General features: G+C 48.0%; 52 protein-coding genes (1 of these 52 only partly in view). 27 read left to right on the top strand and 25 right to left on the bottom strand.

The genetic code is table 11. The annotated features are described in order from the left end of the window. Both B5Z18_RS08580 and B5Z18_RS08575 read left to right on the top strand, forming a co-directional pair. Positions 1 to 1,157: the 3' portion of a 2-isopropylmalate synthase gene (locus B5Z18_RS08580; RefSeq protein WP_079468953.1), read on the top strand. The gene continues 349 nt to the left of window position 1, outside the view; only the last 1,157 of its 1,506 coding nucleotides appear in the window; its start codon lies beyond the left edge, outside the window; the stop codon is at positions 1,155 to 1,157. Between the two features lie 84 nt (positions 1,158 to 1,241). Then, positions 1,242 to 1,631, top strand: a complete 390-nt coding sequence (locus B5Z18_RS08575) for a hypothetical protein (RefSeq protein WP_079468952.1) — start codon at positions 1,242 to 1,244, stop codon at positions 1,629 to 1,631. A gap of 2 nt (positions 1,632 to 1,633) precedes the next feature. Here B5Z18_RS08575 and B5Z18_RS08570 read toward each other — a convergent pair whose 3' ends face one another. Beyond that, entirely contained in the window at positions 1,634 to 2,311 is a 678-nt protein-coding gene (locus tag B5Z18_RS08570; protein WP_079468951.1) for a M15 family metallopeptidase, read from the bottom strand. 147 nt (positions 2,312 to 2,458) lie between these two features. Here B5Z18_RS08570 and B5Z18_RS08565 point away from each other — a divergent pair, with 147 nt between their 5' ends. The 9 genes from B5Z18_RS08565 (at position 2,459) to B5Z18_RS08525 (ending at position 10,142) form a co-directional block, all read left to right on the top strand. Then, positions 2,459 to 3,241, top strand: a complete 783-nt coding sequence (locus B5Z18_RS08565; protein ID WP_200817216.1) for an SDR family NAD(P)-dependent oxidoreductase — start codon at positions 2,459 to 2,461, stop codon at positions 3,239 to 3,241. Positions 3,242 to 3,323: 82 nt separating this feature from the next. Further along, positions 3,324 to 4,070: a hypothetical protein gene (locus tag B5Z18_RS08560; RefSeq protein WP_079468950.1), complete on the top strand. Its 747-nt coding sequence runs from the start codon at positions 3,324 to 3,326 to the stop codon at positions 4,068 to 4,070. Between the two features lie 24 nt (positions 4,071 to 4,094). Then, positions 4,095 to 4,946, top strand: coding sequence for a fumarylacetoacetate hydrolase family protein (locus B5Z18_RS08555; RefSeq protein ID WP_079468949.1), 852 nt, complete (start codon positions 4,095 to 4,097; stop codon positions 4,944 to 4,946). A 5-nt stretch (positions 4,947 to 4,951) separates the two neighbouring features. Continuing rightward, the gene (locus tag B5Z18_RS08550; RefSeq protein ID WP_079468948.1) at positions 4,952 to 5,281 is read left to right on the top strand and encodes an L-rhamnose mutarotase; all 330 of its coding nucleotides are present in this window, start codon (positions 4,952 to 4,954) and stop codon (positions 5,279 to 5,281) included. A 51-nt stretch (positions 5,282 to 5,332) separates the two neighbouring features. Beyond that, entirely contained in the window at positions 5,333 to 6,160 is an 828-nt protein-coding gene (locus B5Z18_RS08545) for an amidohydrolase family protein (RefSeq protein ID WP_079468947.1), read from the top strand. A gap of 20 nt (positions 6,161 to 6,180) precedes the next feature. Continuing rightward, the gene (locus B5Z18_RS08540) at positions 6,181 to 6,963 is read left to right on the top strand and encodes an L-fucose dehydrogenase (RefSeq protein WP_079468946.1); all 783 of its coding nucleotides are present in this window, start codon (positions 6,181 to 6,183) and stop codon (positions 6,961 to 6,963) included. Between the two features lie 59 nt (positions 6,964 to 7,022). After that, the gene (locus B5Z18_RS08535) at positions 7,023 to 8,261 is read left to right on the top strand and encodes a sugar MFS transporter (protein WP_079468945.1); all 1,239 of its coding nucleotides are present in this window, start codon (positions 7,023 to 7,025) and stop codon (positions 8,259 to 8,261) included. Between the two features lie 68 nt (positions 8,262 to 8,329). Then, positions 8,330 to 9,085: an MbnP family protein gene (locus tag B5Z18_RS08530; RefSeq protein WP_079468944.1), complete on the top strand. Its 756-nt coding sequence runs from the start codon at positions 8,330 to 8,332 to the stop codon at positions 9,083 to 9,085. Between the two features lie 7 nt (positions 9,086 to 9,092). Continuing rightward, positions 9,093 to 10,142, top strand: a complete 1,050-nt coding sequence (locus B5Z18_RS08525; RefSeq protein WP_079468943.1) for a cytochrome-c peroxidase — start codon at positions 9,093 to 9,095, stop codon at positions 10,140 to 10,142. 222 nt (positions 10,143 to 10,364) lie between these two features. Here B5Z18_RS08525 and B5Z18_RS08520 read toward each other — a convergent pair whose 3' ends face one another. From B5Z18_RS08520 to B5Z18_RS08505, 4 genes are all read right to left on the bottom strand, one after another. After that, the gene (locus B5Z18_RS08520; RefSeq protein ID WP_079468942.1) at positions 10,365 to 10,931 is read right to left on the bottom strand and encodes a DNA-3-methyladenine glycosylase I; all 567 of its coding nucleotides are present in this window, start codon (positions 10,929 to 10,931) and stop codon (positions 10,365 to 10,367) included. After that, positions 10,919 to 13,120, bottom strand: coding sequence for a DUF4954 family protein (locus B5Z18_RS08515; protein ID WP_079468941.1), 2,202 nt, complete (start codon positions 13,118 to 13,120; stop codon positions 10,919 to 10,921). The genes B5Z18_RS08520 and B5Z18_RS08515 overlap by 13 nt, the downstream gene beginning before the upstream one ends. Before the next feature lie 90 nt (positions 13,121 to 13,210). Continuing rightward, a complete protein-coding gene (glmS, locus tag B5Z18_RS08510) occupies positions 13,211 to 15,046 on the bottom strand; it encodes a glutamine--fructose-6-phosphate transaminase (isomerizing) (protein WP_079468940.1) in 1,836 nt (611 codons plus the stop codon). A gap of 263 nt (positions 15,047 to 15,309) precedes the next feature. Beyond that, positions 15,310 to 17,682, bottom strand: a complete 2,373-nt coding sequence (locus B5Z18_RS08505) for a S9 family peptidase (RefSeq protein WP_079468939.1) — start codon at positions 17,680 to 17,682, stop codon at positions 15,310 to 15,312. Positions 17,683 to 17,784: 102 nt separating this feature from the next. On the opposite strand from B5Z18_RS08505, the gene B5Z18_RS08500 reads away from it, so the two are divergent. After that, positions 17,785 to 18,318, top strand: coding sequence for a histidine phosphatase family protein (locus B5Z18_RS08500; RefSeq protein WP_079468938.1), 534 nt, complete (start codon positions 17,785 to 17,787; stop codon positions 18,316 to 18,318). A gap of 35 nt (positions 18,319 to 18,353) precedes the next feature. On the opposite strand, the gene mgtE is transcribed toward B5Z18_RS08500, so the two are convergent. Further along, positions 18,354 to 19,730: a magnesium transporter gene (mgtE, locus tag B5Z18_RS08495; protein ID WP_079468937.1), complete on the bottom strand. Its 1,377-nt coding sequence runs from the start codon at positions 19,728 to 19,730 to the stop codon at positions 18,354 to 18,356. Between the two features lie 55 nt (positions 19,731 to 19,785). Beyond that, a complete protein-coding gene (locus tag B5Z18_RS08490; protein WP_079468936.1) occupies positions 19,786 to 20,664 on the bottom strand; it encodes a bestrophin family protein in 879 nt (292 codons plus the stop codon). Between the two features lie 125 nt (positions 20,665 to 20,789). Here B5Z18_RS08490 and B5Z18_RS08485 point away from each other — a divergent pair, with 125 nt between their 5' ends. The 6 genes from B5Z18_RS08485 (at position 20,790) to hutG (ending at position 27,310) form a co-directional block, all read left to right on the top strand. Next, a complete protein-coding gene (locus B5Z18_RS08485; RefSeq protein WP_079468935.1) occupies positions 20,790 to 21,194 on the top strand; it encodes an SET domain-containing protein in 405 nt (134 codons plus the stop codon). Between the two features lie 131 nt (positions 21,195 to 21,325). Next, positions 21,326 to 21,805: a MarR family winged helix-turn-helix transcriptional regulator gene (locus B5Z18_RS08480; RefSeq protein ID WP_079468934.1), complete on the top strand. Its 480-nt coding sequence runs from the start codon at positions 21,326 to 21,328 to the stop codon at positions 21,803 to 21,805. A gap of 30 nt (positions 21,806 to 21,835) precedes the next feature. Continuing rightward, on the top strand, positions 21,836 to 23,404 hold the full coding sequence (gene hutH, locus B5Z18_RS08475) for a histidine ammonia-lyase (protein WP_079468933.1): 1,569 nt from the start codon (positions 21,836 to 21,838) through the stop codon (positions 23,402 to 23,404). Next, entirely contained in the window at positions 23,382 to 25,052 is a 1,671-nt protein-coding gene (gene hutU / locus B5Z18_RS08470) for a urocanate hydratase (protein WP_079468932.1), read from the top strand. Before hutH ends, hutU begins: the two co-directional genes overlap by 23 nt. Before the next feature lie 30 nt (positions 25,053 to 25,082). Next, complete coding sequence (hutI, locus tag B5Z18_RS08465; protein ID WP_079468931.1) at positions 25,083 to 26,309, top strand: imidazolonepropionase; 1,227 nt, start codon at positions 25,083 to 25,085, stop codon at positions 26,307 to 26,309. Beyond that, complete coding sequence (gene hutG, locus B5Z18_RS08460; RefSeq protein ID WP_079468930.1) at positions 26,306 to 27,310, top strand: formimidoylglutamase; 1,005 nt, start codon at positions 26,306 to 26,308, stop codon at positions 27,308 to 27,310. Before hutI ends, hutG begins: the two co-directional genes overlap by 4 nt. 30 nt (positions 27,311 to 27,340) lie before the next feature. Here the strand turns inward: hutG and B5Z18_RS08455 are convergent, their stop codons facing one another. Both B5Z18_RS08455 and purU read right to left on the bottom strand, forming a co-directional pair. Then, complete coding sequence (locus B5Z18_RS08455) at positions 27,341 to 28,174, bottom strand: CHAD domain-containing protein (protein WP_079468929.1); 834 nt, start codon at positions 28,172 to 28,174, stop codon at positions 27,341 to 27,343. 33 nt (positions 28,175 to 28,207) lie between these two features. Beyond that, positions 28,208 to 29,077 (bottom strand): formyltetrahydrofolate deformylase, encoded by an 870-nt coding sequence (gene purU / locus B5Z18_RS08450; protein ID WP_079468928.1) that lies wholly within the window; start codon positions 29,075 to 29,077, stop codon positions 28,208 to 28,210. 56 nt (positions 29,078 to 29,133) lie between these two features. On the opposite strand from purU, the gene B5Z18_RS08445 reads away from it, so the two are divergent. Next, the gene (locus tag B5Z18_RS08445) at positions 29,134 to 29,604 is read left to right on the top strand and encodes a metallophosphoesterase family protein (protein ID WP_262488100.1); all 471 of its coding nucleotides are present in this window, start codon (positions 29,134 to 29,136) and stop codon (positions 29,602 to 29,604) included. Between the two features lie 32 nt (positions 29,605 to 29,636). Next, the gene (locus B5Z18_RS08440; protein WP_079468926.1) at positions 29,637 to 30,686 is read left to right on the top strand and encodes a DUF4421 domain-containing protein; all 1,050 of its coding nucleotides are present in this window, start codon (positions 29,637 to 29,639) and stop codon (positions 30,684 to 30,686) included. On the opposite strand, the gene B5Z18_RS08435 is transcribed toward B5Z18_RS08440, so the two are convergent. The 3 genes from B5Z18_RS08435 to B5Z18_RS08425 form a co-directional block, all read right to left on the bottom strand. Beyond that, complete coding sequence (locus B5Z18_RS08435; RefSeq protein ID WP_079468925.1) at positions 30,683 to 31,264, bottom strand: LOG family protein; 582 nt, start codon at positions 31,262 to 31,264, stop codon at positions 30,683 to 30,685. The two genes, B5Z18_RS08440 and B5Z18_RS08435, sit on opposite strands and share 4 nt — an antisense overlap. Before the next feature lie 9 nt (positions 31,265 to 31,273). Beyond that, positions 31,274 to 31,891, bottom strand: a complete 618-nt coding sequence (locus tag B5Z18_RS08430; protein ID WP_079468924.1) for an HD domain-containing protein — start codon at positions 31,889 to 31,891, stop codon at positions 31,274 to 31,276. Positions 31,892 to 31,974: 83 nt separating this feature from the next. Then, on the bottom strand, positions 31,975 to 34,245 hold the full coding sequence (locus tag B5Z18_RS08425; RefSeq protein WP_079468923.1) for an aconitate hydratase: 2,271 nt from the start codon (positions 34,243 to 34,245) through the stop codon (positions 31,975 to 31,977). A gap of 210 nt (positions 34,246 to 34,455) precedes the next feature. Between B5Z18_RS08425 and B5Z18_RS08420 the strand changes: the two genes are divergently transcribed. Then, a complete protein-coding gene (locus B5Z18_RS08420) occupies positions 34,456 to 34,677 on the top strand; it encodes a PspC domain-containing protein (RefSeq protein WP_079468922.1) in 222 nt (73 codons plus the stop codon). Between the two features lie 72 nt (positions 34,678 to 34,749). Here B5Z18_RS08420 and B5Z18_RS08415 read toward each other — a convergent pair whose 3' ends face one another. After that, complete coding sequence (locus tag B5Z18_RS08415) at positions 34,750 to 35,151, bottom strand: hypothetical protein (protein WP_079468921.1); 402 nt, start codon at positions 35,149 to 35,151, stop codon at positions 34,750 to 34,752. Positions 35,152 to 35,269: 118 nt separating this feature from the next. Then, positions 35,270 to 36,091, bottom strand: coding sequence for a 3-deoxy-8-phosphooctulonate synthase (gene kdsA, locus B5Z18_RS08410; protein WP_079470011.1), 822 nt, complete (start codon positions 36,089 to 36,091; stop codon positions 35,270 to 35,272). 245 nt (positions 36,092 to 36,336) lie between these two features. Here kdsA and B5Z18_RS08405 point away from each other — a divergent pair, with 245 nt between their 5' ends. Then, positions 36,337 to 37,275: an NAD-dependent epimerase/dehydratase family protein gene (locus B5Z18_RS08405; RefSeq protein ID WP_079468920.1), complete on the top strand. Its 939-nt coding sequence runs from the start codon at positions 36,337 to 36,339 to the stop codon at positions 37,273 to 37,275. Between the two features lie 71 nt (positions 37,276 to 37,346). Here the strand turns inward: B5Z18_RS08405 and B5Z18_RS08400 are convergent, their stop codons facing one another. The 9 genes from B5Z18_RS08400 to B5Z18_RS08360 form a co-directional block, all read right to left on the bottom strand. Next, on the bottom strand, positions 37,347 to 38,594 hold the full coding sequence (locus B5Z18_RS08400; RefSeq protein ID WP_079468919.1) for a sulfate adenylyltransferase subunit 1: 1,248 nt from the start codon (positions 38,592 to 38,594) through the stop codon (positions 37,347 to 37,349). Positions 38,595 to 38,675: 81 nt separating this feature from the next. Then, positions 38,676 to 39,584, bottom strand: coding sequence for a sulfate adenylyltransferase subunit CysD (gene cysD / locus B5Z18_RS08395; protein WP_079468918.1), 909 nt, complete (start codon positions 39,582 to 39,584; stop codon positions 38,676 to 38,678). Between the two features lie 35 nt (positions 39,585 to 39,619). Further along, the gene (locus tag B5Z18_RS08390; protein ID WP_079468917.1) at positions 39,620 to 40,303 is read right to left on the bottom strand and encodes a phosphoadenylyl-sulfate reductase; all 684 of its coding nucleotides are present in this window, start codon (positions 40,301 to 40,303) and stop codon (positions 39,620 to 39,622) included. 417 nt (positions 40,304 to 40,720) lie between these two features. Continuing rightward, a complete protein-coding gene (locus B5Z18_RS08385; RefSeq protein WP_079468916.1) occupies positions 40,721 to 41,140 on the bottom strand; it encodes an RrF2 family transcriptional regulator in 420 nt (139 codons plus the stop codon). Positions 41,141 to 41,291: 151 nt separating this feature from the next. Then, complete coding sequence (dapB, locus tag B5Z18_RS08380; protein WP_079468915.1) at positions 41,292 to 42,011, bottom strand: 4-hydroxy-tetrahydrodipicolinate reductase; 720 nt, start codon at positions 42,009 to 42,011, stop codon at positions 41,292 to 41,294. 42 nt (positions 42,012 to 42,053) lie between these two features. Further along, positions 42,054 to 42,686: a DUF5683 domain-containing protein gene (locus B5Z18_RS08375; RefSeq protein ID WP_079468914.1), complete on the bottom strand. Its 633-nt coding sequence runs from the start codon at positions 42,684 to 42,686 to the stop codon at positions 42,054 to 42,056. 67 nt (positions 42,687 to 42,753) lie between these two features. Then, complete coding sequence (locus B5Z18_RS08370; protein WP_079468913.1) at positions 42,754 to 43,671, bottom strand: ParB/RepB/Spo0J family partition protein; 918 nt, start codon at positions 43,669 to 43,671, stop codon at positions 42,754 to 42,756. Then, positions 43,655 to 44,476, bottom strand: a complete 822-nt coding sequence (locus B5Z18_RS08365) for a ParA family protein (RefSeq protein ID WP_079468912.1) — start codon at positions 44,474 to 44,476, stop codon at positions 43,655 to 43,657. Before B5Z18_RS08365 ends, B5Z18_RS08370 begins: the two co-directional genes overlap by 17 nt. Positions 44,477 to 44,543: 67 nt before the next feature. Next, entirely contained in the window at positions 44,544 to 45,224 is a 681-nt protein-coding gene (locus B5Z18_RS08360; RefSeq protein WP_079468911.1) for a metal-dependent hydrolase, read from the bottom strand. 451 nt (positions 45,225 to 45,675) lie between these two features. Between B5Z18_RS08360 and B5Z18_RS08355 the strand changes: the two genes are divergently transcribed. The 4 genes from B5Z18_RS08355 to lon all read left to right on the top strand — a co-directional run bounded on the left by B5Z18_RS08355 (position 45,676) and on the right by lon (position 51,330). Continuing rightward, positions 45,676 to 46,941, top strand: a complete 1,266-nt coding sequence (locus tag B5Z18_RS08355) for a metallophosphoesterase (protein WP_079468910.1) — start codon at positions 45,676 to 45,678, stop codon at positions 46,939 to 46,941. Positions 46,942 to 47,065: 124 nt separating this feature from the next. After that, positions 47,066 to 47,974, top strand: coding sequence for a hypothetical protein (locus tag B5Z18_RS08350; RefSeq protein WP_079468909.1), 909 nt, complete (start codon positions 47,066 to 47,068; stop codon positions 47,972 to 47,974). 113 nt (positions 47,975 to 48,087) lie between these two features. Then, the gene (locus tag B5Z18_RS08345; RefSeq protein ID WP_079468908.1) at positions 48,088 to 48,705 is read left to right on the top strand and encodes a porin family protein; all 618 of its coding nucleotides are present in this window, start codon (positions 48,088 to 48,090) and stop codon (positions 48,703 to 48,705) included. A 222-nt stretch (positions 48,706 to 48,927) separates the two neighbouring features. Further along, complete coding sequence (gene lon / locus B5Z18_RS08340; RefSeq protein WP_079468907.1) at positions 48,928 to 51,330, top strand: endopeptidase La; 2,403 nt, start codon at positions 48,928 to 48,930, stop codon at positions 51,328 to 51,330. A gap of 151 nt (positions 51,331 to 51,481) precedes the next feature. On the opposite strand, the gene B5Z18_RS08335 is transcribed toward lon, so the two are convergent. Together B5Z18_RS08335 and ahcY are read right to left on the bottom strand one after the other, a co-directional pair. Further along, a complete protein-coding gene (locus B5Z18_RS08335) occupies positions 51,482 to 52,213 on the bottom strand; it encodes a pyridoxine 5'-phosphate synthase (protein WP_079468906.1) in 732 nt (243 codons plus the stop codon). Between the two features lie 97 nt (positions 52,214 to 52,310). Continuing rightward, positions 52,311 to 53,639: an adenosylhomocysteinase gene (ahcY, locus tag B5Z18_RS08330; RefSeq protein ID WP_079468905.1), complete on the bottom strand. Its 1,329-nt coding sequence runs from the start codon at positions 53,637 to 53,639 to the stop codon at positions 52,311 to 52,313. A gap of 517 nt (positions 53,640 to 54,156) precedes the next feature. Here ahcY and B5Z18_RS32470 point away from each other — a divergent pair. Next, the coding region (locus B5Z18_RS32470; RefSeq protein WP_159454238.1) for a hypothetical protein at positions 54,157 to 57,671 on the top strand (3,515 nt) is incomplete at its 3' end.

Genomic DNA, 57,671 nt, shown 5'->3' with positions numbered 1-57,671 from the left:
ACGAAATTTTACAACGTGCAGTAGCCGCTGTATCCTACGCCCGCAAGTTCACCGATGATGTGGAATTTTATGCAGAAGATGCCGGCCGCGCAGACAATGAATACCTGGCCCGCATGATCGAAGCCGTGATTGCAGCCGGTGCTACCACCGTGAACATCCCCGATACCAACGGTTACTGCCTGCCCGACCAGTATGGCGCAAAAATCAAGTACCTCGTAGACCACGTTTCCAATATCGATAAAGCGATCATCTCCGTTCACTGTCATAACGACCTCGGTTTAGCTACTGCCAATACCATTGCAGGTATTATCAACGGCGCCCGCCAGGTGGAATGTACCATCAATGGTATTGGTGAACGCGCCGGTAACACCTCGCTGGAAGAAGTGGCCATGATCCTGAAAACGCATCATGCGCTGGGTTATCACACCCAGATCAACTCAAAAGGAATCTACGAAATCAGTAATCTCGTGGAAACCATGATGCACATGCCGGTACAGCCCAACAAAGCCATTGTAGGCCGCAACGCATTTGCACACAGCTCCGGCATCCACCAGGATGGCGTACTGAAACACCGCGAAAACTACGAAATCCTGAACCCGGAAGATGTAGGGATCAACTCCAACTCCATTATCCTCACTGCCCGCAGCGGCCGTCATGCTCTGAAGCATCACCTGTCGCGCCTGGGATACAACCTGGAAAGAGTCAACATCGACGAAGTGTACCAACGCTTCCTGCTGATGGCGGATACCAAAAAAGAAATCAACGATGCCGATTTGCTGGAACTGATGGGCGACGGCGATGCCAAAACCTATGGCGACAATGCCATCAAGGTAACCTTACTGCAGGTGGTTTGCGGCGATCCGCTCCGCCCGATGGCTACCGTTAAACTGCGTATCAATGGCGAAGAAAAAGAAGCCAGTGCTGCCGGTAATGGCCCCGTTAATGCCACCATCAACGCTATCCACGATATTATTAAAGATGATATTGAGCTGGATGAATTTAATATTCAATCCATGCGCGGCGGCAGCGACGATGTGAGTAAAGTAAATATGCGCGTAAAACATAACGGCCAGTCGTACTACGGTTTCGGTATTTCTACTGATATCGTGAATGCCTCTGTGCATGCTTATGTAGACGCGTTGAACAAGATATATTAAATATAACAGCGAAGGGGAGCCCTTCCCCTTCGCTTTGTAACTTTTCCTCCGCCCCTTCGTTCTACAGGTGAAACATTTTCCCTGATGAGAACAATTACCCTACTCCTGACCATTTTATTTTTTGCCGGCTGCACCAAAGACGGGGACAATTGCTCCCAGTATGGATGGGCTGATATTGGCGGCGCGAAATACATGGGTAAATCCACTAACGAGGCAAGGGGGCAGAATGGTGTTTTTTATGATGTAAGCTGCACTTTCCCTAATTCCTGTTACACTATTAACAAGATTGTGGAGGTAAGGGACAAAGATACTGTATTGCTAAAGGCGGAATACCTGTACAACACCTGCACTGCTTGCACCCAGGCATTCACTACACAAACCAAAACTTATTCTTTTGTACCTGCTGATAACGGCACCTACTATTTAAAGTGGCAGGGGATTCCCAACCGGGTGGATACCGTAACAATTCCATAATCTTAAAAGAAGATATCCATCAGCGGGTATTTTTTATAATCCGGCAGATAGAAGTGCCACCATTCTGTAGAACTTCCTTTAAAGCCATGTTGCTTCATGGTATCTCTTAACAACTTGCGGTTGGCCGCTATTGCCGGGTCCGGCGGGGTGTAGTTTTCATGTGCTTTTGTGGTAAAATCATCAAAGTCCGTAGGCATTGCCACGGGCTTATTTGTTTTCAGGTTTATCATACTGAGGTCTATTGCCACGCCGCGGTTGTGCCCCGATCCTTTGCGGGGATCTGCCGCATAGAGGTCGTTGGGTACTATTTTAAACATCGTTTCCGTTACATGATAAGGACGGTAGGCATCGTAAATGAGCAGGCCGTATCCTTTTTTGCGCAGGGCTTCCTGCACGGCTTTGAGGGCTTTCGCTGCCGGCAGCCGGAGATAAATATCCGTGCGGGTATAGAGTTGTTGTTTGGTGAAGTTATTGGTAGTGGCGTAACGCACATCTTTTTTAATACCCGGTATATACTTTTCCAGGTCAACGAGCAGCTGGTTGCTGTCGGCCTTTACCAGTTGGTCATATTGCTGCCGGGTACTCAATACTGCGAGGCCGTATTTGTTAACCGGTATTTTCTGGGCGGATAGCTGACCGGAAATGGTCCACAGGAGCGCTGATAACAGTATTATTTTCATGTGCTTAAAATTGCAGAAAAAGCCCCGTATTTGGACCTGATTATTGAATTTTGCGAAAATTAGGCAAGAAAGTATGAAATACAGTGAAAATACAATTGCAATCACCTTATATTAATAGGTATTTTAGAACCCTTAAATTTTTAAACGATGGAACTGTTCAGATTAGATAATAAAGTGGCAGTTATCACAGGTGGTGGTAGCGGTATAGGACAGGCAATAGCGCAAACATTCGGGGCACAGGGCGCACAGGTGCATATCCTGGAGCTGAATGAGGAAGGCGGTAAAACCACGGCAGAGGAAATCAGGGCAGCAGGTGGCCAGGCAACTGTGCATGCGTGCAACGTAGCCGACCAGGCAGCGGTGATCGCTGTAATGGATGGTATTGTGCAAACGGCCGGTAAACTGGACATTCTGGTGAACTGCGCGGGCATTGCTCATGTGGGTAACCTCGAAAATACGGCTGAACAGGACTTCGACAAGGTGTACCAGGTAAATGTAAAGGGCACCTACAACTGCATGTATGCAGTGATCAAACAAATGAAAGCACAGGGCGGCGGTGTGATCCTGAATGTGGCATCCATCGCTTCCAGTGTAGGTATACCGGACAGGCTGGCCTACTCGATGAGTAAAGGCGCGGTACTGACCATGACATTATCCGTGGCGAAAGATTACCTCGGCGCTAATATCCGTTGTAACTGTGTGTCGCCCGCAAGAGTACACACACCGTTTGTAGATGGATTTATTGCCAAGAACTACCCGGGCAGGGAAGCGGAAATGTTTGAAAAACTGAGTAAAACCCAACCGATCGGCCGCATGGCCAAGCCGGTGGAAGTAGGCAACCTGGCGTTGTTCCTGTGTTCCGACGAAGCAGGCTTTATTACCGGAACCGACTACCCGATTGATGGAGGTTTTATCAGACTTAATAATTAATAATTAATGTGATGCGTGTTTTAAAGTGCGGACGATTACCCGTATCTTTCGAGTTATTCATTCATTAATTTTTAGTTATATCATGCAACATTTTCGAATAGGGCTGGCAATAGCAATAGCCGTATTATCTGCCTGTAATTCCGGTAATAACAAAGGCGCTGCCACCGGGGATTCCGCATCGGTGGTAAAGCCAGCCACACCGGATGGCACTGTGTCTGTTACTTTTTCTGATAAGGAAAAAGATACTTCGCTGATCACGATTAAAGTTCAGCTGAAAGAAGGCACAAAGGAAAAAACTTTTGAACAGGCGATCCTGAAAGGCGTGCCGGAATCAGACCTTTATAAAGTGTTGTGGAATGAACCCAACAGCTGTTATATCGGCGTTATGAAAGCGAATCATCAGCCACGTTATTACCACGCTTTTGTAGACAGTAAAAAAGACGTTAAAATATTATGGGCTGCCACGCCGCCAGAGCCTATCTGGGCGTACATGGAAGGTACGCTGGGTCTTGGTAAGGTATCCGCCGGAGGCGAATTGTTGCAGCAGTATAAAAAGAGCATCCAGTCGGGTAATATCCTGGCAGATTTTATCGCAGAGATCAAGCCGGATGCTTCACCCGACAGCCTGGAGCTGTATGTGGAATTTGGTGGTCTTCGTAAAAGCATGTACATGCCTGTGCCCAGTGGCAGTAAAGGCGTGATCCAGCCAACAGGACAGGATGATCATGTGTATTTCTCTTTTGTAAAAGATGGTAAAGCAGAACCGGTGATTGACCTGCATGTGGAAAACGGAAGGTTACAGATTAAAACACTGAAAGAAATTAAGTAAGACTAATAAATAAATAATATCGATATGAAACTGATCAGGTTTGGTTTACCGGGAGAAGAAAAACCGGGTGTTGCAACCGCAGCGGGAATGTTTGACGTGAGTGCATTTGGTGAAGATTTTGGAGAGAAATTCTTTGAAACCAACGGGCTGGCGCGCTTATCCGAATGGTATGGAGCGCATGCAGCGGAATGTCCACAGGTACCTGCCGGCACCCGTTTGGGCTCACCTATCCTTCGTCCTTCCAAAATTATCTGCATCGGTCTTAACTATGCAGATCACGCGCGGGAAACCAATGCGGCCATTCCTGCAGAACCTATCGTGTTCTTTAAAAGTACCAGTGCACTGGTGGGGCCAAACGACGACCTGGTGATTCCGCGCAACAGTCAGAAAACCGACTGGGAAGTGGAACTGGCAGTGGTGATTGGCAAAAAAGCCAGTTATGTGGAAGAAAAAGACGCTTTGGACTATGTAGCCGGTTACTGCCTGCATAACGACTACAGCGAAAGAGCTTTCCAGATTGAAAGAGGCGGACAGTGGGTAAAAGGAAAGAGCTGTGATACATTCGCGCCGTTAGGTCCGTGGCTGGCCACCAAAGATGAAATTGCCGATGTGAATAATCTTCGTTTATGGCTCACCGTTAACGGTCAGAAAATGCAGGATGGCAATACCTCCAATTTCATATTCAATGTAGCCTATGTAGTGGCTTACCTGAGCCAGTTTATGACCCTGCTTCCGGGAGATGTGATTTCTACCGGTACACCGGCTGGTGTGGGCCTGGGCATGAACCCGCAGGTATTCCTCAAAACAGGCGATGTGATTGAACTGGGCATTGATGGTTTGGGTACTTCCAAACAAACTGCTGTAGCGTATAAATAGTAATTATGAAAAGATATTGTCTGGCGCTGGATCTGGTAGATGATCCGCAGTTGATCAGCGAATATGAAGGGTATCACCGCAACGTATCCGCTGAAATAAAGAAGAGTATCACAGACGCAGGCATTACCGTAATGGATATTTACCGTGCCGGGAACCGCCTGTTTATGATCATGGAAGTGGATGATACTTTCTCCTTTGAACGTAAAGATGCGATGGACGCTGCCAACCCCGCCGTAAAGGTATGGGAACAACTTATGTGGAAATACCAGCAGGCATTGCCGGTAGCAAAGGAAGGAGAGAAGTGGATTATTATGGACCAGATTTTTGCATTGTAAAGTATACCGGGCAACGGAAGTTCCGGCGCCCGGTATGCAAAAAATATTTACATGGTTATTGACGCACATCAGCATTTCTGGCAATACGATCCTGTCCGCGACGCATGGATCGATGAATCGATGGAAGCAATCCGTCGTGATTTTTACCCGGAAGACCTGGCCCCGGTGCTGGCCGAAAACGGCGTTCACGGCTGTGTAGCGGTACAGGCAGATCAGTCGGCAGATGAAACCGCCTTTTTACTGGCACTGGCAGATAAGCATGATTTTATTAAAGGTGTGGTGGGCTGGACAGACCTCCGCGCTGAAAATATCGATGAACAACTGGCGCAATATGCCACGCATCCGAAGCTGAAAGGCTTCCGGCATATTGTACAGGGGGAACCGGATAACCGGTTTATTCTCGGTGAACATTTCTGCCGCGGTATCAAAGCGCTGGCGAAACATCAATTCACCTATGATATTCTCGTATATCCGAAACAGTTACCTGCGGTAGAAGAATTTGTACGGCAGTTCCCGGAGCAGCCGCTGATCATTGATCACCTGGCCAAGCCCGATATCAAAGCCGGTGAACTGGACGCATGGGCAGCACATATGCGCCGCATTGCACAGTCGCCGAATGTATACTGCAAACTGAGCGGCATGGTTACGGAAGCCGACTGGCAGCAGTGGGAACCGGCACACTTCCGGCCGTTCCTGGAAGTAACGCTCGATGCCTTTGGCGCCAACAGGCTGGTGTATGGTTCCGACTGGCCCGTATGTCTCGTAGCCGCCAGGTACCATGAAGTGAAGGGAATCGTTACCGATTTCATCAGCACCTTATCAACAAGTGAACAAGAACAGATAATGGGAGGGAATGCCCGCTCATTTTATCATCTATAAAAAATAATATCATACATACTATGGATTTAGGATTACAGGAGAAAGTGATTATCGTTACCGGTGGTGCAAAAGGAATCGGGGAAGCTATTGCAAAGCTGATAGCAGCTGAAGGCGGCATCGCTGTGATTGCCGGCCGGAGTACTGCCGATAATGAAAAAACAATGAACGAAATTATCGCGGTGGGTGGTAAAGCGATGGCCGTTACCGCAGAACTGGGTAAAGTGGAAGATTGTAAAAAAGTGATCTCTGAAACAATAGCAAAGTATGGTAAAATAGATGGCCTGGTAAACAATGCCGGCGCCAATGATGGCGTAGGACTGGAAAATGGCAGCCCGGAGCGGTTTATGCAGTCGTTGCAGAATAACTTATCGCACTACTACAACCTGGCGCATTTTGCATTGCCGTACCTGAAGGCCACCAAAGGAAATATTGTGAACATCGGATCTAAAGTAGCCGATACCGGCCAGGGCAACACCAGTGGTTATGCGGCCTCCAAAGGCGCTATCAATGCGCTTACCCGCGAATGGGCGGTGGAATTGCTGCCTTACTCCATCCGTGTAAATACGGTTATTCCTGCTGAAGTATGGACGCCGCTGTATGAAACCTGGATTAATTCGTTACCCAATCCAAAAGAAAAACTGGCGGCTATCACCGCTAACATTCCATTCGAAAAAAGAATGACCACGTCAACAGAAATTGCCAACAGCACCGTATTCCTGCTGTCACCACGTTCTTCTCATACAACCGGACAAATCGTATACGTAGATGGTGGTTACACTCATCTCGACAGATCCATCAGCTAAGGATAAAGAGCCAATACCGTTACCAATATTCAATCACCTGAAACATTAAATTCTTCGTTATGGCCGGAGGCGCAGTAAGTAATTCCACCTATACCACCAGTAAAGATACAGGCGCAAAGCCTGGCAACTACCTGTTCCCGCTGATCCTGGTTACCAGCCTGTTCTTCTTATGGGGACTGGCATACGGACTGCTGGACGTGTTGAACAAACATTTCCAGGAAGTATTGAGCATCACTACCAAACGTTCTACTTTATTACAAGGCGCATATTTCGGCGCATATTTCCTCATGGCATTACCGGCAGGTATGTTCATGAATAAATTCGGCTACAAGAAAGGAATTATCCTGGGCCTGCTGCTGTATGCTACGGGCGCTTTCCTGTTTTTCCCGGCAGCCGGTGCGCTGAGTTTTGATTTCTTCCTGCTGGCATTATTTATCCTCGCCTGCGGACTGGCCTGCCTGGAAACGGCTGCCAATCCATATGTAACGGTGTTGGGAGATCCGGCTACTTCTGAGCAACGGTTAAATTTATCACAGTGCTTTAACGGGCTGGGATCTTTTCTCGGACCTATTATTGGCGGTAAACTGTTCTTTGGCAGCGGCACCGGAGATCTTACTACTGTAAAGCTCACTTACATTGTAATAGGCATAGTAGTGTTGCTGATAGCAGGATTCTTCTACAGAACACCATTGCCTGAAATTAAAGAGGACGAACAGGAAAGAGAACAGGTGATGGCAGATACCCGCCCGCTTTCTGCTCACCGTCATTTTGTGCTGGGAGTAATAGCGCAGTTCTTTTATGTGGCTGCGCAGGTTGGTGTGGGCGCGTTGTTTATCAATTATGTAACAGCCTACTGGCATGGTATTACTACTGAAAATGCTTCTTATCTGTTGTCTGTAGGGCTGGGATTGTTCATGGGCGGCCGATTTGTGGGTACTGCGCTAATGCGTAAAATAGCTCCCAATAAATTACTGGCGATTTATGCGCTTATCAATGTGGCGTTAAGCGCTTTTGTAATGACTGGTGACGGGGCTCCTGCCGTGTATGCGCTTATTGCTATTTTCTTCTTCATGTCTATCATGTTCCCAACCATTTTTGCATTGGGCGTAAAAGACCTGGGTGTACATACCAAACGCGGCGCTTCTTTCCAGGTAATGTCTATCGTAGGTGGCGCTTCTGTTCCTTACCTGATGGGTATTGTAACGGAATGGCAGTCGCTGGCCATTTCTTACGGCATTCCTACTTTCTGCTTTGTAGTGGTGTTTTTGTACGGCTGGAAAGGATATAAAAGAGTTTAGTCAGCTGATTTCTTTTTAATATTTAATCCGCAAAATCATTGTAACTTTCTTTAACAAAAGAGGATACCATGATTTTGCGGATTTTTGTTTCCTATGCTTGCTGGTTCCTGGTTATAACCACGTTGTTTGCCGGGATGCCTGCTGATCCCGGGCCTGTACCTTCCCTGCAATTGTCGTTCACCCACGTTATGGGGCAGCAGCCGCTGGTAAGGAAAGAGGTTACCTACACCAATGCTTCCGGAGAAGCTTTTACGATCAGCCGTTTCCGTTATTTCCTCAGCAACTTTTCACTGGAGGCTGCCAATGGCAGCGTTGTTACTTTGCCGCCTGCTTATTTCCTGGTAGATGATGCGATAGACAGTTCAAAAAATATCCGGCTGGATAGTATTCCTGCCGGCGAATATAAAAGTATCCGTTTCCTGATCGGGGTAGATAGTATCCGTAATGTGAGTGGCGTGCAAACCGGCGCACTGGCCGTGGAATCCGGTATGTTCTGGACCTGGAACAGCGGGTATATTATGGCGCAGATAGAAGGCCACTCCACAGCAGTAAACACGCCCATGCAGGAGTTCCTGTTTCATTGCGGTGGCTATAAATCGAAAGACGGTGTGCTGAAATATGTGACCCTGCCGCTTCCGCAGCCGCTGACAATTTCGGCAGATAAGCAACCCCGTATTAATGTTACTGCCAATGTGGAAAAGTGGTTTTTACCTGATACCGTTAGTTTTAAAAAGATAACCGTGATTATGGCGCCGGGTGTAAAAGCAAGACAGGTAGCCGGTAACTATCAGCATATGTTTAACATAACAGGCATCTCTAATTAACCGCTGCGTGAATCATAGAGTGATATATATCGTTGGGGCGTTTTGCCTGTTGCTGGTGTTGGTACAGGCAGGTACAAAGAAGCGCGCGGTAAAAGGGCCGGAGCCCTTTTTATTGCAGTTGCCTGCGCATTTCCCGCGGCCGGTATATGACTTTACCCGTAACCCGCTCACCAAACCAGGCGTGGCATTGGGCCGGTTTATGTTTTATGATTACCGCCTGTCGCAGGACAGCACCGTGTCCTGTGGGTTTTGTCACCAGCAGTTTGCGGCTTTCGGCCATTTTGATCACGCATTGGCGCATGGTGTGGCTGGTCAGCAGGGCATCCGCTCGGTACCGGTGTTGTTCAATATGATCTGGCAAAAGGCGTTTATGTGGGATGGTGGCGTGAATCATCTTGAAATACAGGCCCTCACCCCGTTAACAGACCACAACGAAATGGCGGTAGACCTGAAAGAGCTGATGCAGAAAATGCAGACAGATCCCAAATACAGGGCGATGTTCAAAGCGGCTTTTGGTACGGAGGAGATCACCAGTGAGCGCATGTTCAAAGCATTCACGCAGTTTGTTGCCACGATGGTATCTGCCGGTTCCAAATACGACAGCGTAATGCTTAAATTACCCGGTGTTGCTTTCACTGCTGAAGAGAACGCAGGGTACACCGTTTTCCAGGAGAAGTGTGCGGCCTGTCATAAGGAGCCGTTGTTCACGGATCTTACCTACCGCAGTAATGGCCTGCCATATTTAGCGGCATTGAATGATGTGGGCAGAATGAAGATTACCGGGAGTACAGATGATAATCTTCGTTTTAAGGTGCCTTCCCTGCGCAATATTCTCAAAAGCGCCCCTTATATGCACGATGGACGTTTCTTCGATATTTTCCAGGTTTTTGACTTCTACGATCATGGTGTGAAGGTAACTCCCACCACCGACCCATTGGTGAAGCAGGGCATCCGGTTATCGGACCAGGAAAAGCGGCAGTTGTATTTCTTTCTGAATACGCTTACGGATTACTCCTTCCTCGGTAATGCTTCGCTTAGCGAGGTACGGATCGAGTAGGATCGCCTTCGGCGATGGTAAATTGTCTTGGAGCAGGATTGCGCAGATTATACTGATTTTTTTGATTTAATTTTTGGGATTTTTATAAATGATTAAGGGAGATATAGGCGAATATTCGCTTTTATCTCCCTTAATCATTTAAAATCAAATATGATCAAATCCAATAAATCAGTATAATCTGCGCAATCCTGCTCCAAGACAATTTACCATCGCCGAAGGCGATCACTTTTTCCAGCAATCTTCCATATGATCATCCACCATACCGGTAGCCTGCATATAGGCGTAGCAGATAGTGGAACCTACAAATTTAAATCCCCGCTTCAGCAGATCTTTGCTCATGGCATCCGAGATGGCTGTTTTGGCAGGAACGCCAACCATACCGCTACGGTAATGGTTAACGATCGGTTTGTGGTTCACAAATGACCAGATGTATTTGTCAAAACTGCCAAATTCCTTTTGAACCGCGAGGTATGCTTTGGCATTCCCGATTACGGATTTTATTTTAAGACGGTTACGGATGATGCCTTCATTCTGCATCAGTTCTTCCACCTTTTCGTCATCGTATTTCGCTATTTTTTTAGCGTCCCAGTTATCAAAGGCTTTGCGGTAGTTCTCTCTTTTGGTAAGTACGGTATACCAGCTAAGACCAGCCTGCGCACCTTCCAGGCATAACATTTCAAAGAGATGTTTATCCTCATGAGAGGGAGTACCCCATTCTTTGTCGTGATAGTCCTGGTAAAGCTTGTCTTTGTTAGACCAGTGGCATCTTACTTTTTCTATAGCTCCCATTCGCTGATGGTTTTATTTACCTGCAATTTATACTTTTCCAGGTCTTCAGCAGTTTGTTTAATGAAACTATTATCTTCCAGGCTGCCTATTACTGCGTTCATTTCTTTTTCGCTTTCATAGGCCAGCTGGCGGAATGGATTTTTGTAATCTTTTTCCCTGGAGCGTTTAATTTGTGCGGTGATCCACTCCATCGTTACAACAGAATCATTCATCCATTGTGCGAGATCGGCGGTGGTCATGTTTTTCAGGGAGCTGTCTTTTATTTCCAGTAAGCAGGCTACGGCATGTTGTAATTTGTCGGCTGCATATTCGTTGCCTATTTCTTCGTAGGCAGTATGCAGTTGCGGCCAGCTGCTGATTTTGTTTTTCCGGATCTTTGTTTTGAGCGTAGCTACTGTTTCTGCTTTCATCAGTTGTCCGCCGATGTTCTGCCAGTCGCCACGTTTGGCGGTTTTTACCGCCGCCTGTAAAGCAAGGAAAGACGGTTTGTCTGCTGCCAGGATATTTTTGACAGCGTATAATACCACCATTTCAATGAACAGGGGATAGGCCCGGTGTACTTTCAGGAGTTCTACTTCACGGGAGCTGTTTTCAAATCCTTTGGAGAGAATGGTGAGCTTTGCTACTTCTTCCGGGTTATTATTTAACAGGTCCTTTCCCTTTTTACGTATGTCCTTTTCCGTTAGTTCTTTCTTCGGTGCATTTTCCGGGAGGGCGTACCATGCTTTCCCGGTAGCAGTTTCCATGATGGCAAGTGCCTGGAATATTTCTTCTACTGAATCGGGCGCGAGGTAGTCGTATTCAATGAGTTGTTGTTTATCGGTGCGTTTATCGCGGTCAACATATTTCCAGGAGTTCCTGGCGATGGCGTACATATTGTACAGGAACCAGTAGCCGGGCATTATCTTCAGGCGGTTTTCGTGTTCATCATTTACCACGAGGCTGAATGGGATGGAGATATTCAGCTCCGACATATAATTGCCTTTGGAGATAAGTGTGAAGCTGGCGAAGCGGGAGTTATGTTTCAGGCTTACGCACAGGCCCGGCCAGAATCCTCTGCCGGCAATGATTTCACCATCGGCGCCGCGTGAGTTGTGATTGGAGCCGATAGTGGCGCCTGCCGCCATATTGCTCTGACCCATGATCAGCGCCGCACACAGGAACGAGTTGTTGTGGTGTTGTTCATGTGCCGGGAAGATGAGGGAGTTCAGTACTTCGCAGCAGGAGATAGTGGCGTTGTTACCGAGATAGGAGTTGATGAGCCGGGCGCCATATTTCAGCTGGGAGTGGGAGGCCATTACAAAACGAACTGCTTTCACGCCGTAGAATACGCGGCAGCCGTAGCCGATCACGCCATTTACCATTTCACAGCCTTCTCCTATTTGTGAAGAAGCTTCGCTGTTGCTGTTGATAGTAAGATTTTTCAGTTTGTTGGCGCCTTTCAGGTATGCGTCGGTACCAATGGTCACATCTTTGATCATCTTACAGTTTTTAATTACTGTACGATCACCTACCATACCGTAGTAGCCGCGTCTTTTATCAAACTGTTTTTCTGTGAAGGATTTGAATTGCTGTTGCAGTTGTTCATCATCGCGGTAGCGTGTCCACAGGTAAGCATCTCCGGGGAGCATGCCATCAAAGGGCATCACGCTTCTGCCACCGTTTTCGTTGCACAGTTCCATCCATATGCGGCCGCTTTCGCTTTCTCCTTCTTTCAGGATACCATTTCCAAATTTAGCATAATCGGTAGTAGCCATTTCGTTTACGTTGGCTACAATCACTTCGTTGCCGAGGATATAATGCGATAAATAATTTACGTTGTGTACCACTACATTGTCGCCGAAATCGCAGGCGCAGATGGTACTGTTGTACAATCCTACCGGCATCCGCAGGTTATGGAACTCCAGGTAATAGGGTTCCAGTTTACCGATACGTACCATCCCAAAAAAGTGACAGTGTTGTACCAGTTGCGGATCAAATTCGTTGGAAACAAAAATAATATTCCAGTCGTCGGAGGTGTTATCATTGCGTACCAGCGATTCTATTTCGTGTGCGGTTAATTTCCTGTACTGGTCCTGCCTGCTCCATTGCTCATTGCGGAGGTAATATTCGTCTTTGCCTTTCGGTAACGTGGTTTCAATGAAATTGTACCCCAGATCGGAGAGGGGTCTTTTTTGGATCTTATTCATGAGGATACATCATTTGAGGAGAAATGACTATCTGGTTATTTTATTATGCGTGCAGCTAATAAAATAACCAGATGAGTATCTCCATTGTCTTTATTCTACTGTAACTGATTTCGCCAGGTTCCGGGGTTTGTCAACGTCCAGACCTTTGAGCACGCCTATATGATAAGCGAGCAGTTGTAACGGTACTACAGAGATGATGGGTGCAACCATTTCATCTGCCGCAGGCACAAAAATCACATCATCCGCCATCGGGGGAATGGTGTTGTCGCCTTCTGTTACTACTGCGATCACTTTACCTTTACGGGCTTTAATTTCCTGAATGTTAGACACTACTTTTTCGTAGTAGCTGTCTTTGGTGGCTACAATTACTACCGGCAGGTTTTCGTCTACCAGTGCAATGGGGCCATGTTTCATTTCCGCAGCAGGATAACCTTCCGCGTGGATGTAGGAAATTTCTTTCAGTTTGAGCGCTCCTTCCAGGGCAACGGGGAAGTTGTATCCGCGGCCCAGGTAGAGGAAATCACGTGCATCTTTATATTTGGCGGCAACCCGTTTGATCTGGTCATCCAGTTTCAGGGCCGTGGCTACTTTTTCAGGAACCTGTTCCAGTTCATCGAGCAGGTGCTGGAACCTTTGCGGAGTGATGGTGCCTTTATCGGCGGCCAGTTTTAAGCCTACCAGGCAAAGCACTGCCAGCTGGGCAGTAAACGCTTTGGTGCTGGCTACGCCAATTTCCGGACCTGCGTGCGTATAGGCGCCGGCGTGAGACAAGCGTGCAATAGAAGAACCTACCACGTTACAAACGCCGAGGATGATGGCGCCTTTTTCTTTGGCGCTTTCAATGGCTACCAGCGTATCAGCCGTTTCACCGGATTGTGATACAGCAATGATTACATCGCCGGGGCCCACTACCGGGTTGCGGTAACGGAACTCGGAAGCGTATTCCACTTCCACCGGGATGCGGCATAATTCTTCAATCATATATTCGGCTACCAGCCCGGCGTGCCAGGAGGTTCCGCAGGCTACAATGATGATGCGTTTGGCATTGCTGAGTACATCGGCATATTCGCGCATACCGCCCATGGTGAGCGTACCTTTTTTCGCATCTAAACGGCCACGTAAGCTATCAAAGATAGTTTGCGGCTGTTCAAATATTTCCTTCAGCATGAAGTGATCATAGCCTCCTTTTTCGATGGCGGCCAGTTCAATATCCAGCTTCTGAATGTAAGGCGTTTGCCTTTCGTTGGAAATGTTTTTCAGGATCAGTTCATCTGCTTTAATGATGGCAATTTCATAATCATTTACATACACTACTTCTTTTGTGTATTCAATGATCGGGGAGGCATCAGAAGCGAGGAAGTGTTCGCCCTTGCCAACGCCTATTACCAGCGGGCTTCCCTTACGGGCGGCAATGAGGGTATCCGGATTTTCTTCATCAATGAGTACAATCACATAAGCGCCTACTACTCTTTTTAAAGCAATGCGCAGGGCTTCTTCCAGTGAACACTGGTTTTGTTTTTTGATTTCCTCAATGAAGTGAAGGAGTACTTCTGTATCGGTATCACTATGAAAAACATGGCCCTGGTTGACGAGCTCCTGTTTCAGCTGTACATAGTTTTCAATGATGCCATTGTGGATCATGGCCAGTTTACCATCGCCGGATAAATGCGGGTGCGCATTGCGGTCGCAGGGTTCACCGTGGGTAGCCCAGCGGGTATGCCCGATGGCAATATGACTCCGCAGGTCTTTTCCCTCTACGAATGCTTCGAGGGCGGCTACTTTGTCTTTTTTCTTGTATACCTGTAACCCGTTATTGATCAGGGCTACACCCGCGCTGTCGTATCCGCGGTATTCCAGTCTTTTGAGGCCTTTTAATACTACCGGGTAGGCTTCTCTCTGCCCGATATAAGCTACGATTCCACACATAAGGTTTTTGGATTTGTGCTAGGTTTTATCATTGCAATATCGCATTAAATGTTAAAATCACATCAGAAAATGTGAATATTGTTTAAGTAAAGATATGGTCAGCATGCATTCTACAATGGTCCTAATGTAAAATGAAAAAGGGAATACGGGAACGATCCTGGTGAATATTAAGATTCCTTAACATTAGCCTGCATCATTCACTGTATCCCCTTTTTATAATTTTTTTATTATGACGGAACTAAATAAAAAAATTTAAAATGCAATCATCTCTTCAAGAGCGTACTCTCGAAGAGCAAAAGTATTCTTTTATATTCATCTGTCCAGCTGCTGGGCGTAGTAAATCCATGATCTTCCACGGGATACACAGCCAGCTCCCAGTTATTCTTCCCTAATTCAATCAGTCGCTGCGACAGCCGCACAATATCCTGGAAATGCACATTGGTATCAACCATTCCATGACACATCAGCAGTTTGCCTTTCAGTCCATCTGCAAAATAGATAGGGGAAGACCTGCGGTAAGCAATACTGTCAGTGAATGGTTCATTCAATATATTGCTGGTGTAGCCATGATTGTAATGCGCCCAGTCCGTTACAGACCTCAGCGCAGCGCCTGATGCAAACACATCTGGCTGGGTGAACAAGGCCATCAGCGTCATAAAGCCGCCATAGCTGCCTCCGTATATACCAATACGACGGGCGTCCACCTGCAATTTTTCTGCCAGATATTTTGCGCCGTCTACTTCATCATCCAGATCCTTGCCGCCCATGTAACGGTAAATGCCTGTACGCCAGTTGCGGCCATAGCCGGCGCTGCCACGGTAGTCCATGTCCAGTACAGTATATCCTTTATCGGTGAGCAGGTTATGGAACATGTATTCCCTGAAATAGGAACTCCACCACTTATGTGCATTTTGCAGGTAGCCGGCGCCATGCACAAAGATAACCGCTGCACCGTTGTTTTTTGCAGGATCGGGTGTGTATAAGCGGGCATATACCGGCTGGTTGTCACGCGCGGTAAAAGTAATCACTTGCGGATCGCGCCAGTTGTACGATTTAAATTCATCAGACTGCGCCAGGTTCGTTACCTGTACTGCTTTTGCGCCAGGTGTGTTTGGCTGCACATACAATTCCCACGGCTTGTTGGAATAGGAATAACGGAACGCAATCCATTTGCCATCCGGAGAAACGGTTACTTCATTGGCACCGGGGAGAGTCGTGATCCGCTCGGCCTTTCCACCGGAAACGGCTATACGATAAAATTGCTTTTCACCGGGGTGTACTTCATTGGTGGTGATGTAAAAATATTTTTTATCGGGAGATAGTTGTGCTTCCTGTACTTCATAGTTGCCACTGGTGATTGGTTTGATGCTGCCATCGTTTACATTGGCGGTATACAGATGTGAATAACCGGTGGCTTCCGACTGGAACCAGCACGTGTTTTCATCTATCCAGCCGATGTTGCTGCCACCCATGCTCCAGCCGATGCCGGGGCCGCCTATCCAGGCTTCGTCGCGCTGGCGGTTCAGTGTTTTCACGGTACCGTTTTCGGTGTTGAGCAGTACAATCCAGCGGTCTTTGTTATCCTGTGAACGGATGTCGGCAATGGCGTGTGTGCCTTGCTCCGACCAGTACGGACCGTTCACGATTACTTCCCTTACTTTGGGCGTGTCTTTTTTCGTGTAGTCCTTTACGTAATCGGGCAGGTCTTTGATGCCGGTGAGATCAGTAGTTTTAATAGGTAACACCGTATCACGTTCCCGGTCGTAGATAAAGCTTTCGAAGCTGCCTTGCGGGGCGCCCACTTTGTCGCGGGCGGCAATATCGGTTGTGAAACCGGTGGCGGTTACAAATTCGGGAACGATGGTGTTGCGGGCATCGGTAGGTGCTGTGAAGAGGCTATAGGTAACGAAACGCCCGTTGGGACTGATTTGCAGCTCCCTTAATCTTTTGTTTTGCAGGTACAGGGATCGTAATGGTTTGAGCTCGTAGGCTTTGTCGAATGCCTCGGCGGCGTCTTTCTTTGCCTTTTTATCACGGATTACCTGTAACAGTTCCAGCTGCTGCGCTTTGAGGAACTTTTCTTCTGCGTTGCCGGTTTTACTGTCGTCTTTTTCGGCGGGCTTGCTGCCTGCTTCAAAGCTGGTAAGCTGACTGATTAAACCGGAGGCTTTGTCCCATCCGTACAGGTCGCGGTTTTGTTGAAACACCACCTGTTTACCACCGAAACTGAAAACCGGGTTAAACTCAACGGCTTTGGTATTGGTGATGCGGGTGGTTTTCCCGCTTTTTATCTCCAGTAAATAAATATCACCTTCATAGGAGTAAGCAAGTAACGATTTATCCGTATTCCAGGTACCGCCGGCTTTGGCGTTGATAAGCGAACGTTCTCCGGCAGCAGTAATACGGGGCGTATTGTTTTTAACGCCGGCATAGTAAAGGGAGTCGCTTAGTTGTTTGCCGGGGTTCCAGCTGAAATAAACGGTCTGGTTGTCGGTGCCCCAGAAAACGTTATCAGGAGAAGTTCCTATCCATTTGGGATCGCGCATGATCTTTTCTACCGTGAGCGGCACTGCCTGTTGGGCACTGATGCGATTGGCTGATAAAAAAATAATGGCGGGTATAACCCATTTTCTCATAGCGGTTCATTATTTTGTTGGGGAATAAATGTAATGGTTTAATCATAAATTGCCGTAAGTTTTGGATGGACGTAACGCGGTCATCTGCCTTAAATCCGCACTATGCGCATATTACCAATACTTCTTTCCCTCCTGTTCTTTACGGCTTGTAAGCCTAAACATCCCGTCCGGCAACCGGTACCGGTATCTGAAGACACCACTTTTTTAACAGGCACCTTTTACGTGATCAGGCATGCAGAAAGAAACCCGGGACCGGATTCTACTTTGACCGTTGCCGGCCAGGAAAGGGCAGGGGCTTTATACCGGCTGCTAAAGGATTCCGGCCTGAATAAAATTTATTTTACACCTTATAAAAGAACGGTGGCCACCGCCGATAGCCTGCGCATGCACCTGCGCATAGATACCTGTTTTTATGCGGCAGATACCAGCGGGGAATCCTTTATTTATCAGGTTACCCGGCATGGCGACTGGGGAAAGCGTTTGCTTGTGATCGGGCATTCCAATACCGTAATCCCTATTTTGCATAGCCTGAAAGCTAAGCCACATACGGATTCTATCGGGGAAAACGAATACGACCGGTTGTTTATAGTGCGGAAAACAAGGGAAGGAACGGAGCTTAAAGAGATTTGTTATTAGCGGAGGAAAAGGCTTTCCCCCGCTATCGTTGTGTATTAGAGCAGGATGCCTTTCATGAGTGTATACGCTACGGTGAAGTAGATCAGCAACCCGGTTACATCCACCAGGGTAGCCACAAAAGGCGCGGAAGACGTGGCCGGATCGGCGCCGCACTTCTTCAATACCAGTGGCAGCATAGAACCGGAGAGGGTGCCCCACAATACCACGCCTACGAGGGAAATGCCTACAGTAGCGCCTATCAGCACAGTATGTGCGCCATAAGTATTAAACAAAGTGTTCCAGAGCAGGATACGCAGGAAGCCGATGGCGCCCAGCGCGCCGCCCAGCAGCAGGCCGGAAAGGATTTCGCGGCGCATTACACGCCACCAGTCGCCCACACTGATTTCGCCCAGTGCCATTGCCTGTATGATAAGCGTAGATGCCTGTGAGCCGCTGTTACCACCACTGGAAATGATGAGTGGTACAAACAGTGCCAGTACTACGGCCTTTGCAATTTCATCTTCAAAAAAGCCCATGGCGGTAGCAGTGAGCATTTCACCGATAAACAATACTACCAGCCAGCCTACCCGTTTTTTTACCAGTTTGAGCAGGGGCATATCGAGATAGGGCTCGTCCAGGGCTTCGGTACCACCAATCTTCTGGATATCCTCTGTATGTTCTTCATTGGCGATCCACAACATATCATCGATGGTTACAATGCCCAGCAGAACACCCTGGTCGTCTACCACGGGTAAGGCTACCCTGTTTTCCATCCGGAAAACCTGGATGGCCTCTTCCTGGTTATCGTTGGCGTGGAGCGATACAAAGCGGTCGTCCATGAGGGTATGCACTACCGTTTCGGGCGATACGAGCAGGAACTCGCGGATCCGGAAGTCATCCAGCAGCTGTCCTTTTTCATCGATTACATAAATAACGTCGATGGTTTCACTGTCTTTGCCATGTTCCCGGATATAGTCCAGTACTTCCTTCACGGTCCATTCTTCCCTGACGGCAATGTAGTCGGGCGTCATGATACGGCCCACACTGTTCTCCTTGTAGCCGAGGAGGGAGAGGGTAATGCGCCGTTCTTCGGGGTCGAGCAGTTTGATCAGTTCTTTTACCGCTTCGCTGGGAAGCTCTTCCAGGAAGGCGGTACGGTCATCCGCCGGCAGCTCATTCATGAGCTCTGCTATTTTCGCGGGCGATAAAGTGCGTATTACATCTTCCTGTAAAGGAAAGTCCAGGATACGGAAAGCCGCTGCCGCTCTGCCGATCGACAGGTGATTGATGATTATTCCGGCATCTTCGGGGTCCTCGTGAATCAGTTCGGCTATATCCGTTATCAGCTGGTCGTCCAGGTATACTGACAGTTCGCGGTAGTTTCTTTCTTTTGTCAGTGTCTGGAATTTTTCCAGTAAAGCTTCATTTTCCATACAATTGCCTCTATCTGCGAAATTAAGTTAAAATAGCACGCTGCCGGGGCAGTCGTTATAATAATTCTGATACGTGCAGGCGGATGTTGCTGCAAATGCTATCCAGCGGCAAATCGTTGGCGTCTTTGCCAAACGGATCTTCAATTTCTTCTGCAATAAGCTCAAGGCTTGCCAGCACAAAGAATACGAATACGATCATGGGGATAATGAGGTAACCCAAACTGAACACGTATCCAAAGGGCATGGACATGACGTAGAAGAATATGAACTTCTTGATAAATACACTGTAGGAAAAAGGGATGGGGGTGTTTTTGATCCGTTCGCAGGCGCCGCATACATCTGCAAACGACTGCAGTTCGTTGTTCAGCACAATGAGCTGATCCCCGGTGAGCTGCCCGTTGCGGTACAGATCCATCGTTTTAGTCGTGATGAGTTGCGACAGCTGGTTAGGTACATGCTTACTGATATCAGTATGAAGTGGCTCCTGTCCTGGTATAGCCTCCATCTCGTCATGCACATAAGTTTTACGCAGGTGGTTTTTCAGGCCGTAAGCGAAGTTCGGGATCATTACTTTGAAGAACTCCCTGTCGGCCTTGTTCTCCAGCGGCAGCATGGCCTGGATCTTTATGGCCAGGTTGCGGCTGCTGTTCACGAGGGCGCCCCATTGCCGGCGGCCTTCCCACCAGCGGTCGTACGCCGTGTTGGTGCGGAACACCAGCAACAGGGAAATCACAAAGCCCAGCAGGCCATACATCAGCGTTATATTCTTTAACTCACTCTTGTCAGACATCTTCCATACCTCCAGTTCCAGCCAGGCTATAATGGCGGAATAGATGGAGAGGCCAATAAACATGGGGAACAGCTTCCTTACCGTATCCGCTTTATGAATACGGAAAATGAACGTAAACCACTCCTTTGGATTATAATTGATCATATATACTGGTTAATGAAAGGCAAAAAAAATATTTTCCGGGCGGCAAACCTAAATTTTTTAAACATGATTTTGATAACTTCCTGCTTTAACTTTACTTTACGTCTTCTTTTATTTGAAATTGCGCTATGATAAAGCCGTATTTGTACATTGATAAGTCGAAAGGAAAAGGCCGGGGAGTTTATACCAAAGAAAAAATCCCTGCCGGAACAAGAATCGAGACTTCACCGGTGCTCGTTCTCACTTACGACGATACCGAGATTGTGGATCAGACAAGACTCCATAATTATATTTTTCTCTGGGGCGCAAAAGAAACCCGTTCCTGCGTGGCACTGGGCTTTTGCTCTATCTACAACCATGATTACAATCCCAACTGTGAGTATGAAATGGACTTCAAGGAAGAAACCATGAGTATCATCACCCGTCGTGATATCAAGAAAGGAGAAGAGCTTTTTATCAACTACAACGGTGATGTAACGGATAGCTCCCCCCTTTGGTTTGATACCAAAAAGAAACAAACCGTAAAGAAGTAACAAACAGTACGAATAGTACCGTTGCGGGCGGATGACAGTGAATAATAATTCCTGCCCGGCAACTATATTATTCGTATTTCTTTCGTAATATTGTATAAGCGCTTATATAATATTAACGTCAACCTTTTCATATGTCATTCTATCCATCACTCGGCTACCTCGTTTTTGGCAGCCGCCTGCGCAGGCTGAGCGAATACTTCCTCATGGAAGTAAATAAAGTATACGAACAGGCAGGCATACCCTTTGACGCCAGCTGGTTCCCGGTGTTTTACCTCTTATCAAAACAACAGCCGGTACCCATGATAGATATTGCCGAACAGCTGGAAATATCCCACTCCGCCGTAAGCCAGATGGTGACCAACCTGAAAAAGAAAGGACTCCTGAAAACAACGCCGTGTAAGGAAGATGGCCGCCGGCAACTGGTAGCCTTCTCCAAAAAAGGCGAAGAGCTGCTGCAACAGATCCAACCCGTATGGGAAGCCATTACCACCGCCATGGAAACACTGGTAACGGAAAACAAACAAAGCCAGCAGATACTGGCAGCCATCGCCCAGATTGAACAATCGGTACAGCAAAAACCTTTGTCAGAAAGAATCAGACAACAGTTATAACTACTTCATACACCAGAAAAATCTATTGACATGAGTGATATTTTTAAGTACGGTATTGACCAGCTCACCGTTGCCCGCGCTATTGATATTGCCGCCGGCAAGGTGAAAGGCATACTGGTACCGGAAGTCATTACGCGTGTACAAACCAGCTTCGGCTATGTACAAACCATTGTGGCGCAACATACCACGGTATATGGGATCAACACGGGCTTCGGCCCCCTGTGCGACACCAAGATTTCGGAAGCAGATACCCGCGCCCTGCAATACAATATCCTGCAAAGTCATAGCGTAGGCGTAGGAGAAAATATCCCGGAAGAAATTGCCCGCATCATGCTCATCACCAAAGTGCAGGCGCTGGCACAGGGTTACTCAGGCGTGGCATTGTCCACCCTCGAAAGGATCATCTGGCATATTGAGCATAAGGTAACGCCATTGGTGCCTGAAAAGGGCTCTGTGGGCGCTTCCGGCGACCTCGCGCCTTTATCGCACCTGTTCCTGCCACTGATCGGGCTGGGGCATGTGATGTACCGCGGCGTGAAAACAGATACGGCTTCCATGATGCAGCAGGAAGGGATACAGCCGGTAGTGCTGGGCCCTAAGGAAGGACTGGCGCTCATCAACGGCACACAGTTCATCCTGTCGTTTGCGGTTAAAGCCGTGCAACGCCTGCACAACGCACTAGAAGCAGCAGATATCATCGGGGCGTTATCACTCGAAGGACTGATGGGCACCGCCAAACCTTTTGATCCCCGCTTACATGCTATCCGCCCGTATCCCGGCAACCAGCTGGTAGCACACCGTTTGAAGGCGTTGCTCGATAACTCGGAGATCATGTCGTCGCATGTGGACTGCGGCCGTGTGCAGGACCCTTATTCCCTGCGTTGTATGCCACAGGTACATGGCGCTTCCCGCACCGCCTGGCAGCACCTGCAGGAACTCACTACTATAGAGCTGAACGCTGTTACCGATAACCCCATCATCTTCAGCGCAGAAGATACCATCAGCGGCGGCAACTTCCACGGACAGCCACTGGCATTGCCCCTGGATTACGCCACTGTAGCCGCTGCGGAACTGGGTAACATCTCCGACAGGCGTTGTTATATGATGATTGAAGGAAGATATGGGCTACCAAAATTACTGATCCAGGATGCCGGGCTGAACTCCGGTTTCATGATACCACAATACACCACCGCCGCCCTGGTAACAGAAAACAAGACACTGTGTTTCCCCGCCAGCGCCGACAGCGTACCTACTTCACTGGGTCAGGAAGACCATGTATCCATGGGTTCCATCAGTGGCCGCAAATTAAACCAGGTGATCGGCAACCTCGAATACATCCTCGCTATTGAACTGCTGTATGCCGCGCAGGCGGTGGATTTCCGCCGGCCGCTGAAATCAGGTCCGGTATTGGAAGCCGTGCATCAGTATACCCGTAAGCATGTAACCTTTGCAGATAAAGACCGCATCTTCGCCAATGATATTGCCGCTTTGCATTGCATCGTTACCGATCAGTCGCTTGTACGTGTAGCCAATGAGGCTGCCGCTAATCATCAACTTAACTTAAACGGACTTTATAATGACCAGTTTGGACTTTATTAAAACATATGCAGCTCACCCGCATTATAAAGCGCCGCGTGGTGCACAGCTGCACGCCAGATCCTGGCAAACCGAAGCGCCCCTGCGTATGCTGCTCAACAACCTCGATGCAGAAGTAGCCGAAAACCCCGATGAGCTGGTGGTGTACGGCGGCATCGGCCAGGCAGCGCGTAACCGCGAATCTCTTCAGAAAATTATCGAAATATTATTAACACTGGACGACGAGCATTCCCTGCTGGTGCAATCCGGTAAACCTGTTGGTATTGTACGCACACATCCGCAGGCGCCAAGAGTAATGCTGGCCAACAGCAACCTGGTGCCGAAATGGGCCACCTGGGAGCATTTCAACGAACTGCGTTCAAAGGGCCTGATGATGTACGGACAAATGACCGCGGGCAGCTGGATCTATATCGGTACACAAGGTATCCTGCAAGGGACCTATGAAACCTTTATGGAATGCGGCCGGCAACATTTCAACGGCAGTCTGGCCGGCAAACTGCTGGTAACAGCGGGTATTGGCGGTATGGGCGGCGCGCAGCCACTGGCGGCCACTATGGCCGGTGCGGTGTTTATTGGCGCCGACATTGATCCTACACGCATTCAGAAAAGGCTGGATACCCGCTACATCGACCGTATGACTTATTCCTACGAAGAGGCCATCCAATGGGCGAAGGAAGCACAGGCCAAAGGCGAGGCATTGTCTATCGGGTTGGTAAGCGATGCCGGTGATATGCTGGAAAGGATGTTGAAAGACAATATCATACCGGACATTCTCACAGATCAAACTTCCGCGCATGACCCGCTGAACGGGTATGTGCCCAACGGCATCACGCTGCAGGCCGCACTGGAACTGCGTAAGAGCGATGCTGCAAAGTACCGGGAGCTGTCGCTGAAAAGCATGGCTCGCCATGTAGGCTTTATGTTGCAGTTGCAGCAGAAGGGCGCCGTTACTTTTGATTATGGTAATAACATCCGCGAATTTGCGCGGGAAGGCGGAGAGCCCAATGCCTTCAACTTCCCCGGATTTACGCCGGCATATATCCGTCCGCTTTTCTGTGAAGGGAAAGGCCCCTTCCGCTGGGTAGCCCTTTCCGGCGATCCGGAAGATATCTATACCACCGATCGCGCGTTGATGGAAGCATTCCCGGAAAACACGCATCTGATCAACTGGCTGAAACAGGCGCAGGAAAAAGTGGCGTTCCAGGGATTGCCTGCCCGCATCTGCTGGCTGGGCCTGGGCGAACGCGAAAAGGCGGGTCTTATTTTTAATGAGCTGGTGAGAACAGGAAAAGTGAAAGCGCCGATTGTAATTGGCCGTGATCACCTCGACTGTGGCTCTGTGGCCTCCCCCAACCGGGAAACAGAATCCATGAAAGACGGCTCTGATGCCGTGAGCGACTGGACCCTGCTTAACCTCATGGCCAACACCGGCGGCGGCGCTACCTGGGTTTCTTTCCATCATGGCGGCGGCGTAGGTATGGGGTATTCACAACACGCCGGTATGGTAGTACTGGCGGATGGTACCGACCGTGCAGCCGATTGCCTCCGTCGTGTGCTTTTCAATGATCCGGCGCTGGGTATTTTCCGTCATGCGGATGCCGGTTATGAAAAGGCACAGGAATGGGGACAGAAATTTAATATCAGCATTTAATAACAGCGGCCAACCGCTCAATCATTGCCCATGAAAACATTAATCGGTCCTTTTGCCCAGATCCTGCCAATGACGGGCCTGTCGCTGAAAGGCGCCCTGCACGATGAACAGTTAACTGTGATAGAGAAAGGCGGGGTAGTGGTGGAAAACGGGGAGATCATTGCCATAGCAGGGTATAAATCGCTGTTGCAGAAATACCCGGATTGTGAAATTGCTTTCCAGGATACACCGCTGGTTTTATTGCCGGGATTTATTGATTGTCATACACACATTTGTTACGATGGTACCCGTAACCGCGATTATGCCATGCGCATTGCCGGTAAAAGCTACCTGGAAATAGCCCGTGCCGGCGGCGGTATATGGGACTCTGTTACCAAAACACGTATAGCCGACCTCGTTACCCTCACGGAAAATACGGTGGCCCGCGCTAACCGGCATCTGAAGGAAGGTGTTACCACTATTGAAGTAAAAAGTGGTTACGGTTTGAACCTGGAAAGTGAATTAAAGATGCTGCGCGCCATACAACAGGCGGGCATGCACACGCCTGCCACGCTCATCTCCACCTGTTTGGCCGCGCACATGAAACCGCGCGATTATACCGGCAGTGAAGAAGCTTACCTGCAATGGATTTTAACGGAACTGTTGCCGGTAATACAGCAGGAGCAATTGAGTAACCGGGTAGATATTTTTATAGAAGAAACTGCTTTTTCTGCAAAGGCTGCTGCTGATTTCCTGCAACAGGCCATGCAGCAGGGGTTTGTGGCAACGGTGCATGCGGATCAGTTCAGCGCCGGCGGTGCGGAAGTAGCGGTGAATGCGCGGGCGTTATCTGCCGACCACCTGGAGGCCAGCACGGAAAAAGAAATTGCTTTACTCGCTAATTCTGACACGGTTGCAGTAGTTTTGCCGGGTGCTTCACTGGGATTGGGTATGTTATATGCACCGGCGCGCAGGCTGCTGAATGCAGGCGCCTGTGTGGCTATTGCGAGCGACTGGAACCCGGGATCGGCCCCTATGGGCGATTTGCTGGTACAGGCTGCCGTAATGAGCGCCGCGGAAAAGTTATCCACCGCAGAAGTGCTGGCCGCGCTGACCGTAAGAGCAGCGCCCGCATTGCAACTGAAAGATGCAGGCCAGCTGCTGGCAGGTTACACCGCTGATATGCAGGCCTATCCCACCGCTGATTACCGTGATATACTTTATTACCAGGGCAAGATGAAGCCTGCACTGGTATGGAAGAAAGGAGTTTTAGTATGATAACAAAAGAAAGCTATCAGCCCACTGTAGCGGGTTCCTGGACCGGTCGTATTGATGGTACCGACCCCGACCTGCTGCGCTGGCACCAGGTGATCACTGTAACGGACCTGTTACAGTCGCCCTTACCTGCATTGCAGCCAGGCCAGAAAGGTATTGCCTTGCTGGGCTTCGCCTGCGATGAAGGGGTGCGCCGTAATAAAGGCCGGGCAGGTGCTGCAAAAGGACCAGCGGCCATACGGAAGGTGATTGCCAACTTCCCGGTTCACTTTTCCACACAAACGATTTTACTGGATGCAGGGGATATCCTTTGCCCCAATGGCGAGCTGGAAAATGCACAGCTGGTACTCAGCGAAGCCGTGAACGCAATCCTTACAGCGGGTTACCTGCCGCTGTTACTGGGTGGCGGTCATGAAATTACGTATGGGCATGCCAGTGGTATCCGCCGGTTTGCCGGAAAGCAATCCGTAGGCTATATCAACTTTGATGCGCACTTTGATATCCGTGTTCCCGGTGCAGAAGGCGCCAGCTCAGGTACCGGCTTCTGGCAACTGGCGCAGGACGCCAAACAATCCGGTACGCCTTTTCATTACCTGGCCCTGGGCATCCAGAAGAATGGTAATACCCGCCAGCTTTTTAATATTGCGGGAGAAGAAGAAGCTACTTATGTAAGCGCAGATGCTTTTCATTTACAGGATAAAGACACGCTGTTTGCGGCCATCCAGCATTTTCTCAGCCAGGTAGATAAAGTATACCTGACCACCTGCCTCGATGTATTTGCGGCGCCATTTGCACCGGGAGTAAGCGCTACCGCCTATAACGGTATTATGCCGGGAGGTTTGTTCCTGCAGTGTTTCCGCAAAATACTGGAAAGCGGGAAAGTGGCAGGCGCCGATATTGCAGAATTGAATCCTTCACTGGATACAGATAACCGTACTGCGAAACTGGCCGCAGCCCTGGTTTTTGAGATTGTGATGGCATATAGCGGGGAAGAGGCATTTTAGCGTGTAGCCGTTACCTTTAACGGGTATACGCTAAAAGCCGGCCGCGGCTTTTAGTTCCTTTACCTGCCAGGCGCATTGCGCCAGTTGTTCTTTCATATCCATTTGCAACAGCTGTATGAGCTGTTGCGCATTCACGGGCAGCGTTACCTTTTCTTTCTTCAGCTGCGCTACCGTTGCCTTTACAAACAATAATAATACGCTGGTATCATGCCATTGCCCGAGCAGCTCACCCGCTTTACGGGTAGGCGTGGCAAGGTTTTCTGTGAAAACAGCGGGGAGTACCTGTTCCAGTATATTAAGCTGATAGTATAATGCTTTTACTTCTTTCCTGACCTCATGCCACACGGTATGATGCGCCCTGCTGGCGGGCACCGTAATTTTTTTATGTTGCGCTTCCAGGTAGCTGATCAATGCAGCCGTAGCGGCTTTGGGGTCGGTATCTGCAATCGCTTCTTGGAATTGTTCCGGCAGCGAGTCCAGTTTTTTCAGGGAAGAGTATTTCAGGGTAGCCGCCAGCATTTCACTGGCGGTAGCGGCTTTGTTTTGCAGTAGCAGGTGCGCAACTGAAAAGCGCCAGGATACCTTTTTTTCATAGCGGCGCAGGTTTTTTTCCTGCAGGTGCGCATCCCGTGAAGCGCCGCCTATCGACTGTATAAGCCTGGCGGTGCGCAGATGTTTACCTGATCCGAATGAATAGTCCGGTAGTTGTTTTACCAGTGAAAAAAATGCTTTCAGCTTTTTTACGCCTACCCGCATGGCATGTATGGCATCGGCATCGCCGGGAGCCTCCTGCAGCGTGGCATATGCGGCGGTTACTGTATCGCATTCCTTACGGAGATAATGATATAGCGCTGTTTGTAGCATGCTTCTTAAAGTTAACGAAATACGCTGAAACCATCAGAACACAATGGTTTTGTTGCCGTGCAGGATCACGCGGTTGTCGATATGCGCTTTCACCGCACGGGTGAGCACCTGCCGTTCAATGTCGCGTCCCAGCATCACCAGGTCTTCCACGGTATGTTTATGGCTTACCCTGGCCACATCCTGCTCAATAATCGGGCCTTCATCCAGTTCGTTGGTAACGTAGTGGGCGGTGGCGCCAATCAGTTTTACGCCTCTCGTATAGGCGTTGAGGTAGGGCCGTGCGCCGGCGAAGGCGGGCAGGAAAGAGTGATGGATATTGATAATGCGCTGCGGATAATGGCTTACAAACTGTGGCGACAGGATTTGCATGTACCTGGCCAGCACCGTGAAATCTACCCCATGTTCTTCCAGCAGCCGGATAGCGGCGCGCTCCTGCAGTTCTTTGGTGGCGCTGCTTACCGGGAGGTAATGAAAAGGGATGCCTAATGCGGTGCATTCTTTTTCCAGGGAAGCGTGATTCGAGATCACGAGCGGGATATCTACCGCCAGCTCACCGCTTTTCCATCTCCATAATAATTCCAGCAAACAATGATCATACGCCGATACCATGATAGCCATACGTTTGCGGCGATCGCTGTAATCTATTTTCCATTCCATCTGCAGCGGGGTAGCTACCTGTTGCTGGAAAGCCGCTTCCAGGGAGGCTTTATCGAGACGCTCCAGCTGAAATTCCATGCGCATAAAAAATAATCCTTCCCGGGGGTCGGTACTGTGTTGACTTGCATCCAGTATATTTGCACCCAACAGGTACAGGAACTGTGATACACCGGCTACTATGCCTGGCCGGTCCGGACAGCAAATAAGCAGACAGGCGGTGATATGAGGGACTTCTTGTTTTAACATATGACTACCAAAATATAAAATATTAATACAATTCTCCGTTGAAAAAGATAGGACTAATGTCGGATACCCACAGCTATTTGCATCCACAGGTATTCAAATATTTTGAAGAAGTAGATGAAATCTGGCATGCCGGCGACATCGGTAATGTGGATCTGGCCGATAAACTGGAAAAATTCAAGCCTTTCAGGGCTGTTTTTGGGAATATCGACGGGGCAGATATCCGTATCCGTTATCCCGAAACCCTCCGTTTCAACCTGGAAGGAGTAGAGGTGATGATGACACATATTGGCGGATATCCGGGGAAATATGCCCCCGGCGTGAAGGAACAGCTGAAACAGCATCCGGCCAAACTGTTTATCTGCGGGCATTCGCACATCCTGAAAGTAATGCCGGATGCGGCACTTCATTTGTTGCATATGAACCCGGGAGCATGCGGACAACAAGGATGGCATAAGGTAAAAACACTGCTGCGTTTTCAGCTGGAGGCTGGCAATATTCAACAACTGGAGGTGATAGAGCTTCCCTGATCAATCAACATTGCTTACAACCTACAACACTTATGAACCTACGAATTTTAGCATGGCTGGTAATATTGGGACTGGGAACTGCACAGGCAAGGGCGCAGGGAAAATTCCTGAAATGGCTGAAAACAGAAAATGATACAGCGTATATCGAAGATCATACGGAAGATATTACTTTCCGGTTGTATGGCTCCCGTAAGTACACCAAGTACGATATCATGGACCGGAAAACAAAAACCGATATCCTCTACAGACCCAATACCCCTTTCAACGTAGGATTTGGCGCCAACTACCGGTTCATAGGACTTAACATCGGCTTTAACCTGCCGTTTATTAACAGTACGGAGCGGTATGGTAAAACAAAATACCTCGATCTGCAATCGCATGTGTACCTCCGCAAAATTGTGGTAGACATCTACGCCCAATACTATAAAGGCTACTATGTAGCCAACCCGGAGAAAGTATACGGCAAAGCCTATACCGCGCTGAATCCTTATCCGCAGCGGCCTGATATCAGGAATACCGACTTTGGCCTGAATGTGGGCTACATCTTCAACGACAAACGTTTTTCTTACCGCGCTCCCAACCTGCAGAATGAATATCAGAAGAAAAGCGCCGGTTCATTGATTGTGGGTGGGGAAGTGTTCCTGGCCCGTATCAAAGGCGATTCTTCCCTCATCCCTACCAACATGGCAGATACCGCATTTCTGCGGGATGAGCATTATTATAAAACCGGTATTAATTCATTGGCCGCTAATGTAGGATACGCCTACACTTTTGTGCTGAAGGAGCATTTCTTTTTATCCTTATCGCTCACAGGTGGGCTGGGAGGAAATATCACCACCCTGTTCCTGGAAAACGGGGATGTGAGCCGTAAAGCGGGACTGCAATTCAGCAATACTGTGCGGGCTTCGCTGGGGTATAATTCCAGCCGTTATTTTGCAGGGATACATTACGTAGGCATGAACACCCGCAGCGGAATGTCCATACCGCATACCTATCAAACTTTTGGTACAGGCAATTTCAGGGTGAGCCTGGTGCGCCGTTTCACCCTGGAAAAGCCGCTGTGGCGGTCAAAGACGATCTAGCTTTGCGCCGGTGAAATCCATTTGGACCTGGCCGGTGGCTGGTATCTTTCCATTTGTAATAACAGGTCGCTGATATCATTACTGCATAACAGCATATCGCGGTTCTCCGCCGTGAGGAAACCCTTTTCAGACATAGTTTTCGACAGGGCCATGAGGGCATCGTAGAAACCATTTACATTGAGCAGGCCGACCGGTTTTTTATGCAGGCCCAGTTGTCCCCAGGTGAGCATTTCAAACAATTCTTCCATAGTGCCGAAGCCTCCGGGCAGTGCAATTACGCCATCGCACAATTCATTCATCTTTGTTTTACGTTCGTGCATGGTATCTACCAGGATCAGTTCTGTGAGGCCGGTATGCGCCAGTTCTTTCTGTTGCAGGAAGTGCGGCAGTACACCAATGGCTTTGCCGCCGGCATTTAAGGCGCCATCAGCCACAGCGCCCATCAGTCCTACTTTAGCGCCACCATACACCAGTGTAAGGTTGCGTTGGGCCAGTGCGGCGCCCAGGCGGGTGGCCTGTTCCATATAAACGGGATCATGTCCGGCACTGGAGCCACAATAAACAACAATTCGATTCATATCCTTGGATTATAAAGTGTTCAATTCGGCCTGGATGTTTGTCCGGGCGGCGGTTTCATATAATTCACGGAACGCCGGTGTTACGTAAATAGCGGGCATTTCCAGGAAATGCTGCAATACTTTTCTGCGTCCGGGAATATACACATCATCCGGGTAAACCTGGTATTCCTGGCGGATCTGCTGTGCGTAGGCCCGGTATGTTTCCGGGGAGGCGCCGAGAATCTGCAGGTCGAAGTCGAGGAAGTAATCCAGGTCCGGATCGTGATGGGTATTGATATGTGTTTTGGTAGCGATAATGAAATCGCTGATTTTGGTGGTTTTTTCCACCGGGTAATTAATTTTATGAAGATGGGTTACTGCGGCAGCAGCACTGCGTTCTTCATTATCGGGTTGCAGTGGGTTATAAATGATATCATGAAAGAAGATGGCAAAAAGTACGGCTTCCGGATCTGTGAGCTGATGCGCATATGCCTGTTGCAGGCTTACCAGCTGCTGTATATGCGACCAGTTGTGATAGTACCTTCCGTGGGACTGATACGCATCCACCAGGGCCGTGTAGGAGCTGTTAACCAGCGTGGCGTCTGTGTTGGGATGAAGGAAAGACCAGATGACATTTAATGCAGACATATGGGTTCTTTTTCGGGTCGTCATGTAAAAAGAAAACGGGCAGAAACTCTTTCTGCCCGTTCCTTGTATGTTAAAGTTTTGAATTAAGCTTTTTTCGCAGCTTCTGCACGGATTACGTTCAGTGCGCCACCTGCTTTAAACCACTCGATCTGTTGTTCGTTGTACGTGTGGTTTACAGGGAACTCGCTGGTGCTGCCATCTTTATGATGAAGCACAACGGTGAGTTGTTTACCGGGAGCGAAGGTAGTAAGACCGAGGATATCGATGGTATCATCTTCCTGGATCAGGTCATAATCTTCTTTGTTGGCGAAGGTCAGACCCAGCATACCTTGTTTTTTCAGGTTGGTTTCGTGGATACGGGCGAAAGATTTCACCAGGATAGCACGAACGCCGAGGTGACGGGGTTCCATTGCAGCGTGTTCGCGGCTGGAGCCTTCACCGTAGTTTTCATCACCTACTACTACTGCACCGAAGCCGTGTGCTTTGTAGTCGCGCATGGTAGCAGGTACTGCACCATATTCGCCGGTGATGGAGTTTTTAACGGTATCACTTTTATCGTTGAATGCGTTGATCGCACCAATGAGCATGTTGTTGGAGATGTTATCCAGGTGACCGCGGTATTTCAGCCACGGACCAGCCATAGAGATGTGATCCGTAGTACATTTACCTTTTGCTTTGATGAGCAGTTTCAATCCTTTCAGATCGGTGCCTTCCCATGCAGCAAATGGCGCGAGGAGTTGTAAACGGTCGGAGGTAGGGGATACTTTCACCTGAACGCCGCTACCATCGGCAGCAGGGGCCTGGTAACCGGCATCTTCTACGGCAAAGCCTTTTGGAGGCAGTTCAAAACCTACCGGTTCGTCCAGCATTACTTCTTCACCGTTTTTGTTTTTCAGTTTGTCGGTCAGCGGGTTGAAGGTAAGATCACCTGCGATGGCCAGTGCTGTTACAATTTCCGGAGAAGCTACAAATGCGTGGGTAGAAGCGTTACCATCATTTCTCTTCGCAAAGTTACGGTTGAAGGAAGTGATGATAGAGTTTTTGCGGGTAGGGTCGTCGATATGACGGGCCCACTGACCGATACACGGACCGCAGGCGTTTGCCAGTACCACACCGCCTACCTGGTCAAAGGTATTCAGTAAACCGTCTCTTTCAATGGTAAAACGTACCAGTTCAGAGCCGGGAGTGATGGTGTATTCAGATTTCATTTCCAGTTGCTTGTCGATGGCCTGTTGTGCCAGGGAAGCAGAGCGGGAAATATCTTCGTAGGAAGAGTTGGTGCAGGAACCGATGAGGGCTACTTCCAGTTTTTCAGGCCAGTTGTTTTCTTTTACTGCCTGTGCAAATTTGGAGATAGGCCATGCCAGATCCGGAGTGAACGGACCGTTTACATATGGTTCCAGTTCGTCCAGGTTGATTTCAATTACCTGGTCGTAGTATTTGGAAGGATCTGCGTATACATCAGCATCCGGACGGAGATGGTCTCTTACTTCATCAGCCAGGGCAGCTACTTCTGCACGACCGGTGATTTTCAGGTAGTCGGCCATTTTGCTGTCGTATGCAAACAGGGAACAGGTAGCGCCGATTTCAGCACCCATGTTACAGATAGTTGCCTTACCGGTAGCGCTGAAGCTATCCGCACCTTCGCCGAAGTATTCCACGATAGCGCCGGTACCACCTTTTACGGTGAGGATACCTGCAACTTTCAGGATAATATCTTTGGCAGAAGTCCAGCCGCTCATTTTACCTGTCAGTTTCACACCGATCAGTTTCGGCATTTTTAGCTCCCAGGGTAAACCAGCCATTACGTCAACAGCGTCGGCACCACCAACACCAATCGCCACCATGCCTAAACCGCCGGCATTAGGGGTGTGGGAGTCAGTACCGATCATCATACCACCCGGAAACGCGTAGTTTTCCAGCACTACCTGGTGAATGATACCAGCGCCTGGTTTCCAGAAACCAATGCCGTACTTATCAGAAATTGAGGAAAGGAAATCGTAAACTTCTTTATTGGTGTCAATAGCAGTTGCCAGATCTTCTGTAGCGCCTACTTTTGCCTGAATGAGGTGATCACAATGAACAGTGGAGGGAACCGCAACTTTATCACGACCGCAGGTCATAAACTGGAGCAATGCCATCTGGGCGGTTGCATCCTGCATAGCTACGCGATCCGGCGCAAATTCAACATAGGATTTGCCTCTTTCGTAGGGCGTGGTAGTAGGTGCATACAAGTGTGCGTACAAAATCTTCTCAGCCAGTGTCAGCGGGCGACCCAGCATTTTACGGGTAGCTTCCACCTTACCCGGGAGTGCCGCATACACTTTTTTAATCATGTCAATATCAAACACCATGGGAAAAAAATTATTTAAGAGCGGTTAAAAATTGCTCGCAAAATTAACTAAAATCGGCAAGTTTTTAAATTAAATACTTAACATCCGGCCAACTGTGTGTAAACTTTTGGTACTTTAACGGTTCCCGTGATATTCAGCCGGTTATGGCGGAATAGCCTTACCAGCCGTTTTTTCCTTGTTTTTCCAGCCGGAATTTGATAAATTTGATTTATGAACCGGATAAAAGACTTTGTGGAATGGAAGGCGTTCGGTGTATGTGCCGCTATAGGAGATAAACTTGGGGTAGCCACATCCCGTATACGCATCTTTTTCATTTATGCCACTTTCCTTACAATGGGGTCCCCGCTCATTGTATACATGATTCTTGCCTTCTGGGTAAATATGAAGAATTATATTCTGAATGCCCGGAGAAATCCACTGCGTTACTTATAAGTTATTGATATAAAGAAAAAGAGGTGGTTCGCGTTATCCGTGAACCACCTCTTTTATTTGGTATATTTTTGTTTATTCCAGATGAAACAACGTCATGCCGTGATAATGGTTTTGCAACTCATTTAACGTGATCGGCTCTACGAGATTCCTCGTTTCGTCCCGGTAGTGCAGCTGCAAAAGCGGGTTATGGCCTTCCTCAAACCAGCGGATGGAGAACGGGCCTCTCACATACAATGTTCCTCCTGCCTTCGACGATGCCGCTTCATCTTTATGAAACTGCAGTTTCAGCAGGGTGGCCTCGGTCAGATGAACAGGTTCCAGGTTATCAAGATCGTACCAGAACTCATTTTCATCTGTAGCCACCAACACTTTCTTGTCCTCATGATCTACCTGCAAAATCTTCCCTTCCTTTTCTGTCCCGCCATAATTTGTGATAATGGTATCACCTGATTTTAATTCGTGGATATTAATCATAGTGAACTGTGTTTTATGTGTTTCATGAATTTACTGAAAAAAGTGCAAAGCTTCGTGTAAAGAAAAAAGCGATTATCACCTTCCGGTGGTAATCGCTTTTTTCTTTATGTGGTGCGGATTAAAACTTTCTCACTACCTGGCGGAGTTCCACCAGTTGTTCCAGCAATGGTTCCAGTAAATCCAGGCGGAGCATATTGGCGCCGTCAGATTTTGCACAGGAAGGATCGGGGTGTGTTTCAATGAACAGGCCATCGGCGCCGGTTGCAATAGCTGCTTTGGCAATGGTGCTGATCATTTGCGGGTTACCACCGGTTACGCCGCTGGTTTGGTTGGGCTGTTGTAAGGAGTGGGTACAATCCATTACCACGGGCTCACCCAGGTGTTTCATAATGGGAATGTTGCGGTAATCCACTACCAGGTCCTGGTAGCCAAAGGTGGTACCGCGTTCGGTAAGGATGATATGATCATTACTGGCTCCCTTGATCTTTTCCACAGCAAATTTCATGGATTCTCCGCTGAGGAACTGTCCTTTCTTTACATTTACTACTTTACCTGTTTCGGCAGCGGCCAGCAGGATATCTGTTTGGCGGCAGAGGAAAGCGGGAATCTGTAACACATCCACGTAAGCGGCTGCCATAGCAGCTTCTGCGGCGGAGTGAATATCTGAAGTAACGGGAACATTAAAAGTTTTACCTATCTTCTGCAGCAGTTCCAGCCCTTCCACATCTCCGATTCCGGTAAAGGAATGCACACTGGTACGGTTGGCTTTACGGTAGGAAGCTTTGAAAATATAAGGGATCGCTAATCTTTTACAGATGGTGGTCACTTTTTCAGCCACTTCCATCAGTATGGATTCTTCTTCAATCACACACGGACCAGCAATCAGGAAGAAATTTTCGGGGTTGTATTGCTCTTTGAATAAAGATTTTAAATGCTTCATATCTTGAAAAAATTGTGTCATTTAATTGAAGGTGCAAAGATAGGCATTCTCAGGCAAAGGGAGGCTATGAAGCCGCTTCATTTGGGCTAATTGTCATAACATTGTAATCCGAAAACCATGTGCATAACCCGGCGTTCATTTTATTGTTATAGCATTGTCATGCGCTGGGAAGGGGTGAGCGGAAATAGCGGCGAAGCTGTTAATATTACGGTCCGATTTAAAATAGCTTACAATTATATTTTTGTATGAAGAAAGATAAGATACTGGTTATAGGCGCCTGCGGACAAATTGGCGTGGAGCTGACCCTGGCTTTAAGAAAGATGTATGGAGATGCGAATGTGCTGGCTTCCGATTTGCGGGAAGAGCATGATTTGCTGAAGGGAACCGGTCCGTATGTGTCGCTGGATGTAATGAACAAGGAGATGCTGCATGTGCTGGTGATCCGTCATAATATCACCCAGATCTATCTGCTGGCGGCGATCCTGTCGGCCACCGGTGAAAAAAATCCATTGCTGGCATGGCATATCAATATGCAGAGCCTGTTGAATGTACTGGATATTGCGAAAGAAGAAAATCTTGATAAAATATACTGGCCAAGTTCCATTGCGGTATTTGGTCCTAACTCACCGGCGCAGGAAACGCCCCAGCACACTATCATTGAGCCTACCACCATTTATGGTATCAGCAAATTTGCGGGTGAGCGCTGGTGCGAATACTACAACCACCGCTTTGGTGTGGATGTAAGAAGTTTGCGCTACCCCGGCCTGATCAGCTACAAATCAGCGCCCGGCGGCGGTACTACGGATTATGCCATTGAAATTTTCCATGAGGCTAAAGAGCATCAGAAATACACGAGCTTCCTGTCTGAAAATACTTATCTCCCGATGATGTACATGCCGGATGCTATCCGCGCTACCATTGAACTGATGGAAGCCGACGCATCTAAAATAGCGGTACGTTCTGCCTATAACCTGGGTGCGATGAGTTTTTCCCCGAAAGAAATAGGTGCGGAAATACAGAAACATATTCCTGCTTTCACGATGGCTTATGAGCCGGATTACCGCCAGCAGATTGCAGACGGCTGGCCAAACAGTATCGACGACAGCCAGGCGCGTGCAGATTGGGGCTGGAAGCCTGAATTTGACCTGGCCGCAATGACAAAAGATATGCTTCAACATATTTAATTTAACCATTCCATGAAAACAAAAAAAGCAGCGGATCTCCGCTGCTTTCTTGTTTTTATAAAGAGGTACTGCTATTCAATGAAACCCACAGCCACGGTGGTGTTATTAAACTCATCGATGAGAATAAAGGCGCCGTTGGCAGGATTGCTCTGATAAGGATCTGCAAATATGGGCGCTGCTGTTTTCAGCGTAATTCTGCCGATATCATTCAGCGTCATAGAAGCTTTATCTGTTACCTGCACATGATTGGTTACATCTGTTATGTAATTGATCTGCTGCACCTTTGCTTTCACACGGTTAACGCCGTGCTGTAACAGGTAGGTTTTGCCCGGAGTAAGCGGCAGCTGGTCCATCCAGCAGATGTTGGCGCTTATTTCCTTCAGTTGCGGCGGCACTTCGTTTGTTTTCACGAGCATGTTACCGCGACTGCTGTCTATTTCGCCTTCCAGGGTAATCACCACACTTTCGCGTGCATGCGCCACCGGTAGTTGCTTTTCAAATTGCTCAATGGTTTTGATGCGGCTCTTTTGCCCGGAGGGCAGGGAGATCACTTCATCACCTACAGAGAAATGACCGCTGGCCACTTTGCCCGCAAAGCCGCGGAAATCGTGGTATTCGGTGGTTCTCGGACGGATCACGCTTTGAATAGGGAAACGGGCAGGGTGGTTACGGTCTTCATGATCGAACGACACCTGTTCCAGGTATTCCAGCAGAGTGCTGCCATTGTACCAGTTGATGGAGCCCGTGCGGCTGGCTACGTTTTCGCCATACAGGGAGGAGATGGGAATGAACTTTACTTCCTGTCCTTTAAACCCGGCGTTATCGAGCATTTGCTGGAAATCTTCCACTATCTGGTTAAAACGGGCTTCGCTGTAATCTACCAGGTCCATTTTATTTACGCAAACCACCAGGTACGGAATACGCAGGAGGTTAGCGATAAAGAAGTGGCGGTGTGTTTGTTCCACGATGCCTCTGCGTGCGTCGATGAGGATCAGCGACACCTGTGCATTGGAGGCGCCGGTTACCATGTTGCGGGTATATTCGATATGCCCGGGGGTATCGGCAATGATGTATTTGCGGGTAGGGGTGGAGAAGTAGATGTGTGCCACATCTATCGTAATTCCCTGCTCACGTTCTGCTACCAGTCCGTCGGTCAGCAACGACAGGTCCGTAAAATCCAGTCCTTTGCGTTTGCTGGCAGCGTGGAGCGCTTCCATTTTATCTTGCGGAATAGAATTGGTATCGTATAATAAACGGCCTATTAAGGTACTTTTACCATCGTCTACACTACCGGAAGTGGCTATACGTAAAACCTCCATTATTTTTATTTTTTTGCTTTTAGCGACTGGCGTTAAAAGATGTGTTCAATTAAGTTAAAGTGTGTGTTACAGGAAGTGTTGTTAAAAGTACCCTGCCTGTTTTCTCTTTTCCATAGCGGCTTCAGAGCGTTTATCGTCTATACGTGCGCCACGTTCGGAGATCTTTGCTTCCATGATTTCAGCAATGATATCTTCCAGTTTATCGGCTTCCGATAATACGGCGGCGGTACAGGTCATATCGCCTACGGTACGGAAGCGTACTTTCTGGCGGAACGGTACTTCGTCGGCGGTGGTGTTGAGGAAAGAGGAGTAAGGCCAGTAAAGACCGTCGCGTTCTATGATTTCTCTTTCATGGGAGAAGTAGATAGAAGGTATTTCCAGTTTTTCACGAACGATATAATTCCACACGTCCAGTTCAGTCCAGTTGGAGATGGGGAATACGCGTACGTTTTCACCGATATTGATTTTACCGTTGAGGATATCGAACAGTTCGGGGCGTTGCATTTTGGCGTTCCACTGACCGAATTCGTCTCTTACGGAGAAGATTCTTTCTTTGGCGCGGGCTTTTTCTTCATCCCTGCGGGCGCCGCCGATGCAGGCGTCAAACTTTCCTTCTTCGATGGCATCGAGGAGGGTAACGGTTTGGAGGGCGTTTCTGCTGGCGTATTTGCCGGTTTCTTCCTGGGCTTTACCCTGGTCGATGCTGTCCTGTACATTTCTTACGATGATGTCCAGTCCGAGTGTATTCACGAGCCAGTCGCGGAATTCGATGGTTTCCGGGAAGTTGTGGCCGGTATCCACATGCAGCAGGGAGAAAGGTATTTTGCCGGGGTAAAATGCTTTCTGTGCCAGTCGTACGAGTGTAATTGAATCCTTGCCGCCGGAGAACAGCAGCACTGGTTTTTCGAACTGTGCTACTGTTTCACGAAGTATATAGATGGCTTCATCTTCCAGTGCCTGAGGAAATTCCCAATTTATTTGATTAGTCATGGACTATAATAATTTATTCTAAAAGCTAATATTTGTTATCCGTGCAGGCCGCATTCTTTCTGCGACTGTTCCCACCACCACCGGCCGGCGCGGGGATTTTCCCCCGGCTCAATGGCGCGTGTACAGGGTGCGCAGCCAATGCTGATGAAGCCTTTATCGTGCAGTTTGTTGTAGGGCACGTTATGTTGTTCCAGGTAGGCCAGTACTTCGTCGTAGCCCCAGTGGATCAGCGGATTAAATTTATAGAGGTGGCGGTGTTCGTCCCATTCGAGGATTTCCATGCCCTGCCGGTTTTCGGACTGTTCAGCCCGGAGTCCGGTGATCCATACTTTTACGCCTTCCAGCGCCCTGTTGAGGGGTACAATTTTGCGGATGCCGCAACATTCCTTGCGGTTTTCCACTGATTCGTAAAAGCTGTTGGGTCCTTTGGTGGAAACCAGTTTTTCTACTGCGGTGGTGTCCGGGTAATAAACTTCTACAGGTTGTTTATAACGGGCCATAGTGAGGTCCATTACATCGTATGTTTCCTGAAAGAGGCGGCCCGTGTCCAGGGTAAAAACTCTAACCGGCAATTGGTTACGCCAGATAATATCTGATATTACCTGGTCTTCCTGGCCAAAAGAGGTAGAGAATGCTACAGCGCCGGGGTATTGTTCCAGCAGGTACTGTATGGCCTCCTCCACTGATTTGTTGACCAGCGCGGTGGTAATGTCTGTCATGTAGATCTTCCTTATTGAATTGATATGTCTAGTGCCAGCGGAGCGATTACGGTCACTCCTCTTACAAAAATACATAAAACCTATAAAAAAGATAGACTAATAAGGTAAAAAATTATTTCTTTCCTGTAAAGGGGCTGTGGTGGCGGGGAGAAAATGGGCGGAGATGGGGGAACCTGTTAAGATGGGGCATAGAAAGCAGCGTGGGAGTGGCCGAACCGGGGGAATGGGCAAAAGGCGGCATACCTGCTGTGAACATAGGGAGGATTCGCTGTGGAGTGGGATAGGAGTTACTTAGCACTGGGAGTATACGTGCTGTTAACCCGGAGGTGACGTGGAGGGGACGTGGACTTGATCCTGAAACCCTTTACTGTAGCGGAAAAGCCGGCACGTGGCCGGCTCGGATATTTTACACCCTGATTAGCTATTTCGGGTCAGGATATCTTTCAAGGTTTTGTTCTCGAGGATTTTCAGGGCGGAATCCCTCACTTTGCCCATTACTTCATTGAGGCCACAAACGGCTTCATCGCGGCAGTTTTCGCAGCGTTCGTAGTAATTGAGGCTTACGCAGGGAAGCAGCGCAATAGGTCCGTCGAGCAGGCGGATGATTTTCGCCAGCGCGATCTCTTTGGGAGGTCGCATGAGGTAATAACCGCCCCCTTTTCCTTTTTTACTGCCGAGGATGCCGGCATTCTTCAACTCCAGCAAAATATTTTCCAGGAATTTGATAGAGATATTTTTTTCCTGTGCAATTTCGGATATAAGGATGGGTCCTTTATCTACATTCTCTGCCAGGTGTACTAATGCGTGAAATGCGTATTGCGTTTTTTTCGATAACATACTGACTTTTTTGCATCCCTCCACGGATGAACTAATAGTGCGGTGCACACTTTATATTCCTGCAAAGATAAGCAGTTTTTAGCTGCCAGCAGTGAGTGGCTGGCTTTTAGCCACCGGAGCGGGGTCCGGCGGCTAACGCGTTTAGCTGCTGCTATCCTAAATTCAATACATCCCGCATGGTGAACACGCCGGTTTTGCCTTTCAGCCATTCTGCCGCCACTACGGCGCCGGCTGCAAAGCCTTCCCGGGAGTGGGCGGTGTGTGTGATGGAAATATCGTCGATGGCGGAAGTATACGTTACGGTGTGTGTGCCCGGCGCCGGATCAATCCTTTTAGAGATGATGGGGAGTGCTTCCGGTTGATTGCTTTCTTCGTTTACCCAGCCGGTTTTGCGAGGCACTGCGGCCAGTACCTGTTCTGCCAGTGTGATGGCGGTACCGCTTGGCGCGTCTTTTTTATGGGTATGATGGATTTCTTCCATCTTTACGTTGTATTGTGGCTGGCCGGCCATGAGGGCAGCCAGTTTCTTATTCAGTTCAAAGAAGATATTTACGCCGATGCTGAAATTGGTGGCGTGGATGAAAGCCTGGTTTTTTTCCAGGCAAAGCGCTTTTACTTCCGGCAGTTTATCCAGCCAGCCGGTGGTACCGGATACCACGGGAACATTTGCATCGAAGCACTTTAAGATGTTGTGATAGGCTGTTTCAGGTGTGGTAAACTCGATGGCTACATCTGCCTGGCCGAGGTGTTCTTTTTCCAGCAGGTGTTTGCTGCCAACGTCTACCCGGAGTATTATTTCGTGTCCTTTGGCAGTGGCAATTGCATCTATTGCCTGTCCCATTTTACCATATCCGATGAGCGCTATTTTCATGACCCTTGCAAGTTGTATTTAAAGTTGATGTATTAATGATGATCAGCGGCCGGCGAAGTACCGGCTTTTGCCTTTTTTACCGCCAAAAGAAATATTTACGCCGATGCCCAGTGTACGGTTGTTGATGATGGTGGGGGACACGCGCATGCTCAGGTCGTCCGACATATCGAAATTGCGGAGATGTGCAAATACGGTAGCGTCTATAATGTTTACGCCATAGGCCAGGATGAAGAACAGCACGGAGTAATCCACATATTGCCGGAACTGGTCGCGGCCCACCTTCAGTGATTCGGTATCGTAAGGTTTGGTATCCGGGCTGGTGTCGTTGGTATCCGGGTTGCCATCCACCCGGAGGCGGTAAGCATCGCGGTACAGCTTGTAGGTCTTCATGTTATCCACAAAGAAATAAACGCAGGTACCAATGGCGGCATATGCAATTGGAATTTTCCAGTATTCTTTATTGTATGCCTGTCCCAGGCCCGGCACCACGGCGGAGTAAAGGGCTGCTTTACGCGGGCTGTGGGGGAGTTTGGAATCAGGAATATAAGCGCTGTCTGTAAAGATGGCTTTGTTTGCTTTTACGGTATCCGTACCTGGTGCAGGTATAGGCCGGATGATAGTATCCATTGTTTTAGCAATGGGGCGCAGGGTATCCTGCTGTGCGTGCACTGGCATAACCACTACAACCGCGATTAAAAACAACAAAAAGTATCGTAGTGAATGAAATATGTATTGAGCCTTATTAGCCACCGTATATATCTATTTTTTCCAGGATACTATCCAGCTCTTCATCCGAATAGAATTCAATTAAAATGCTGCCTTTACCGCTTTTTCCTCTATCCAGTTTTACTTTGGTAGAGAAGTGAGTGGCGAGTTTGTCCTGTATTTTCTGAAAAGCAGGAGGTAGTTTTGCTTTGGCAGCCTTTTGCTGATGATTTTTATCGGCCTGATTGATGTTGCGGGCCAGTTCTTCTGTTTGGCGTACAGACAATCCGTTTTTCAGGATTTCATTATACAGGAAGAGTTGGTTTTCCACATTTTCCACGCCGGTGAGTACGCGGGCGTGGCCCATGCTGAGCTGGCCGTTGCGTACGGCCACCTGGATATCCGGGGGGAGTTTCAGCAGGCGTATATAGTTGGTAACGGTACTTCTTTCTTTGCCCATGCGGTCGGCCACCTGTTCCTGGGTGAGACTGCATTCGTCCATGAGTCTTTTGTAGCTGAGGCCCACTTCAATGGCGTTCAGGTTTTCCCGTTGCAGGTTTTCCAGCAGGGCGAGTTCCAGGAGTTCCTGGTCGTTTACCTGGCGGATATATGCGGGAATGTCTTTGAGTCCGGCGAGTTTGCTGGCTCTCAGGCGTCTTTCACCGGCGATCAGCTGGAATTTTTTGGCGCTGATCCTGGATACGGTGATAGGCTGGATAACATCGTGCAGTTTGATCGACTGGCTTAACTCCTGTAAAGAAACCTCATCAAAGTCACGACGCGGCTGTTTCGGATTGGTAGCAATCAGATCCAGTGATATGCGTTCTATACCGGTAGCAGCAGCTACTACCTTATCACCCAGGGCGCCGGCAGTTTGCTTCAGATCTGTATCGATGTTTTGAAGCAGTGAGCGGATGCCTTTACCCAACGCCTCTTTCTTACTTGGATTGGTCATCGTTAATAGCTAGGATTTTGTCTTTGGATTTAATTTTGGTGAAATTATGTTTCTGCAGGATTTCCTTTGCCAGGTTGAGGTAGTTGATAGCACCTGTGCTGGCTGCATCATACATAATAACGGATTTACCGAAGCTGGGAGCTTCTCCCAGTTTGGTATTGCGGTGGATGATGGTATTGAACACACTTTCTTCAAAATGTTGTTTTACTTCATCCACTACCTGGTTGCTCAGGCGCAGGCGACCATCGTACATGGTCATCAGAATGCCTTCAATTTCCAGTTCTATATTCAGGCGGCTTTGTACAATTTTGATGGTATTGAGCAGTTTGCCGAGGCCTTCCAGTGCAAAAAACTCGCATTGAACGGGTATGATCACGGAGTTGGAGGCTACGAGGGCATTTACGGTGATAAGACCGAGGGAAGGGGAGCAGTCTACAATTACAAAGTCGTAGTCCGCTTCCACGGTATCGATCACCTGTTTCATCACTCTTTCCCGGGTGGGATGATTGATGAGTTCCAGTTCAGCGCCTACCAGGTCTATATGAGAAGGCAAAACCTTCAGGTTGGGAGTATCTGATTCCAGGATAACGTCTTTGGCCAGCACGTCGTTCACCATACAATCGTACAAGCTCTGCTGCACATTGCGCAGGTCGAAACCCAGCCCTGTGGTGCTGTTTGCCTGCGGGTCGGCGTCAACCAGCAGTGTCTTAAATTCCAGCACAGCCAGGCTGCTTGCCAGGTTTATTGCACTTGTAGTTTTTCCTACGCCACCTTTCTGGTTAGCGATTGCGATTATTCTAGCCATTGTGTAATTTAAAAATTCAAAGGTTATTTATAGGATAAAGGATAAATCAGCAATGATCACTTCTTCCTCAAACCTCTATGGTACTACCTATTTCGGGTAGTAACAGTTCAAGCCCGGCATCAATAAACTGCATCTTTGCTTCGTCTGTATCAATCTTAACGTAGCCGAAAGTGTTGTAGTGTACCCCGATTATCTTCTCACATTCTATCATTTCAGCGGCTGCAATGGCATCTTCGATGCCCATTGTGAAATTATCGCCAATTGGCAGTACTGCAAAATCCAGGGAGGTAACAGCTGGTATCAGCTCCATATCCACAGTGAGCGCAGTATCGCCGGCATAGTAAAAGTTCCCTTCTTCCGTCATAAATATAAAACCCATCGGATTACCGCCGTAGGTTCCATCGGGTAAACTGCTGGAGTGCTGTGCCACCACACATTTTACCGTACCAAATTCAAATTTCCATTTACCGCCGGTATTCATGGGATGGAGCTTTTCGATCCCCTGTTTACCAGCCCAGGTCACAATCTCAAAATTGGATACTACTGTTGCATTTGTCCGTTTTGCCAGGTCTAACAGGTCGGCCGTATGATCTTCATGTCCGTGGGAAACAAAAATATAGTCCGCCGTTATGGCATGGATGTCTACCTTAGCCGCCAATTCATTATGGGTGATGAAAGGATCAAACAAGATCTTTTTCCCCATAATTTCCACCGCAAAACAGGAATGTCCATAGCAAGTATACTTCATAATCAATCCATTTGAATCCATCACGACAACTTCCGGGGAAATTTACTCTCCGTAATCCGTGATTAATCTACACCTTATATTTAAAAGTAACTCTATTAAAAGTAGCGTAATCGGACAAAAATACAACGATTACGTAAAATTCGGGTGCTGCAGTATATTTATTTATACACAAACTGTTCGCAGAACAAGCCCCGTAACCTGTTAATGGGTTAATTTTTAGCCAGTTTCAGCAGGCGTAAGATTAATATATTAATAAAATATTAAAATTATTTATTGTGTACCGGTCAGCCAGCAAATGTACTGTTTCTCCTTTCTTAATAAAAAAAATAAAAACATACAATTCTTCGCGTTGTTATTCGTCTTGTAGGTACAACCACCGGTTTTAACTTTTCAGACCCGGTTAGTTATGTTAAATTGCTTTATTATTACATATCTATATTAAATTTCTATAATGCGACCCGGACTTAATTCCGTAATACTCATCGTTTTCCTTTTGTTACTGGACCTTTATGTTTTCCAGGCCATCAGGGCTATGGTGTATATGTCTACTCCCAAAGTAAGGAACATCACCTATTCCATATACTGGCTTATATCCATTTCTGTTGTGCTGATGATAGCCTTGTTGCCCTATATCAACTGGCATAACTGGCCGCCTACGCTGAAATCCTACCTGATGGCTGTTTTCATGGGCCTGGTACTGGCGAAGCTGCTGGTAACGGTATTCCTGCTGATAGACGATGTGAGAAGGGGTGTACTGTGGCTGATCCGTAAATTCAGCAGTGCGCCGGCGGTGGCTGCAACTCCGGCCACCGGCGGATTATCAAGGTCGCAGTTTATTAACCGGCTGGGACTCATCACCGGCGGCGCTTTCTTTGGAACGCTGCTATACGGATTTTCCAATAAGTACAACTACCGGGTACATAAAATAAAAATGGCTTTCAAGCATCTGCCGGCCTCCTTTAAGGGGTTGCGGATTGTACAGATCTCTGATATCCATTCCGGCAGCTTTGCTAACCGGGACGCGGTAATGAAAGGCATTAAGATGATTAATGACCAGAAGGCCGACCTGGTGCTGTTTACCGGCGACCTGGTAAATGACCGGGCGGTGGAAATGGCCGAATGGCTGGATGTATTCCGCGAGGTGAAAGCCCCGATGGGCGTGTATTCTACCCTGGGGAACCACGACTATGGCGATTACTACCCCTGGCCGGATAAAAACGCCAATGGCTACAGCGCATTGCAGCACCAGAACCTGGAGGATTTAAAAGCGGTGCATGGAAAGCTGGGCTGGAAACTCATGATGAATGAGAACGTGGTGCTGGACCGCAACGGAGAGCAGATTGCGCTGATTGGTATTGAAAACTGGAGCGCTATTAAACGTTTCCCCCGTTATGGCGACCTGAAAAGGGCGTACGAGGGAGCAGAACATATACCGTTTAAAATTTTGCTGTCGCACGATCCCACCCACTGGGATGCCCAGGTGCGCACAGAGTATCCCGATATTGCCCTGATGCTGGCAGGCCATACCCACGGTATGCAGTTTGGCGTGGAAATACCCGGTTTGAAATGGAGTCCTGCCCAATATTTTTATAAAGAATGGGCGGGGTTATATAAGAAAGGGGAACAGTTCCTGTATGTGAACAGGGGCTTCGGGTTTCTCGGCTATCCCGGAAGAGTGGGTATCCTGCCGGAAATTACGGTGATAGACCTGGTATAAAAAGGCATCGTACGCATTGACCGATAGAAAAGCTTTGTTTAACCACATATTCGTCCTGTTCGCGGATATAGGGTTAAACGATACTGATTTACGCTTATCTTGCAAGCGACGTACTTTTTAAAACATGCGCCTATACTTCTTTACCTTCCTGTTGTTATGTAGCCGTGTAGCATCGGGACAAAGCCTGGCAGAGCTGGAGCGACAGCTGGATTCGTTGTTACAGAAACAGCAGAAAAGCGAAGTGGTGGCCGGTATCGGGTATGGGAACAATCCTGCCTATGGCAGTAAAGTGGCCAATTTTGAATATCCTCTTGTATTAAAAACATTTGTAGCGCCTTCTTTAAGTTATTATCATAAAAGCGGCCTGTATGCAGGTATTAGCGCTTATTATCTTTTTAATTCCGTGAATAAGCCCTGGTTTGAATGGGACTTTACCGCCGGTTACGACTATACGAAAAACAGGAATTTTCTTAGCGGCATCTCCTATACGAAATATATTTTTGCCGATTCTTCAGACGTTCCTTCCACTCCAATCAAGAATGAAATTTTTGCGTACTTCTATTACCGGAAATGGTGGGTACAACCCGGTTTGAGCCTGGACTACGGCTGGGGGAAGCATGTGTCAGAAGGTTTATATACCAAAGAAACGTTGCATGGCAATGATTTTAATATTATTGCATCTGTAAGGCATCCTTTTATTTTTTCCGGCGTTATAGGACGGTTTGATGTATTGATGGTGACGCCTTCTGTGAATATGACGCTGGGAACGGCCAACTACTACAGTAATCTCAAAGCAGCTCAGTATATCACGCGGTCGCCCCATATGGTGAAACTCAGAAATCCCCCGGGACCTGAACTTAATTTTGAAGATCATACCGAATTTGAACCCCGCGCGATAGATGTTACTATGAATATATCCTATTTTATTGGCCGGGTAAACCTGGCGCCATCCTACACGGTTTTTAAGTCCTTAACCGGTACAGATCAGGGTATTATGAGTTATTTCACGGCCCGTATTTTATACAGTTTCTGATTTCATTAACAAATAGCACGGAATTTGTAATTACTGGAAATGTAATTACAACATAGGGGTATTTTTTACTCCGGGCGTCTATATTTTAACCATTACTAACAATACATAGATTTATGAAAAAACTGTTTTTCGCCGTAGCAGTGCTGATGATAGCTGCTGTTTCAACCGTGTCAACTGTTAATGCACAATCAAAATTCCTTCGCTTTGGTGTGAAAGGTGGTGCTAATCTTGGAAAGCTTGATGGTACCGGTTTTCAGGATGGATTTAAGTTAGGTTATCACATCGGTGGGTTTGCCCAGGTGAATCTTGTGAAAGGATTCGGGGTTCAGGGTGAGTTGATCTTCTCTTCTACCAAAACAAAAACTACAGACGATTTCAGTGAAATTTATAATACTGGAAACCTGGAAGATAATGGTAAGAAGATCACCATGAGCTACCTGAGTATTCCGTTGCTGGCTAACATTGATCTGGGAACACCACGTCTGAAACTCCAGGTAGGACCTCAGTTCAGCGCATTGGTAAGCGACAAAAAAGTATTGGGTGCTGCCAAGGAAGCTTTCAAAGGCGGCGACATTTCCGGTGTAGCCGGTTTGTGGCTGCAACTGCCGATTGTTAATGTGAGTGCCCGTTATGTTATTGGCTTTAATGATGTAAACAATTACAAAGACGTAGCTAACACCAGCAACTGGAAAAACCAGAGCATCCAGCTGGGTGTAGGTGTAACTTTCTAGTATTTCGCGTTTAGCGTTAACTTTTGATGAAGCAGCAAAGATTAAAGTGTATACTTTATCTTTGCTGCTTTTTTTGTGAGAAAAGGAAGCTGCTACGCATTCTTCCGTTCCTGCCAGAGCGTCACTTGGCATCAAACTTGACTATATAGGGATACATAAAAAAAAGAGGACTTTTGCCGGGTTGTATGACAGAATGTCCTCATGAGGCTTTAAATATCTCAGATGAACAGATTTTATTTAGGAAATTCGGAAGATGAAATGGAGTTCATGCCTATTATCCCTTTGAACGAAGACGGGGAAGGACAGGAGGATGAAAAGATTCCCGATGAACTGGCATTATTACCATTACGAAATACAGTATTGTTTCCGGGTGTTGTGCTGCCGATTACGGTGGGCCGGGATAAATCTATAAAAGCGGTGAATGACGCCTACAAAACCGACAAATCGATCGGGGTGGTAGCGCAGAAAGACAGTACGATAGAAGATCCGGCTGTAGCGGATCTGAGTGAAGTGGGTACAGTGGCGCGTATTGTAAAGCTCATCAAAATGCCTGATGGTGGCACCACCATTATCATACAGGGCCGCAAGCGCTTTAAGATAGATGAAATAGTGACGGAAGATCCCTATTTCAAAGCAAAGATCAGCGTGCTGCACGATGAAGCGGCGGAAGATGATTCAGAATTTGAAGCGTATATCTCTTCCATCAAAGACCTGGCAGCGCAAATCATCCAGCTTTCTCCCAACCTGCCTTCAGAAGCGAGCATCATCCTGAAGAACATAGAGAATCCTTCTTTCCTGGTGCATTTTGTTTCTTCCAACCTGAACTCCGACCTGAAAGAAAAGCAGCAGTTGCTGGAGATCAATAACCTGCGTACCCGTGCAGAACTGCTGATGAAGCTGTTGCAAACGGAATTACAGCTGGCAGAACTCAAGAACAAGATCACCAACAAAACGAAGGCCGACCTGGACAAGCAGCAGCGGGATTATTTCCTGCAGCAGCAGATGAAGTCGATCAAGGAGGAGCTTGGAGGAGACGCCAACGACCGGGAGCTGAAGGAAATGAAGCGGAAGGCAGAAGAAAAGAAATGGCCGGCTGCCGCTGCGGAAGCTTTTTCAAAAGGGATCGAGAAACTGGAGCGTATGCATCCGAGCACACCGGATTACAGCGTGGTGTACAATCACCTGGATCTGTTGCTGGACCTGCCCTGGGGCGAGTATACCACCGATAGCTATGACCTGAAAAAGGCAAAGAAGATATTAGACCATGACCACTACGGCATGGAAAAAATAAAGGAACGTATCCTGGAATACCTGGCTGTGCTGAAACTGAAAGGGGATATGAAGTCGCCCATTCTGTGTTTCGTAGGCCCTCCGGGTATTGGTAAAACCTCATTGGGACGATCCATAGCTAACGCTGTTGGCCGTAAGTATGTTCGCCTGAGTTTGGGTGGTTTGCACGATGAAAGTGAGATCCGCGGGCACCGTAAAACCTATATCGGCGCCATGCCGGGTAGGGTGGTACAGTCGATCCGTAAAATCAAATCATCGAATCCGGTGATGATCCTTGATGAAATTGATAAGATCGGTAATGACATGCGCGGCGATCCGAGTTCTGCATTGCTGGAGGTACTGGACCCTGAACAGAACAGCACCTTCTACGATAATTACCTGGAGCTGGAATACGACCTGAGCAAGGTATTATTTATTGCTACCGCCAACAACATCAACTCTATTCACCCGGCGCTGCGCGACAGGCTGGAGATCATTGATCTGAGCGGGTATTCCATCGAAGAAAAAGTAGAGATCGCCAAAAGGCACCTGTTGCCCAAGCAAAAGGATGCGCATGGTTTGAAGGATACAAAAGTAAAGATCAGCAATACGGTGATTGAGCAGTTGATTGCCGATTACACCCGTGAGAGCGGTGTACGTGAGCTGGACAGGCAGTTTGCCGCTATTATGCGTAACCTGGCCAAACAGGTAGCGATGGATGAGAAGTTACCGGATGCATTAACCGAAGAAGGGCTTCAGAAAATACTGGGTAAACCCCGTTATTCCAATGAGATCTATAAGGTTGGTAATCCGCCGGGAGTAGCCGTGGGGCTTGCCTGGACTTATGTAGGCGGCGATATCCTGTTTATAGAAAGCAGTTTGAGCGAGGGTAAGGGTGATCTGAAGCTGACGGGTAACCTCGGTAATGTGATGAAGGAATCTGCTGTTACGGCGCTGACCTATTTGCAATCCCATGCGGAGGAATCGGGTATTGATCCGAAGAAGTTTACGCAGAAGAGTGTGCATGTGCATGTGCCGGAGGGAGCTGTTCCAAAGGATGGTCCGAGTGCGGGTATAACCATGCTTACTGCATTGGCTTCTGTATTTACGGGCCGGAGGGTAAAATCCTACCTGGCAATGACGGGTGAGATCACGCTTCGCGGGCAGGTATTACCGGTAGGAGGTATTAAGGAAAAAATACTGGCCGCCAAAAGGGCAGGTATCCGTGAGATTATTCTTTGCTGGCAAAATGAAAAAGATATTAAGGATATCAATCCGTCTTATATTAAGGGGATGAAGTTTCATTATGTGAAGCAAATGAACCAAGTACTGGAAATAGCGTTATTAAAGAAGTAAGCACGCGTAACATTGCTGTCAGTCATGACGGCAAACTATATACTGTTCATACCGGTTTAGTTGTGACTCCGCTATGAACTTCATGTTGATTGTTTTAAGGGTTGATAAAGCCATTCCATTAATCCGGAATGGCTTTATTGTTTTGTGTAAGTTAGTCGGCCAGTTGTCTTTTATACATCTGGATAGTATTTTCCAGTCCGAAGTAGAGTGCATCGGCTACGAGTGCGTGACCGATGGATACTTCTTTCAGCTGTGGTATATGCAGTTTAAAGAAGCGGAGGTTATCGAGGTTGAGATCGTGGCCGGCGTTGAGGTCCAGGCCAATAGCGGTGGCTTCTCTGGCGGTATTTTTATAGTCGTTGAACAGCTGCAGGTTTTGCGGCTGTGTGCGTGCATTCGTATATTCTTCTGCGTAAGGGCCGGTATAGAGTTCTATACGGTCGGCGCCGGCGGTTTTAGCGCCTTCTACTTTTGTAACGTCTGCATTGAGGAAGATGGAAACCCTGATCCCTGCTTTTTTGAGGGTAGAGATCACGTCTTTCAGTTGCGACTGACAGGCGATGGTATCCCATCCGGTATTGGAGGTGATGGCATCCGGCGGATCGGGAACCAATGTGCATTGGTGAGGTTTAACGGCCAGCACGAGGTCCATAAAATCCTGGGAAGGATATCCTTCAATATTGAACTCTGTGGTGACCAGTGGTTTCAGGTCTCTTACGTCCTGGTAGCGGATATGGCGTTCATCGGGGCGGGGGTGAACGGTGATTCCATCGGCGCCGAAGCGTTCACAATCCTGGGCCACTTTTAATATATCCGGTAGATTGCCTCCACGTGCGTTGCGCAGGGTAGCAAACTTATTGATGTTTACACTCAGCTTTGTCATGCGGCAAAATTACGGCTTTTAGCTTTTACAAAAAATGCAGCGGAGAAAAAGTAGTGACTTCTTCTCCGCTGCATTTGTATTTGTTAGTTGTAAAAAACTAGTATCTGTAGTAGTCTGGTTTGAATGGACCTTCTGCAGGAATACCGAGGTATTCAGATTGTGCGGTGGTCAGTACATCCAGTTCCACGCCTACTTTTTTCAGGTGGAGACGGGCAACTTTTTCATCCAGGTGTTTAGGCAGTACGTATACTTTGTTTTCGTAGTTTTCTGAGTGCAGCCACAGTTCCAGCTGAGCCAGTACCTGGTTGGTGAAGGAGTTACTCATTACGAAAGAAGGGTGGCCGGTAGCGCAACCGAGGTTTACCAGGCGGCCTTCAGCCAGCAGGATGATATCTTTACCATCGATGGTGTATTTATCTACCTGTGGTTTGATTTCAACTTTAGTATTGCCGTAGTTTTTGTTTAACCAGGCTACATCGATTTCGATATCGAAGTGACCGATATTGGAAACGATGCATTTATCTTTCATCAGTTTGAAGTGTTCGCCGGTGATGATATCGCGGCAACCGGTAGTGGTTACGATGATATCGGCTTCTTTAACGGCATCGTTCATTTTCTTTACTTCATAACCTTCCATTGCAGCCTGTAAAGCGCAGATAGGGTCAATTTCAGTAACGATAACGCGGGCGCCTGCACCTCTCAGTGATTCAGCGGAACCTTTACCTACGTCGCCAAAACCGGCAACAACGGCTACTTTACCGGCAATCATTACGTCAGTAGCGCGACGGATCGCATCTACGCAGGATTCGCGGCAACCGTATTTGTTATCGAATTTGGATTTGGTAACGGAGTCGTTGATATTGATAGCGGGCATTGGTAAAGTACCAGCTTTCATGCGATCGTATAAACGGTGAACGCCGGTAGTGGTTTCTTCACTTAAACCTTTGATGTGCTGGATCAGCTCAGGGTATTTATCAAACACCATGTTGGTGAGGTCACCACCATCGTCCAGGATCATATTCAGCGGACGGTCGGGGCTGCCAAAGAACAGGGTTTGTTCAATACACCAGTCGAAGTCTGCTTCGTTCAGACCTTTCCAGGCAAATACAGGTACTCCTGCAGCGGCGATAGCGGCGGCGGCGTGGTCCTGCGTAGAGAATATATTGCAGGAGCTCCAGCGCACCTCGGCTCCGAGGGCTACCAGGGTTTCTATTAATACGGCAGTTTGGATAGTCATATGCAAACAACCAGCAACACGTGCACCTTGCAATGGTTTGCTGTTACCATATTCTTCTCTCAGTGACATCAGTCCGGGCATTTCGGCTTCTGCCAGTTCTATCTCTTTACGACCCCAGGCCGCGAGAGACATGTCTTTTACCTTGTATCCGAGGCTAAAGTCAATGTTTGATTTTGCAATTGTTGACATTCTGAATTGTTTTTTGCAAATCTAGGGTTATTTTAACTTTTAACATAACCCCCTGCATATATAAGGCGTTATAAAGCCCTAAAAATTTGTTAATCGCCGTTTCCTGCTACCCCGACTTATGGTTAGATAAATTAATTTGATTTAATATAAATATTATTATAGATTTGCTAATTAAAATATATGATTTTATATTTAATTGTTTGAAGATGGGTGACAAGTGGAAGGGTATAGCATAATTGTAGAAATCATAAAAAACGCCCATGAGCGCGTCTCAGGCACCCACCAACACACGATTTAGAGATATATAATTGCCGGCGGGGCTGGTTTTTCAGTTTCATCAGAAAAAAAGAAGGAACAATATAGAAGCCTGCCGGGAGAGCCAATTACAGAGATTCGCATATAGGGTTTTACAAAGGACTGTTTTATCATTTTTGACTTAAAATCTATATGTATAAATAGAAATTTACACGCTTATATGTTACTCCTTTCCTATCCTACGAAATTAATTAAGCAAGGTATGCCCCATCGTATCCACGTGTTCCTGTGCCAGGCGTTATTCCTGACAGCCGCTTTTTTCCTGGTCAGCACGGGTGTACAGGCACAGGTAACCATCAACCCGCTTGGAGGGAATACGCTTACCGATGGATTAAGGATAAAGATCAATACGGATGGTACCTATGAGGTAACAAGGAACGGGAGATCAGAATCCAGGAAGGAGAATTCAAGTTCAGTGATGGGGATCCGGTCGAATTTCAAGATGCAGAATACCAGCGGTTTTCTTACCCCCACCCCGATCGACATTAACTTTGAGAAAATATCCGAGGTAATGGGTTCCGGTACAGTTGCGGACCCTTATAAAGTTTGTTTGGTTGATTCCCTCTCATATTATGAAAATGCAGGAAGGGGGCCGTTTGTGGCTACTGTGCTGATGACTATTACCTACGTTGTACCCAATAATTACTTTGTACTGGATTATACGTTTTATAACGACCGGCCCTCCACCACGTTTTGCCTGTACCTGAGTGAATTTCCCACCATGCAGGATGATCCGCTGGGTCCCATACTGGACAATAACAGGAGTGCCACCGGGTACATGAATCCTCCGGGCGGTGGTCTGAATCCCGATATGGTAGGGTTTATAAGGCCGCCGGGTTTTAATGCTGATTATCCCAATGCTACGGTAGGAGAATTTTCACATACCTATCACGCCTATACGACATTTTCTTCCTATGTGGCTAAGTCGGCGGGAGACAGGCAGATCTTTAACAATCTCTTACTGGTAAACGCAATTGATGAAGGAGGCGTAAATACGGCTCCTAAAGGATTGGCAGCAGGTATAAACCTCGGCGTGAAACCAACTACCAAAGCCATTGGTACCCGCGTGGCAGTAGACTATGGATATAACAATACACCGGTTCATATTAATCTCCAGGGATCGCCCCTCAGTACGGGCACTGATCCTATTTCCGTGTCGTTTGAGAAAGATTCCGCCACCGGCGCTGAAGGAAACAACGGGGATCTCAACTTACCTAACCTGTACCTGGTAGTGAACAATAACGCTACCATTACTTCGGAGATGTATGTGAAAGTGGCGCTGGTACCTCCTTCCGGAGGATCGCATAACGCGGTGCAGGGTGCTGACTTTACTTTTTACGGCGGGTTTATGATTCCTGCGAAGGCATATGTTGCGGGCGACAAAATACAGTTAAGTAACATAAAGATCATCGGGAACAACGCCCTGGAATACAGCCGGCATATGACTTTCCAGCTGGTACCTGTTACCGAAAATAAACTGGTAAATATTACCGGTCAAACCACCTGCGTATACACCATCCAGGATGATGAACCGAAACACATCACTTTGTCGGCTCCGGCAAAGATCCGCGAAGGCGTTATTGATTCCGTGCGTGTAACACTTCCTCCCGGTGTGCTGGCATCCGAAAGAACCCAGGTGGATTTATCGGTGGTAGCGGCAGGTACAGAGGCTATTGCATCAGATTTTACCTATGATAATGTTGCTTATATAGAGATAGGTTCCAACGGGGTAAGTATCCCGGTAAGACCTGTAAAAGACAGTATCCTGGAAAAAGACGAGCTGGTGAATTTCAAGGCGGATGCGGTGGTGATGGGGCAGCCCCAAAGCGCTTCCAAATCCCTGCATATCGAAGATGCCACCCGCCTTGATCCTACATTAACGGTGCTGTCTTTTGTAACCGATGATCCGGCATTGCTGAAAGAGCCTTACAACGGACTGGTAACGATTTCTTTGCCGGACGGTGTTACTACGGATCTGCCGATTGATGTGATCATCAATAAAAAAAGCACCTCTACTGCCACAGATGTTGCGGACTATGAACTCGCCGGTCCTGTTACCATTCCACAGGGCGCCGGCCGCATCACCCTCCCTTTTAAAATTAACAGTGATAATGCGATAGAAGGCACAGAGAAAATAGAGATTGAACTTGCTGCATCAGATCCTATTCCTTCCACAACTTACACCACAACTGTTACTCCTTTTGTAGTGAATATTACAGATGCGCAGCTGCCTATGACAGCTCCCATCATCTTACATATTTCTGCCAACAGCATTAATGAAGGTACTTCCCCGGGAGTATGGGCAGAACTGCCTGCAGGGCTTACCACTGAAATTCCTATCCAGGTTAACTTTACACCCGGCGGCTCCTCCACGGCAGCAGCGGGTACCTATACTTTCCCTTCCGGCACAGTAACGATACCTGCTGCCAGAACCCTTTCTGATACAGTAATAGTTGGCACCGCTGCCAACCAGGTGTTTGATGACACCCGCAAACTGGTATTAGTGGGAAGCACCGCGGATGCAGGGATCCTGGTAAAGGATAGTTTAACGCTTACTATCAATGACGCCACCTCTCCGGCCCAAAAGAAATTAACCATTGCCCCGCTCACGTATCACCTGCCAGAAGGCGATAGTACCCGTTTTACTATTGCGCTGCCTGCCGGGTATACTTCTGCAAAAGATATTGTCGTTGCGCTGAAAAGAAACGTGGCCGGCTCTGATGCCGGTGTTACAGACTTTGGCTGGATAACAGAAGACAGCATCCGGTTACCGGCCAACACGCCTTCTCCTTATACCACCACCTATACCATTATAAAAGCAGTGGGTGATGATCATATTATTGAGAAAGATGAACGACTGGGGCTGACTGGCAGCGTATTTGGTTTAACCGGATACACCGTGTCGGATACGGCCATTATCATTGATGATGCCACGCGTAGAGATGCCAACGCCACAAAGATCACATTCACATTGCCATCTGCGGCGGTGAATGAAAACAGCACTAACAATATCGGCTTCAGCTTACCTGCCGGTGTAACTACCGAGATACCGGTTAAGATTACACTGGGTGGCGCTACCGGTACGGCTATACGTAATACAGATTATTACCTGCCTGCGGATACTACCTTTACCGGTGCATCCGGCGTGGCGGAACTGAAGGTTACTGCAGATATCCTGGTAGAAGATGCAGAAGATATACATGTTACACCAGTAGTGAGTGATGCACTCAGCACGGTGTACACCTTCCTGCCAGCCACAATGGATATGAACATCAAAGATGCGCAGTATCCTTTCCCTGCGGGCGACTCCGTGTTGCTGACCAGCACACCTAACCCGGTAACGGAAGGTGGCTCCGCTATTATTACCGCCACCTTCCCGCATGGCTGGAAGGCCGGCAAAGCCTGGACCATCAACCTGGCGAAAGATGCGGTGCGGTCAACAACGGCTGATACCAGTCATGGTTCCATCCCGGGTTCCGTGACCATTGCGGCCAACGCATCGTCCGGCACCACTACGGCCATCACCACTAAAACCAACAATGTATTCGACGATGGCGGATTTATAAAAGTAGATGGTAACGCAGGCAACACCAACATGCCGGCTACCAGCGCGATCATTAACATCACGGATGGTACTGATCCTGCGCAGAAGAAGCTGACCTTAACCGCAGTAACCTCTCCGCTTGCAGAAGGCAGCAGCACTGCTTTCACGGTATC

The organism is Chitinophaga ginsengisegetis (assembly GCF_900168065.1).
Taxonomy (GTDB): domain Bacteria; phylum Bacteroidota; class Bacteroidia; order Chitinophagales; family Chitinophagaceae; genus Chitinophaga; species Chitinophaga ginsengisegetis.
This window is presented reverse-complemented; position numbering and strand designations above follow the sequence as displayed.

Coding starts and splice junctions, on each gene's coding strand:
- B5Z18_RS08545 (WP_079468947.1), top strand. CDS start 5,333: ATGGTTATTGACGCACATCAGCATTTCTGGCAATACGATCCTGTCCGC.
- B5Z18_RS08505 (WP_079468939.1), bottom strand. CDS start 17,682: ATGAGAAAATGGGTTATACCCGCCATTATTTTTTTATCAGCCAATCGC.
- kdsA (WP_079470011.1), bottom strand. CDS start 36,091: ATGAAGCATTTAAAATCTTTATTCAAAGAGCAATACAACCCCGAAAAT.
- B5Z18_RS08360 (WP_079468911.1), bottom strand. CDS start 45,224: ATGAAGTATACTTGCTATGGACATTCCTGTTTTGCGGTGGAAATTATG.
- B5Z18_RS08485 (WP_079468935.1), top strand. CDS start 20,790: ATGATAAAGCCGTATTTGTACATTGATAAGTCGAAAGGAAAAGGCCGG.
- hutH (WP_079468933.1), top strand. CDS start 21,836: ATGAGTGATATTTTTAAGTACGGTATTGACCAGCTCACCGTTGCCCGC.
- B5Z18_RS08390 (WP_079468917.1), bottom strand. CDS start 40,303: ATGACAGACATTACCACCGCGCTGGTCAACAAATCAGTGGAGGAGGCC.
- B5Z18_RS08435 (WP_079468925.1), bottom strand. CDS start 31,264: ATGAATCGAATTGTTGTTTATTGTGGCTCCAGTGCCGGACATGATCCC.
- B5Z18_RS08490 (WP_079468936.1), bottom strand. CDS start 20,664: ATGATCAATTATAATCCAAAGGAGTGGTTTACGTTCATTTTCCGTATT.
- B5Z18_RS08335 (WP_079468906.1), bottom strand. CDS start 52,213: ATGACAAAGCTGAGTGTAAACATCAATAAGTTTGCTACCCTGCGCAAC.
- hutG (WP_079468930.1), top strand. CDS start 26,306: ATGATAACAAAAGAAAGCTATCAGCCCACTGTAGCGGGTTCCTGGACC.
- B5Z18_RS08565 (WP_200817216.1), top strand. CDS start 2,459: ATGGAACTGTTCAGATTAGATAATAAAGTGGCAGTTATCACAGGTGGT.
- cysD (WP_079468918.1), bottom strand. CDS start 39,584: ATGACTAATCAAATAAATTGGGAATTTCCTCAGGCACTGGAAGATGAA.
- B5Z18_RS08515 (WP_079468941.1), bottom strand. CDS start 13,120: ATGAATAAGATCCAAAAAAGACCCCTCTCCGATCTGGGGTACAATTTC.
- lon (WP_079468907.1), top strand. CDS start 48,928: ATGAACAGATTTTATTTAGGAAATTCGGAAGATGAAATGGAGTTCATG.
- B5Z18_RS08400 (WP_079468919.1), bottom strand. CDS start 38,594: ATGGAGGTTTTACGTATAGCCACTTCCGGTAGTGTAGACGATGGTAAA.
- glmS (WP_079468940.1), bottom strand. CDS start 15,046: ATGTGTGGAATCGTAGCTTATATCGGGCAGAGAGAAGCCTACCCGGTA.
- hutU (WP_079468932.1), top strand. CDS start 23,382: ATGACCAGTTTGGACTTTATTAAAACATATGCAGCTCACCCGCATTAT.
- B5Z18_RS08405 (WP_079468920.1), top strand. CDS start 36,337: ATGAAGAAAGATAAGATACTGGTTATAGGCGCCTGCGGACAAATTGGC.
- B5Z18_RS08430 (WP_079468924.1), bottom strand. CDS start 31,891: ATGTCTGCATTAAATGTCATCTGGTCTTTCCTTCATCCCAACACAGAC.
- B5Z18_RS08455 (WP_079468929.1), bottom strand. CDS start 28,174: ATGCTACAAACAGCGCTATATCATTATCTCCGTAAGGAATGCGATACA.
- B5Z18_RS08555 (WP_079468949.1), top strand. CDS start 4,095: ATGAAACTGATCAGGTTTGGTTTACCGGGAGAAGAAAAACCGGGTGTT.
- B5Z18_RS08345 (WP_079468908.1), top strand. CDS start 48,088: ATGAAAAAACTGTTTTTCGCCGTAGCAGTGCTGATGATAGCTGCTGTT.
- purU (WP_079468928.1), bottom strand. CDS start 29,077: ATGTTAAAACAAGAAGTCCCTCATATCACCGCCTGTCTGCTTATTTGC.
- B5Z18_RS08445 (WP_262488100.1), top strand. CDS start 29,134: ATGTCGGATACCCACAGCTATTTGCATCCACAGGTATTCAAATATTTT.
- B5Z18_RS08575 (WP_079468952.1), top strand. CDS start 1,242: ATGAGAACAATTACCCTACTCCTGACCATTTTATTTTTTGCCGGCTGC.
- B5Z18_RS08385 (WP_079468916.1), bottom strand. CDS start 41,140: ATGTTATCGAAAAAAACGCAATACGCATTTCACGCATTAGTACACCTG.
- B5Z18_RS08530 (WP_079468944.1), top strand. CDS start 8,330: ATGATTTTGCGGATTTTTGTTTCCTATGCTTGCTGGTTCCTGGTTATA.
- mgtE (WP_079468937.1), bottom strand. CDS start 19,730: ATGGAAAATGAAGCTTTACTGGAAAAATTCCAGACACTGACAAAAGAA.
- B5Z18_RS08540 (WP_079468946.1), top strand. CDS start 6,181: ATGGATTTAGGATTACAGGAGAAAGTGATTATCGTTACCGGTGGTGCA.
- B5Z18_RS08560 (WP_079468950.1), top strand. CDS start 3,324: ATGCAACATTTTCGAATAGGGCTGGCAATAGCAATAGCCGTATTATCT.
- B5Z18_RS08355 (WP_079468910.1), top strand. CDS start 45,676: ATGCGACCCGGACTTAATTCCGTAATACTCATCGTTTTCCTTTTGTTA.
- B5Z18_RS08415 (WP_079468921.1), bottom strand. CDS start 35,151: ATGATTAATATCCACGAATTAAAATCAGGTGATACCATTATCACAAAT.
- B5Z18_RS08535 (WP_079468945.1), top strand. CDS start 7,023: ATGGCCGGAGGCGCAGTAAGTAATTCCACCTATACCACCAGTAAAGAT.
- B5Z18_RS08500 (WP_079468938.1), top strand. CDS start 17,785: ATGCGCATATTACCAATACTTCTTTCCCTCCTGTTCTTTACGGCTTGT.
- hutI (WP_079468931.1), top strand. CDS start 25,083: ATGAAAACATTAATCGGTCCTTTTGCCCAGATCCTGCCAATGACGGGC.
- ahcY (WP_079468905.1), bottom strand. CDS start 53,639: ATGTCAACAATTGCAAAATCAAACATTGACTTTAGCCTCGGATACAAG.
- B5Z18_RS08350 (WP_079468909.1), top strand. CDS start 47,066: ATGCGCCTATACTTCTTTACCTTCCTGTTGTTATGTAGCCGTGTAGCA.
- B5Z18_RS08375 (WP_079468914.1), bottom strand. CDS start 42,686: ATGCCAGTGCACGCACAGCAGGATACCCTGCGCCCCATTGCTAAAACA.
- dapB (WP_079468915.1), bottom strand. CDS start 42,011: ATGAAAATAGCGCTCATCGGATATGGTAAAATGGGACAGGCAATAGAT.
- B5Z18_RS08480 (WP_079468934.1), top strand. CDS start 21,326: ATGTCATTCTATCCATCACTCGGCTACCTCGTTTTTGGCAGCCGCCTG.
- B5Z18_RS08420 (WP_079468922.1), top strand. CDS start 34,456: ATGAACCGGATAAAAGACTTTGTGGAATGGAAGGCGTTCGGTGTATGT.
- B5Z18_RS08425 (WP_079468923.1), bottom strand. CDS start 34,245: ATGGTGTTTGATATTGACATGATTAAAAAAGTGTATGCGGCACTCCCG.
- B5Z18_RS08520 (WP_079468942.1), bottom strand. CDS start 10,931: ATGGGAGCTATAGAAAAAGTAAGATGCCACTGGTCTAACAAAGACAAG.
- B5Z18_RS08570 (WP_079468951.1), bottom strand. CDS start 2,311: ATGAAAATAATACTGTTATCAGCGCTCCTGTGGACCATTTCCGGTCAG.
- B5Z18_RS08370 (WP_079468913.1), bottom strand. CDS start 43,671: ATGACCAATCCAAGTAAGAAAGAGGCGTTGGGTAAAGGCATCCGCTCA.
- B5Z18_RS08365 (WP_079468912.1), bottom strand. CDS start 44,476: ATGGCTAGAATAATCGCAATCGCTAACCAGAAAGGTGGCGTAGGAAAA.
- B5Z18_RS08550 (WP_079468948.1), top strand. CDS start 4,952: ATGAAAAGATATTGTCTGGCGCTGGATCTGGTAGATGATCCGCAGTTG.
- B5Z18_RS08440 (WP_079468926.1), top strand. CDS start 29,637: ATGAACCTACGAATTTTAGCATGGCTGGTAATATTGGGACTGGGAACT.